Genomic DNA, 57062 nt, shown 5'->3' on the forward strand with positions numbered 1-57062 from the left:
ACCAAACGGGGCCAGCAACGGTGGGCGGTGACCCGACGGCCCAGATGCCACCCAGCCCTGACGGGCCGGGCAACAACAAGGGTCCACCAATGAGCAGCGATTCGCACCACCCACCCCGCTACGACATCTGCTTCTGACTTCGGCTCCAGACTTTCTCTGAAGTCGGCCCGGCTGTGAATACGGCGAAGCGCCGGACCAAATGGTCCGGCGCTTCGGGTGATTCCAGCGATCCGACGATCGCGTCGCGTCAGCGGTGGACGCGACGACGGCCGCCGTAACCGGCCACCAGGGCCACACCGATCGCAGCGAGCACGACCTGGAACAGGAGCTCGATCCAGTCGAAGCCCTTGGTGTCGGCGACACCGGTCGCCCGGGCCAGCACCGTGCCCAGAAGCGCGGCAACGACACCGATGACCAGGGTCAGCCAGATCGGGATGTTCTGCTTGCCGGGTACGACCAGGCGGCCCAAAGCGCCGATGATGAGACCGACGATGAGGGCGGTGATGATGCCGGTGACAGTCATTGGGGTTTTCCTCTCGGGGGTCAAGCTGTTGTTGCGTCCGTCGAGCCCCAGAGTTCCCGACTGGTCGAAAACCCAAACCGACTTATTTTTTGTTTGCTCCCTTGGAGTCTGAGCCGTCAGATGTCGACAGGGCGGCGATGAAGGCTTCCTGCGGCACTTCGACGCGGCCGACCATCTTCATCCGCTTCTTGCCCTCCTTCTGCTTCTCGAGCAGCTTGCGCTTACGGCTGATGTCACCGCCGTAGCACTTGGCGAGCACGTCCTTGCGGATGGCGCGAATGGTCTCGCGCGCGATGATGCGGCTGCCGATGGCGGCCTGGATCGGCACCTCGAACTGCTGCCTGGGGATGAGTTTCTGCAGCTTCGAGGCGATGTTGACCCCGTACGCGTACGCCTTGTCCTTGTGCACGATCGCGCTGAACGCGTCGACCGGCTCCCCGTGCAGCAGGATGTCGACCTTGACGAGGTCGGCCACCTGTTCGCCGGAGGGCTCGTAGTCGAGCGAGGCGTAGCCCTTCGTCTTGCTCTTCAGCTGGTCGAAGAAGTCGAAGATGATCTCGGCGAGGGGCAGCGTGTAGCGCAGTTCGACCCGCTCGGCCGAGAGGTATTCCATGCCGAGCAGGCTGCCGCGACGGCTCTGGCACAGCTCCATGACCGCGCCGACGTACTCGTTGGGCACCAGCACCGTGGCCCGCACGACCGGCTCGTGGATCTCGGAGATCTTGCCGTCGGGAAACTCGCTCGGGTTGGTGACGACCCGCTCCTCGGCGTCCTCGGTGTAGACGCGGTAGACCACGTTGGGCGCCGTCGAGATGAGGTCGAGGTTGAACTCGCGTTCCAGCCGCTCACCGATGATCTCGAGGTGGAGCAGGCCGAGATAACCGACGCGGAAGCCGAAGCCGAGGGCCGCCGACGTCTCGGGCTCGTAGGTGAGCGCGGCGTCGTTGAGTTTCAGCTTGTCGAGCGCGTCCCGCAGGGCCGGGTAGTCGGAGCCGTCGATCGGGTAGAGACCCGAGTAGACCATCGGCTTGGGGTCCTTGTAGCCGCCCAGGGCCTCCTTGGCCGGGCGGTTGTTCCCGGTCACGGTGTCGCCGACCCGGGACTGCCGGACGTCCTTCACGCCGGTGATCAGATAGCCGACCTCGCCCACGCCGAGCGCGCCGGCCTTTTCCATCTCGGGCGAGACGACGCCGATCTCGAGCAGCTCGTGCACGGCGCCGGTCGACATCATCTTGATCCGGTCGCGCGCCTCGATGCGGCCGTCGATGACCCGGACGTACGTGACGACGCCGCGGTAGACGTCGTACACCGAGTCGAAGATCATCGCGCGGGCCGGGGCGTCCGCGGCGCCGACCGGCGGCTGGAACTGGCGGACGATCTCGTCGAGCAGGTGTTCGACGCCGATGCCGGTCTTGCCGGAGACCCGCAGCACGTCGGTGGGTTCGACGCCGATCAGCTTGGCCAGCTCTTCGGCGTACTTCTCGGGCTGCGCGGCCGGCAGGTCGATCTTGTTGAGCACCGGGATGATGTGCAGGTCGTTCTCCATCGCCAGGTACAGGTTGGCGAGGGTCTGCGCCTCGATGCCCTGCGCGGCGTCGACCAGCAGGACGGCGCCTTCACAGGCGGCGAGGGATCGGGAGACCTCGTACGTGAAGTCGACGTGGCCCGGGGTGTCGATCATGTTGAGGACCGCGGTGTCGCCCTGCTGTCCCCCCGCCCGCACGGTCCACGGCATGCGGACGGCCTGCGACTTGATAGTGATGCCGCGTTCCCGCTCGATGTCCATGCGGTCGAGATATTGCGCACGCATCTGACGCGGGTCGACCACCCCGGTGATCTGCAGCATGCGGTCGGCCAGCGTCGACTTGCCGTGGTCGATGTGGGCGATGATGCAGAAGTTGCGGATGCGACCGGGGTTGGTGGCACCGATCACGTTCACGCCGGGGTCGAGCGGTCCAGGCACGGTCTTCCGTTCTTGTCAGGATCGTCGCTTGTCAGGATCGTCGGACGCCGGCAATCTCACCGGCGTCATCTATCGTCCCACGCCCGCGGCAAAGCCCGTTTGACACCCGCACGAGCGGGCCACACACCGGCCCGCCCCGATGCCGGTCGCCACCGGCCGGACGGCAGCGGCACCGCGCCGTTGGCCACCCGCCGGGCCGCGTCGCGCGGCCGGTGCCGCAGCACTTGCTCAAACCCGGTCGAGAGGCGCGTGCGGCAGCGGCGGCCTCTCGACCGTGATCGGGTCACCCGGCCGCACCGGGCCACCTCGCAGGACAACCGTCATGATGCCACCCTTGCGAACCGGATTGCCGCGCTCGTCCCGGTCGACCAGCTCCTTCAGAAGCCCCGGCCGAAGCTTGTTGATTTGCGCACACGGGTTCCGAAGCCCGGCCACGACCAACGCCGGCCGCGGATCCGCCTCGCGCGCTTCCCCGGCTCGCGCCTCACGCGCCACCGCCTCCCGAACCGCCGAGGCCGCCCGGGCAGTCGCCTCATCCAGCGTCGCCGCCCCAGCCGCCGCAAGCACTTCGTCCAGAGCCCCACCGTCCCCGCCGCCACGCGGGCCGTCCCCGCCGCCACGCGGGCCGTCCCCGCCGCCACGGAAGCCGTCCCCGCCACCGCCCGGGCCATCCGCGCCCTCGCGGGAGCCGTCACTGCCGCCGCGCGAGCTGTCCCCGCCGCCGGCCGCGCCGTTCGCGGCACCGCCGGTTGGCGGCGGCGGCCCGAAGCGCAGGATCGTGCCCACCGGCAGCCCGAGCAGGTCGATTCCCCGGGTCGTCACGTTCTCGCCCAGGTTGCCCGGCTCGACCTCGTACCCCTTGGCTGCGACCTCGGCGAACAACTCCTCGTGGATCAGGTGCACCTGGCGCAAGTTTGGCTGCGTCGGGTCGGCCCGCACCCGGCTCCGGTGCCGCACATGCACCCCAGCGTGCGAATCGCCCTGCACACCCAGCCCCGCCACCAGCACGATCTCCTCGTGCACGGGCTTGGTGAACGAGTAGACCTCGTTCCGGCTGACCGACGTCACCGATCCCTCAGAGTTCTCCATGCCCCGAAGTCTCGCGAACCCCCTCCCGTCGGATCGACCCCTTTTCCCGCTGAGCCGGCCAGCTCACTCGGGCGGAGCCAGGAAGAGAGCCGACAACTTGGGCAGCCGGCGCTGCATCTCCTCCTCGTCGTCGAAATCCCACAAGTCGGCCGCCTCGGGCCGGGTCACCGGGCGATCCCCGGCCGGCAGTGGCGACCCGGTGGCCTGGGCGTAGGCGTCGGCCGCGATCGACAGCACCTCCTCGGCCTCGAACACGGCGCCGGTGTCGGCCGCGGCCTGCACGACGGCCACGTCGGCCAGCGAATCGGGCGACTTCACCGATCGGGCCACCGCGTCCCGCCCGTGCGCGATCAGCCACCCGCGGAAGCTGTCGAAGCCCTCCTCACCGCAGCCGCCGTTGATCAGATAGGCCGCCGCCCACAGATCCTGCGTGCCCGAGGCGACCATGACCTTGTCGAGATGCCGCCCCCAGGCCACGATCTCTTCGGGATCGCGGGTGGCCAGATCAGCCGCGGCGCGTTTCGCCACGTCGGCGGGCGAGGCAGGCCGATCGGCGGTCGCGCGGCTGATGACCGCCCAGAAGTCCTCGGTTCTCATGGCGAGGATCCTGCCAGTGGGGTACGACAAAACTTGGGAAGGCAGGATGGGACGGTGCGGTCGATTTCACTTCCTGACGTGCCCTATGACGCCACCGCCGTACGCCCGGGCTGGTCCGATCTGCCGGAAAGCCTTCGCCGGGCCGTTTCGTCACGTCTGGGCGCGCCGGTCGTGGACGCCCGCAGCGCCGGCGGCGGCTTCACCAAGGCCTTCGCGGCCGTCCTCACGACGTCCTCGGGCTTGACCGGTTTCGTCAAGGCCGCGCCACTGAGCGATCCCGTCTCCGACTGGTACGTCCGTGAGGCGTACATCACGTCCCACCTGCCCACCGAGGTGGCCGCTCCCCGGCCGCTCTGGACCATGGTCGAGTCGGACTACTTCGTCCTCTGCCTCGAGCCCGTCAACGGCCACGTCCCCGCGCTGCCGTGGTCGCCACCGGAGCTGGAGGCGGCCCTGTCCGCCTGGTCGGAAGCGGCGGCGGCCCTGGCCACCCCGAGCCGCGAACTGCTCGAGGCCGGCGTGCCCCCGCTGCCCGACATCCTGCGCCGCGAATACTCCTGGTGGACCGAGATCGCCGAGGGCCGTGAGGCGATGCCGCGCACGGCCCACAACACGGTCGCGCCGACCCGGCTGGCCCATCTCGTACGCCTCGAGCAGGAGCTGCCCGACCTGGTCGCCGGGGACGCGCTGATGCACGGTGACCTGCGGGTGGACAACGTTCTGATCGACAAGTCCGGTCGCGCCCGCATCTGCGACTGGACCTGGCCGACCCGGGGCGCCGCCTGGTTCGATACGGTCACGCTGCTGGTCACGGCGTTTGCGAGCGGGCTGGACGCCGACGCTTACCTCGCGGACTGGAACGCCCCGGCCGAGGGAGTGGACGGGGCGCTGGCCGCGCTGGCCGGGTATTGGCTGGTGCGGGCGGACGGCGGCCCGAGCAGCGCGTCCCCGCACAGCCGGCAGCATCAGCGGTTCAGCGGGACGCAGGCGCTGGCCTGGCTGGCCGAGCGCCGAGGATGGTGACGCGGGCTCGTTTTGGCGGCTCGCAGGGCTGCTGGTAGTCTGGCTCATCGCGTGTGGTGAGGAGTCCGTTGGTGCAAGCCGACGAGGTGACCATCCTCGCTGAGACCATTTCCGAACACCTAGTCAGGACAAGGCTGTCGCGTGGCGAACATCAAGTCCCAGATCAAGCGCAACCGGCAGAACGAGAAGGCCCGGCTGCGCAACAAGTCGGTCAAGTCGTCGCTGAAGACCGTGATCCGCAAGCTTCACGAGGCCACCGAGGCCGGCGACACGCAGACCGCGACGACGCTGCTGCGTGACGCCTCTCGTCAGCTGGACAAGGCCGCGAGCAAGGGCGTCATCCACAAGAACCAGGCGGCGAACCGCAAGTCGGCCATCGCCAAGCGGATCTCCGCGCTGTCTGCCTGATCGTTCCGCACTCACATCCCGGGCATCGCCGGGCCCTTCGGGGTCCGCTGCGGTGCCCGGTGCTGTTTGCCTGAGGCGTGAGCCGGGCCTCAGCTCGCGGGATGCACGGCATTCCCCGGCGAGTCCGTTGCACGACATGGGAGCCGCGCCTGCAGGCATGGCAGGTCGTCCGGAGTCAAGGCAGCGGCCGGAAGCCGCCGGAGGGCATCACCCTGCGCACCTCCCACGGCAAGACGCCGTTCAAGCCGGAGACTCGGCCGCGAGCGGTCAGCTCAGGGACATCTGCAGGGCCGCAGCCATAGCCCAGGGCGATCTCCGAAATCGTGGCCGCACAGTAGCTCAGAGATCGGCCACCGCGACGCCCAGCCGGCGGGAGCGGCGGCCCTTCGAGGGCGTCACCGCGTACGACGCCGGTCTGCCCTGCCGAAATTCACCCGGCCGCAGCCAGCGCGAATCGGCCGTTCCGCCGTCGCCGCGGGGAGGCCCCAGGACGACGTGGAGCCCTATTCGTAGCGCCGAGTCGCCGACTGCCGCAGCCACTGCTGCTGGGCCTCGGCCTTTTCCACCCACGGCCGCTTGATCGGGGCGCCCCGCTCGCGACTGATCATGCCGGGCAGCCGGGTGGTGGCCTCGTCGGACGGGCGGGGGCGCCGCTCCTCCCGAGGCATCGACACGTGCTCCACCAGCGGGCGCATCCCCGCCGGGGCCGGCACCGGGGTGACCGCACCGGCGATCAGATCGTTGAGCTTCACCATCACCGCGACGGTGAACGGCAGAACGATCACGCCCCACCAGCTCACCAGCTCGGCCAGGGCCAGCAGGATGCCGAGCGCCACCGCGCCCTCGAGGAACACGAAGCAGAGGAACCCGTTGGGCGTGAGGAACCTCAGGCGCAGCATGCGGGCATACAACGGCCGGTGCGCCATGGGCGGCTCGGGTCGGCGGGCCGGGCTCATCGCGCCCCGCCCGAGTGACGCGCGGCCGCCACCGCGAAGACGGCCTGCTCGAGCGCATAGCCACGGTCTTCGGCCCCGCCCTTGACCGCGGCGTTGCAGACGGCCGCGGCGCGCATGGCGTCGACCAGCCCCTCGGGCGTCCAGCCGCGGCTGCGCTCCTGGGCCCGCTGGATCTTCCACGCGGGCATGCCGAGCGAGCTGGCCATCTGATACGGGTTTCCGCGTCCGGCCGAGGCGACCCGGGCCACCGTACGCACCCCGTCCGCGATCGCGTCGGCGATCGGCACCGGGTCGACGCCGACGTGCAGCGCCCACCGCAGTGCCTCGAGCGCTCCCGGCACGTCGCCGATCATGGCCGCGTCGGCCACCGTGAACCCGCTCACCTCGGCCCGGCCCTTGTAGTAGCGCGCGACGACGGCCTCGGTGATCTTGCCGTCGGTGTCGGCCAGCAGCTGCGAACAGGCGGCGGCGATCTCGCGCAGGTCGTTGCCCACCGAGGCGAGCAGCGCGGCCGCGGTCGCCTCGTCACATCGGCCGCCGTTGCGGCGGAACTCGTCGCGCACGAACGCGATGCGCTCGCGGTCGCCCTTGAGCTTCGCGGCGGGCACGACGGTGGCGCCGGCCGAGCGCAGCCCGTCGGCCAGCGCCTTGCCCTTGGCGCCGCCCGGGTGGGTGACGATCAGCGAGACGTCCGGATCGGGGTTTTTGGCGTAGGCCACCAGCGCCGTGGTGAGGTCTTTCTTCGCATCCTGTCCATTGCGGAGCACCAGAACGCGCCGCCCGCCGAAAAGTGACGGGCTCAGCATCTCGGCGATTTCACCTGGCAGCAGCGTGCCCGCTTCGTACTCCCGGACGTCGGCGCCCGGCTCCGCGGCCCGGGCATCGTCGACCGCGGCCGTGACCGCGCGCGCGACGAGCAGCTCCTCATCGCCTTGGACGAGCATCAACGGGACGGGAGGCGCGGTGTTCACGCCCAACATCGTTGCACGAAGGGCTGACGTTTCCGCGAGCCTCACTCCTTAGCGCCGACTCGTGGATCAGGTAATGCGAAAGCCGACATATCGTCGCACGGCCATGCCGCCCACCTGTCGATCATGGCTCGGTCAGGGTGAATGTCTTATCGGCCGAACATCTCCGACCGATCGGCCATCGACTGCCGCCTTTCGCCACAAGTGCCGCCTGAACGGGCTAACCCGGGCGTGTCGGCCACTCCGACGGGAGCGTCGACCCGACCCACACGTCGACCCGGACGCCCCGATGAACCAGCCGTTGCCGCAGGATCGCCTCGTATCGGAACCCGGCCTTCTCGGCGACCCTCCGTGACGCGTGGTTGCCGACCTCGGCCCGCCATTCGATCAGCCCGAGCCCGAGCGCCGCGAAGCCCCACCCGCACAACGCCCGGACCGCCGCCGTGGCCACGCCCCGCCCGCGCGCCGCCGGGTCCATCCAGTAGCCGATCTGCGCCCCGCCCGACCCGTCGAGCCCGAACCCGACCCGGCCGAGCCGCACATCGCCGTCGACCACCACGAACTCCGCCCGCGTCCCCGCGTCCCACCCCGCGACCGCCATCTCCCGTACGAAGAATTCGGCGTCGGACCGGTGATAAGGCACCGGGATCTGCAGGTACTTCTGCACGAGCGGGTCCAGTGAGACCTCGTACACCCAAGGAATGTCGGTCTCCTCGAACGGCCGCAGCCGGAGATCACCGGCGGTGATCGTCTCGCGTCTCATCCCGGCATTGTCCGTCAGGGCGCCGGCGGGTCACCGCGCGCGACGACGGCCAGCCCCCGACCGGTGGCCACGGCGGCCAGATCACCCATTTGGTCCGTACGCAGAACTCGCGCCCCACCCCGGGCCAGGCGCGCGAGCAGCGGCTCGTTCGGATGCCCGTAGTCGTTGCCCGCGCCGACCGACACCAGCGCCACCGACGGCTGGATCTCGTCGAGAAACCCCGGCGACTGATAACTGCTCCCGTGGTGAGCGACCTTGAGCACGTCCGCGCGCACGGCCTCGGCGCCCAGGTGAGCGAGCATGTCCTCCTGCTCCTCGGTCTCGGCGTCCCCGGGCAGGAGCACCGTCCGGCCGTCCACTTCGGCCCGCAGCACCAGCGAGTTGTTGTTGGGGTCCGAGTTCGTGCCGCGCATCGGGTCCACGGGTCCGAGAACCTTCAGACGAACCTTCCCCACCTCGTACGCCCACCCGGGCCCCACCCCGTGCACGGCGACCCGTCCGGCGGCGGCGCGTACGGCCGCGCGGCCCGCGGGCGGGTCCGGCCAGTCGGGCCCGATCACCCCGCGTACGTCCCGGCCCCGGAAGACGCCGGTGACGCCGCCGATGTGGTCGACGTGGAAGTGGCTGACCACGAACAGGACCACCTGACGAATCCCGAGCCGCCGCAGGCAGTGATCGACGGCGTTCGGCTCGGGCCCGGCGTCGACGACAACCGCGCGACCGGCCCCCGCGGGCAGGACGATCGCGTCGCCCTGACCCACGGCGCACGCGACGACCAGCCAGCCCGGCGGAGGCCATCCCGAGGCGAGAAGCCGTACGGGCAAAGCACCCAGCACACCCCCGAGCGCCACCACCGTGACCAGCTTGCGGATGAGCGGCCGGCGGGTGGCCACCAGCAGACCCCCGGTGATCACAGCCAGCAGCAGGGCGCCGGTCACCCCGCCCGGCCACGGCAGCGCCCCCGCGGGCACCCGGGCGCCGTAGGTCGCGACCAGCACCAGCCACTGCGCCGGCCAGTGCCCGAGCCACGCCGCGAACTCCGCCCCCGCCGGCCACACCGGCGAGATCACCGCCGCCGTGACCCCGCACAGGGTCGCCGGCGCGATCGCGGGCACGGCCAGCAAGTTCGCCGGAACGGCGACGATGCTGATCGCCCCCGACAGCCCGGCCACGACCGGCCCGCACACCACCTGCGCCGCCGCCGGAACCGCGAGCGCCTCCGCGGCGCCCGGCGGCCACCCGCGGGCCCGCAGCCCGTCCCGCCACACCGGGGCGAGCAGCAGCAGACCGGAGGTGGCCAGCACCGACAGCGCGAAGCCCACGTCCGAGGCCAGCTCCGGGTCGTACAGGATCAGCCCGGCCACGCCCGCCGCCAGCGCCGGCAGCGCCGCCCGGCGACGTCCCGACGCCAGCCCCATCAGCCCGATCGCCCCCATGGCCGCGGCCCGCACCACGCTGGGCGAGGGCCGGGCCAGCACGACGAACCCCGCCAGCGCCACCGCACACACCAGCGCCGTGATCACCGGCCCGGCCCGGGTCAGCCGCACGGCGAACAGCACGACCCCCAGCACGATCGCCACGTTCGCGCCGGAAACCGCGTTCAAATGCGTCATGCCGGTCGCCCGGAAGTCCTCCTCCAGCGCCGGATCGAGCCGGCTCGTATCGCCCACGATCAGCCCCGGAAGCAACCCGCCCGGCCGATCGGGCAGCGGCTCGCAGGCACGCTGAAGCCCCGCCCGCAACACTCCCGCCGCCCGCTGCGCCCACGACGGCCGCCCCACCACCTCGGGCGCCTTCCGCACCGACGCCACCACCGCGCGCAGATCCCCGCCCCGGGGCGGCATCAACTTGCCCTCGGCCCTGACCCGCTGCCCCGGCAGCAACCCCCGCCACGCCGGATCGCTCCCCAGCACCAGGGCCCGCGCCGACAACCGCAACGTCGCCGCGTCCTTCCCCCGCACCGCCCGAAGTTCGACATCCACGATGTACGTGGGTGGCATCACCCCGGACTTCTTCAACGCACGCGGGTCATCCCTGACCACAAGCTCCATCCACACCGGATCACCCGTCCGTACGAGCTCGACCAGCGGCCCCGCCTCCCGCACACTCACCCGGGCCCCGGTCGCCAACGCCCCACAGGCCACCCCGAGCAGCACAGCCAGCCCCAGCCACCGCCCCGCCCCCAGCCACCCGGCTCCAGCCCCGGCCTGCGCCACTCGCGCGGACACGTCGGCGTCCGGCCGCGTGCGAGTCGTGCTCGGCCCGCCCGGCTTCTTGCCGCCGCCGGGCCCGGCACGCCAGTTCAGCCCGGCCAGCGAACCGGCCAGAACGGCGGCTGCCGCCCCGAGCAGGATGCCCAGACGGGCGGAGAGGTAGAGCGAAGCCAGCGCCGACATCCACACCGCGAGGGCGAACCCGGCCAGCCGGAGATCGGGAACGCTCCGACCGGCCCGTGAGCGCCCCGCCGATCGGTCCGCGGCCGGCCCGGCGCGGCCGGATGCCCGGCGGTTCGCGCCCGGAGCCGTGCGGCCGGTGCTCATACCGTGACCAGGTCTTTCAGCTGCTCGTAACGAGCGTCGCCGATCCCGTCGACCTTGCGCAGGTCGGTGACCGCCTTGAAGCCGCCCTGCGCCTCCCGGGCGTCGAGGATGCGCTGGGCCAGCACCGGGCCCACGCCCGGCAGCCCGTCGAGGTCGGCGAGGGTGGCGATGTTGAGGTTGACCAGACTGCCGGCGCCCGGGGCTCCGCCGACCGGACCGGTCGGCAGCGTGATGCCCGGAGGCGGGGTCACGCCGACCATGATGAGTTCGCCGTCCACGACCTTGCGGGCGAGGTTGAGGACGGCGACGTCCACCCCCGGTTCGGCGCCGCCGGCCGCGGTCAGCGCGTCGGCCACACGGGCACCGGCCGCGAGGCGGACCAGCCCGGGCTTGCGAACCTTGCCACCCACCGCGACCACCACCTCGGCGGCCGCCGAGCCCTTGGCGGACACCGGCAAGTCGCCGCCGGCCTCCGACTCGGCCACGTTGACCGGAGGCGGCGCGACCGGATCGACCTGGGGCCGCGCCCGCCAGGCCAGCACGGCCGCGATCACCACCACCACGGCGGCGACCACGGCCAGCACCCGAACCCCCCGCCGTCCCGGGTCGAACGCCCCCAGCCCGAACCGTCGCCCACCCTCACCCGTGCCGCCGCCGAAGGCCCCGGCCGCGCTCAGCCCGTGCTGCTCCTCGGCTTCCGGCAGGCTCGACGACGTGAACGCGAAACGATCCCGGTCCGGGTCGAACACGTAGTTCTCCGAAGGCGGCTCATCAGACTGCTCGAACGGACGCTCGCCGCCGTCCTCGTGCAGCACCCACGCGGGCGGCGGCAGAGGACGTCCCCGTACGCCGGGGTCCGCCGCGATGTACGGCTCAGCCCCCGGCACCACATCGGCCAGATGGGAAGCCCGGAGATCCCCGTCCCCCACCACCCGGTAGGCCCCGGTCCCGCCCCGCAGGGCCACAACCACCGGCGGCGGCGATACCACCACCTCGGGCCGGTCGGCACTGTTCGTCGCTCGCGGTTCAGAAAGCGGCGCGGCCAGGGGCCGACCACCCGCCGATTGACGCAGGGACCCGCCCACCACCGAGGCGGCCGGACCAGGCGGGTTGACCGGCACAGCCGAGGCGCCGGGCCCAGCCGAAACGGACGGTGCGGCCGCAGCCAAGGCCGACACTGCCGCCACCGGGGTGGACGCCGCCGTCATTTCCGCCTCGGGGCTCGCGGCTGATGCAGCGCGCGCAGGCGGCGGCGTGGACCACGGAGTGCCTGCCCGGTAGCTGTTCGGCTGCGCCGGAACAGACGGCTGACTGCCCGGCTCAGTCGCGATCGGCCCGGGTGGGTGAAATACGGCGCTGGGCGCCGCCTCCAGGTCCACATCGTCGGGCCACGCCGGGATGATGTCGGACCACTCGAGCGGGTCGCCGACCTCGGCCAGCTCGGCCAGTCCCCCGGCATAGGAGGAGGACGCCTGTGCAGCCCCGGGAGGCTCATGGCCCAGCCCTGCTACCCGGCCGTTGTGCAGTCGACCGGGGAAGGCCCCGGCCGGGTGGGTGGGGGAGGAAGCGTCCGGCTGGGTGGGGAAGGATGGGCCGGGGCGTCGTGGAAGGGCGGGGGCTGGTGAGGTGGCTGCCGAAGCCGGCAGCACTGACCGCAGCCTCTGCGCTGTGGCTTCGTCTGTGGGGGTCCGCTCTCGCACGTTCAGGAAGCTAGGAGAAACCCAGCGATCTTGCCCCGGAGCCTGTGGACAGAGGTGCATTGTGGATAACTCGGCGATCATGGCCACGCGTGATATGGCTGATCGGCTCCGGGCGGCCGGGTGCGTGTTCGCCGAGGAGGAAGCGGCGATCATCGCGGGGGCCGGTGGCGACCCTGTGACCAGGGCGGCCATGGTCGAGCGCCGCGTGCGGGGGGAGCCGCTCGAGCAGGTGGTCGGCTATGCGGACTTCGCCGGCATCCGCGTACGGCTGCGGCCTGGTGTCTTCGTCCCCCGGATCCGCAGCGAGCTTCTCGTCCGGCTCGCCGCCCAGGAAAGCAGGCCCGGCACCCGTACGCCCCGGATCGTCGTGGATCTCTGCTGTGGCTCCGGCGCCCTGGGCCGGGCCGTCCACCGGCTCAACCCCGGCATCGAGCTGCACGCGGCCGACCTCGACCCGAACGCCGTCCTCTGCGCCCGCGACAACGGCATCAGGAACGTCCACGAGGGTGACCTCTTCGACGCTCTCCCCCACACCCTGCGGGGCCGCATCGACGTGCTCATCGCCAACGTTCCCTATGTCGCCACCGGCCACCTTCCGCTTCTGCCGGCCGAGGCCCGCGACCACGAGCCCGCGATGGCCCTCGATGGCGGCGACGACGGCCTTGATATCTTTCGCCGAGTAACCGGGAGCGCTCCCATATGGCTCGCGCCGAACGGTGTTCTGCTCTCGGAAATCACGGAAGCGCAGCAGAAGGCGGCGATGGAGGCTATCCGGCAGTCGGGTCTGGACGGCGACGCCATCTACGACGAAGATCTCGAAGCGCGAGTGGTCCGGGCCAGGAAGAACTGAGCCCGGGGAGCCGAGGAAAGAGGCACCGGAGTGGGAAGGTACGCCCGAGCCAGGCTGGCCTCCCAGGTCATCCGGCGACTGCGCCGCGCCGGCTTCACGGCCGTCCGCTATGACGCCCGCGCGTTCCAGGTCCGCTATACGGCAAATGTCCAAAGCGAACCGGCCATCCTCGACCTCCAGCCCCTCCTGAATCCCAGGAAAGGCCGAAAAAAGCGGATTCAGGCGTACGTCTCCGGCCTGAGCCCCGATCCCATCCCGACCGACTGGCCGACGGCCCGGCCCCTGCTGCGCCCGGTCCTCCGAGGCGCGACCCCGGGGAGCCCCATCAGCCGGCCGGCCCTCCCCTATCTGTCGGAGTACGTGGTCATCGATCATCCCGAGGCGATGACCTACGTGACCGAGAACCAGCTCGAGACCTGGCACGTACGCCCGCACGAGGTCTTCAAGGCCGCCCGCGCCAACCTGGAAGCGGCCACCCTTCAGGGCGCGCCCACCGAGCTGGTCCGCTTCGTCGACGACGGCGACGCGTACTGGACCTCGCATCTTCTGCTCGAACACTGGCTGCAACGCCTGGAACCCCAGGTCGGCGGCCCTCCGGTGGCGTTCGCCCCCGAGCGCGGCACCCTTCTGATCACCGCGGCCGGAAACCCGCACCTGCGGGCGGTGTTCGCCCAGGTCGAGGAGGTCTACGCCCGGTCGGCCAGACCGATCACCCCGATGGCGTACGTCAGTGACCCCCAGGGCTGCACTGTCCCCTACACCGTGGACGAGGATCACCCGCTGCACCACACGGTCCAACGGGCCGAACGCATCCTGGCCGTTCAGGAATACACCCGTCAGGCCACCCATTTGAGCGACCCCGCGGCCGAGCTGACCCTGGTCGGCGACGACGGCGCCGGCTGGCGCACCCGGGCCGTCTGGGACGAGAAATCGCTGCTTCCCACGGCGGACGAGGTGCAGATCGGCGACCGTACGATCCCGTGGCCCGACCTCGACCTCACGCCCGTCCCGGGCCTGGACCCGATCCGGTGGCGCAAGACTGCCTAAGACCGCCGGTGCACCACGATGCCGGCCACGCCCGGGCCCACGTGCGCCGCGACCACCGCGCCGATCTCGGTGATGTAGCAGTCCCGCAGCCGGTCCCCCAGCCGCATCACCACCTGGTCGGCCAGCGCGGCCGCCCGATCGGGTGACTGCAGATGGTGTACGGCGATGTCGACCGCCCCGTCCCCCGAGGCGTCCACCGCCAGGTCCACCAGCTTGGCCAGCGCCCGTCCGGCCGTACGCACCCGGTCCTTGACGACGATCGCACCGTCGGACACGTGCAGGATCGGCTTGACCGACAAGGCCGTGCCGACCAGGGCCGAGGCCGCGTTGATGCGTCCGCCCCGCCGCAGGAACTCGAGCGTGTCGACGTAGAACAGCGTGCTCACCCGTCCGGCGTGCTCGACGGCCTCCCGGCGTACGGCGGCAAGCTCTTGACCTTGACGGGCGACGGTGGCCGCGGCCAGGGCGGCGAACCCGAGCCCCATCCCGGTCGTGCCGCTGTCGACCACCTCGACACGGGACCCGAACTCGCCCGCGGCCAGCACGGCGGCCTCGTAGGTGCCGGACAGCCGGGCCGACAGGTGGATCGAGACGATGCCGTCGGCGCCGGCGTCCAGCAGCTGGCGGTAGGCCGTCACGAACTGGGCGGGGGCGGGCCGGGACGTGCTCACCGAGGCCCGCCGCTCGCCCAGGGCCCGCGCGACCTCGGCCGGCTGGATCTCGATGCCCTCGAGCCCGTCGGTGCCGTTGATGACGACCGTGAGGGGCACGACGGTCAGCTCATACGAGCCGCCCAGTTCGACCGGCAGGTACGCGGTGGAGTCGGTGACGACCGCGACGGGCATGCGGGCACGGTAGCCGATCGAAACATGCCCAGGTGAGCGCGGGGGTCACCCCTTCTCGACCGACGTCACGACGAACGGCACGCCCTGCTGGCAGGTCGACATCATGCCGGGCTCGGAACGACCGGAAACCTTGACCTTGCTGCCCACGGCGGCGTCGGTGCGCATCGCCGGGTCGTCGAAGATCAACAGATGCGAGCCGCCGCTGTCGTTGAGGAGCAGGCAGTTCGGCTCGACCCCGGCGGTCACCGTGCCGGTGATGGTCTGCGCGCCGGCGTTGGGACGGCCGGACGGCTCACCGGCGGGACCGCTGGTCTTGGCGGTGGGGACGGGCAGGTCGACCACGTCCGACGCCGAGGGAGAGGGCGCCGGGGCGGCGGCGCCGGTCTCGCTCGCGTTGTTGGCGCAGCCGGCCGTCACGAGCAGGGCCAGCAGAACGGCGGGAACGGTACGAGTCACCATGATGCTTGGACGCTACCGGATCATCGGCGGTTCCCCCGGCGGGAGGATTCAGACGGGCGGCGGCACCGGCCGGTCGCTGAACGGGCCCACGTTGTATGCCGCGAGCTGCCAGCCGCGCTTGCTGTCGAGGGTGAGCTCGACCCAGTGGCAGTTCTGCAGGGCGCGCAGGGTGCGCAGCTGCTCGGTCGGCCAGCCGAGCAGGTGCCCGACGCCTTGACGGGCGGCGGCGCCGTGCGTCGCGACCACGACCGTGCTCCCGGCGGGCGCCTGGGTGACCGCGTCCCGAAGCGCGTCGGCGACCCGCCGGCCCAGCTCCTCGAGGGTCTCGACGTCGCCTCCGACCTCTTGACCGGCCGTCCAGCGGGCGTGCTGCTCGGGGTGCGCCTCGGCCACCTCGGGCATGGTGAGGCCCTGCCAGGCGCCGAAGTAGCGCTCGCGGAGGCGTTTGTCGTAGCCGATCGAGAGCCCGGTGAGCGCGCCGAGCGCCGCGGCGGTGTCGGAGGCCCGCTTGAGGTCGCTGGAGACCAGCGCGCCGGGTTTCAGCTTGACCAGGATCTCGGCCGCGTCAACGGCCTGCTGGCGGCCGAGCGCGTTGAGCGCCACGTCGGTCTGCCCCTGGACGCGGTTGGACGCGTTCCAGTCGGTGTTCCCGTGACGCCAGACGATCAGGCGGGTCATGTCATCGCCCCGCATGGCTCACCGGGGCCCGACCCGGAACGCTGAGCTCGCCGGCGCCGCTCACGACGCGTCGGCCTCGACCATGTCGCGGTCGACGAACGGGATCATCGGGCAGTCCTTCCACAGCTTGTCGAGCGCGTAGAACTCGCGCTCCTCGACATGCTGGATGTGGACGACGATGTCGACGTAGTCGAGAAGCACCCACCGCCCCTGGCGTTCGCCCTCACGGCGGACGGGCTTGGCCTTCTCCTCGAGGTTGAGCAGGGCTTCCTCGATGGCGTCGACAATCGCGACGACCTGGCGCTCGTTGGACGCCGACGCGATCACGAAGGCATCGGTGATGTAGAGCTGGTCTCCGACATCGATCACGACGATGTCCTGCGCCTTCTTGTCGGCGGCGGCCTGGGCGGCCGTCATCGCCAGTTCAAGAGCGCGTTCACTGACGGGCAAGAGTGTCCCCTCGGTCGGCTTTCTGGTCCTTCAAGCCTCTCACACCGGTGTGACATTTCCCGAGCCCCGATAGAGGCCCCGCTTGTTGATGTATTGCACGACACCGTCGGGCACCAGATACCACACCGGCTCGCCCGCAGCCACGCGGTCGCGGCAGGCGGTCGACGAGATGGCCATGGCCGGCACCTCGACCAGCGTGACGCTGTCCTCCGGCAGGTGATCGTCGGTCAGCTCGAAACCGGGCCGGGTCACGCCCACGAAGTGCGCGGCGGCGAACATCTCGAGCGCGTCCTTCCAGCTCAGGATGCGATTGAGCGCGTCCGCGCCGGTAATGAAGAAGAGCGACGCCTCGGCGCCGTAGATCGCCCGCATGTCGCGCAGGGTGTCGATGGTGTAGGTGGGGCCGTCACGGTCGATGTCGGCCCGGCTGACGTGGAAACGCGGGTTCGACGCGGTGGCGATGACCGTCATCAGGTAGCGGTCCTCGGCCGGCGAGACCCGGCCCTTCTCGTACGGCTGACCGGTGGGCACGAAGACGACCTCGTCCAGATCGAAGCGCGCCTGCACCTCGCTCGCGGCGACCAGGTGACCGTGGTGGATGGGATCGAACGTCCCGCCCATGATCCCTATCCGCCGCCTGGACATTGAAAAAGCATAGATCTTGTTCCGGTCAGGGGTGGTGGGCGGGGCGGAGGACGTAGATCAACCGTCGAGGCGCCTGCGGACGGCTGTGAGCAGGTCGTCCGCGGTGAACGGCTTCTCCAGCAGCGCCACCCCCGGCTCCAGGGTGCCCTCGGAATGCAGGACAGGCTGGGCGTAACCGGACATGTAGAGCACCCGCGTGTCGGGCCGGGCGATCACCAGCCGCTCGGCCAGATCTTTGCCCAGCATCCCGGGCATGACCACGTCGCTGAGCAGCAGATCGATCGCGCCCTCGTGCCGGGCGGCCAGGGCCAGCGCCTGCGGGCCGCCCTCGGCCGCGATCACGCGATAGCCGGCCCCGGAGAGAATGCGCCCGGCCACGTCGCGCAGCCCGGCCTCGTCATCCACGACCAGCAGGGTCTCCCCGTGCCCGTCGGTGCCGACCGGGCCGGCCGGGACAGTCACGAAATCGGCGTCGGCCGGCGGCAGCAGCACGGTGACCGTGGTGCCCAGCCCGGGCTCGGACGAGATGCTCACCTCGCCCCCGGCCTGGGTGACGATGCCGTAGACCATGGCCAGGCCGAGACCGGTGCCCTCGCCGTCGGGCTTGGTGGTGAAGAACGGCTCGAAGGCCCGGTCGGCGACCTCGGTGGTCATCCCCCGGCCGGAGTCGCTGACGCGCAGCCGCACCCAGTCGTCCTGGCCGCCGGTGTCGATCACCACGTTGCCGCCCGAGGGCATCGCGTCCCGGGCGTTGCGAACCAGGCTGACCAGCAACTGCTCGATCCGGGCGGGATCGCAGTGGACCGGCGGCAGGCCCGCGCCGGGCCGGACGATCAGGGCGGCGCGCTCCCCGATCGCGCGGCGCAGCGTGTCCTCGAGACCGGCGACGAACCCGTTGAGGTCGAACACCTCGGGGCGGACGACCTCACGACGGGCGAAGGCCAGCAGCTGGTGCGTGAGGTGGGTGGCGCGTTCCCCGGCCCGGATCACCTGCCGGGCGTCGGCGGCGATCATCTGCACGTCGGGCTGCTCGGACTCCGCCTCCTCGACGACGAAGCCCGCGTAGTTGACGATCACACCGAGGATGTTGTTGAAGTCGTGGGCGACCCCGCCGGCCAGCTGGCCCAGGCTCTCCAGCCGCTGGTTGCGTACATCCTCGGACCACTCCACGCCGCACCCCCGTAGAGGGAGAGTAACGGGGGAAACTCGGTCAAAAGGTCAGAAGCGCGCAGCCAGGGCCCTCCGCAGGTCGTCGTCGGCGTCGAGCACCACGCGCCGCAGGATCGGGTCGAGGTCGTCGGCCGTGAGCAGCCGGGCCGCCAGTTCCCGGGTCTCCGGCTCGACCACCACGCTCGGATAGGCCGCCGTGGCCGTCCGTTCCGCGCTCATGCCGTTGCGGATCCGCATCATCTCCGGCATCTCGGCGAAGTAGCGGGACACGTACGGGCGGACCAGGTCGATCTGCTCGGCCTGCCAGAACCCGGAGGCGGTCATCTCGACGAGCCGGTTCGACAGCTTGGCGTCGGAGATGATCGCGGCCCACGCGGCCGCCTTGGCCTCGGCGTCGGGGCGGGCGGCCCGGCAGCGGGCGGCCCACTGCTCGCCGGTCGAGCTGCGGTCCCGTTCGAACTCGGCGTCGATCGCGCCGGGGCCGGCCGCGCCCAGCACGGCCAGGCGATAGACGATCAGCCAGCGCAGGTCGGCGTCGACGGCCAGGCCCTCGGGCACGTTCGCGTCGTCCAGCCAGGCCTGCAGGCGTGCGGTGTCGACGGTGGCGCCGATCAGGCCGCGGACGGCGGCGAGCTGACGTGATCCGCCCGGCTCGGAGGCGGCGAGTAGCCGGTCGGCGGCCTGCGCGAGGAGTTCGAGGGCGGCCGGACGGGTCTCCGGGGTGGAGTAGCGGTCGACCAGGCCGCGGGTGGCCCGCAGCACGTCCTCGACGATCATGACCTCGGACTCGACCGGCAGCGCGGCCAGCACCAGGGTGACCAGCTCGGCCACCGGGCGCTCGCCGTCGACGACCGCGTCCAGCGTGGCCGCCCAGAGCACGGCCCGGGCCAGCGAGTCGCCGAGCAGCGGCAGCATCACCGGCACGGCTGCGGTCGACTCCTCGTCGAGCCGGACCTTCGCGTACGTCAGGTCGCCGTCGTTGAGCAGCAGCAGGTCGGCCACGGGCTCGCCGGCCAGCTCGGGCACCTCCGTACGGGCGCTGGCGTCGATCTCGGCCTCGACCAGCTTGCGGCGCTTGACCGTGCCGTCGGCCTGCTTGTCCCACAGGCCGATCCCCAGCCGGTGCGGCCGCAGGGTCGGGAACGCCTCGGGGGCGCTCTGCTCGACGGCCACCGACTCGTAGGTCGAACCGTCGTGCCGCACCGACGTCCGCAACGTGTTGGCCTGGGCCCGGCGCAGCCACACGTCGGCCCATCCGGTCAGGTCGCGCCCGCTCGACTTGGACAGCGCGCCGAGCAGGTCGGCCAGCGTCGCGTTGCCGTACGCGTGCGTTGCGAAGTGCGCGTTCACCCCGGCCCGGAACGCCTCGTCGCCCACCCAGGCGACCAGCTGCTTGAGCACGGCCGCGCCCTTGGCGTACGAGATGCCGTCGAAGTTGAGCAGCGCCTGGTCGGTGTCGGCGACCTCGGCCGGCGCCACCGGGTGGGTGGAGGGGCGCTGATCGGCCCGTACGCCCCACGCCTTGCGCTGCATGGCGAAGGTCGTCCACGCGCCCGGGAAGCGGGTGGCCTCGGACGTGATGCGGGTGCCCATGTATTCGGCGAACGACTCGTTCAGCCACAGGTCGTCCCACCAGGCCATGGTCACCAGGTCGCCGAACCACATGTGGGCCATCTCGTGGGCGATCACGTTGGCCCGGTGCTCGCGCTCGCTCTCGGTGACCGCCGAGCGATAGATGAACTCGTCGCGGAACACCACCAGCCCGGGGTACTCCATCGCGCCGAAGTTGAACTCGGGGGCGAACGCCTGCTGGTAGTGGCCGAACGGGTACCGGATCTCGAAGATCTCGTGATACCGGTCGAGGCACTGCTTGGTGATCTGGAAGATCTCGGCCGCGTCGGCCTCGAGCGCGCCGGCCAGCGCGGCCCGGGCGTACAGGGCCAGCGGGATGCCGTCGTGCGAGTCGGTCACCTCGTGATAGGGCCCGGCAATCAGCGAGCACAGATACGTCGAGATCGGCTTGGTCGCCTCGAACTCCCAGCGCCCGTCCCGGCCCGACCGCAGCGGCCCGTTCGCCGCCACCCGCCAGCCCGCCGGCGCGGTGACGCTGATCCGGAACGACGCCTTGAGGTCGGGCTGGTCGAAGGCGGGCAGGATCCGGCCCGCGTTGTTGATGAACATGTGCTGGTAGAGGTAGACCGAGCCGTCGGCCGGATCGACGTACTTGTGCAGGCCCTCACCGGTGTTCGAGTAGCGCATGACGGCCTCGACGGCGAGCTCGTTGGCCTCGGCCAGGCCGGTCAGCTCGATCCGCCCCTCGGTGAGCGCCGACTCGGGCAGCGGCGAGCCGTTCAGCGTCATCTTGGCCACCGAGACGGGCTCGAACTCCAGGAACGTCGAGGAACCGGCCCGGGCGGCGAAGCGCACCACCGTTCGCGAACCGAAGGTGTCCCCCTCGCCGGTCAGGTCGAGATCGACCTCGTACTCGTGGACATCGACGGTGGCGGCCCGGGCGGTAGCCTCGGCGCGGGTCAGGCTCGGCATGCGACCATCATCCGATATGCGTCACATCGCTGCTATCGTGGGTTCCATGCGCATGGCGAATCTGGCTTGGTGGCTGCCCTGACGGGCGGCTCCCCCACACGCGCATCCATCGCGGCCGCCCCTTCCGGGCGGCCGTTGTCATGTCCCGGGAGAAGGCGGTCCTGAACCCCGGAGGACAGCACCATGACTCGTCGGCTCACCGGCTTCCAGCCCACCGGCCACCTGCACCTGGGCAACCTGATCGGCGCCATGCGGCCCCTGGTGGCCGCGCAGGACAGACCCTCGATCGCGATGATCGCCGATCTGCACGCGCTCACGATGGAACATGATCCCGCGCAACTCCGCGCGAACACCCTGACCGTGGCCACCGTGCTGCTCGCCGCGGGCGTCGATCCGCAGCGCACCGCGATCATCGCCAACTCCCAGGTCCCCGAGCACACCGAGCTGCATTACCTGCTCGAATGCGTGACCGGCTACGGCGAGGCCGCCCGCATGATCCAGTTCAAGGAGAAATCGGCCGCGGGTGGCGTCCGGCTGAGCCTGCTCACCTATCCCGTGCTCATGGCGGCCGACATTCTCCTGCACGACATCGACCAGGTGCCGGTGGGCGAGGACCAGAATCAACATCTCGAGCTGGCCCGTACGATCGCCACCCGGTTCAACGCACGCTACGGCGCGACCTTCGTCGTGCCCGAGGGCATCCGCCCGGAGTCGGCTTCGCGGATCATGGATCTGGCCGACCCGGCGCGCAAGATGAGCAAGAGCTCGCCCTCGGCGGCCGGCCGCATCGGGCTGCTCGACCCGCCCGAGACGATCCGCAAGGTCATCGCGAGGGCGGTCACCGACACGGCCGGCGTCGTGCGCCACGACCGTGAGGGCCAGCCCGGCGTCACCAACCTGCTGGAGATCCTGCGGGCCTGCTCGGATCGGGAGCCGGGCGAGTTCACGTCCTACGGCGCGCTCAAGCGGGAGGTCACCGACGCGGTCGAGGCGGTGCTCGCCCCGATCCGGGCGCGTTACGCCGAGCTGTCGGAAGACCCTTCCCACGTACGCAAGATCCTGGCCGAGGGCCGGGCGTGGGTGCGGCCGAGGGCGGCCGAGACCGTACGCCGGACCCGCGCGGCCATCGGCCTACTGGACTAACGCCGCCAGGCGCTTCTCGAACACGCCGGCCCCCGGGACGCGGTGATATCCGGACGACTGGAACAGGGCGATCGCCGCGGGCGAGAGGCCGGCCGTCAGACGCATGACGGGCCGGCCGGCGGCCAGCGCGTCCTCCTCGATCGTGACGATCATCTGGCGGGCCAGCCCGCGTCCCCGGAAGGACGGGCGCACGTAGAGGCGGTTGATCTCGGCGACGCCCGGTTCCGGTCGCGGCCACCAGGCCCCGCAGGCCACGGCCCGTCCGTCGACGACGCCCACGAAATAGGCGGCGCGCTCGTCGGGCCGGAACGCCGGGCCACCCTCGTGCTGCTGGGCCGCGACGAGGGAGGCCAGCTCGGGGTCCAGGGCGGGCCTGGCTTCGATCAACACGCCCGTGACCCTAGGCAACCTCCCTTTCCGGAGGGTTGCGCGAAGCTGGCCTACGCCCTATTCGTCGGTGTCGTCCTCATCGGGGACCAGAATCGGACGCTGCGCGTTCGACACGGTCGTGACCGTGCCGTCGGGCGCCATGTGCAGCAGCTCGTCGTCCGAGCGGACCCGCCGGGCCTTGCGGGCGGCGAGACGCTGGGCGGCGGAGGCGCGGTGGTTCTCCTCCTCGAGCCGGATGTCGGTGCCGCGCGGGCCCGTCACGTACTCGCCGGCGTTGGGCTGCCAGTCGAACTCGCGATCGCCGATGCGCACCGGATCGCCGGCCTGGGCGCCCTTCTTGCCCAGCGCCTCCTCGACGCCGAGCCGGTCGAGCCGGTCGGCCAGGAAGCCCACGGCCTCGTCGTTGTCGAAGTTGGTCTGCCGGACCCAGCGCTCGACCTTGCCGCCCCGCACGACGAAGACCCCGTCCTCGTCCTGCTCGATGGTGAAGCCCGACTCGTCGACCGCCCGGGGCCGCACGATGACCCGGCTGGGCTCGGGCGCGGGCTGGTCCAGGCGGTGCTGGGCGACCGTCTCGGCCAGTGCGAAGACCAGCTCCTTGAGGCCCTCGCGGGTGACCGCGCTGACCTCGAAGACACGGTAGCCCCGGGCCTCGAGGTCGGGCTTGACCATGTCGGCCAGGTCGCGGCCGTCCGGAATGTCGATCTTGTTGAGCACCACGAGCCGGGGGCGGTCCTCCAGGCCCCCGTACGCCGACAGCTCCGCCTCGATCGCATCAAGGTCGGCCAGCGGGTCGCGCTCGATCTCGGGCGCCGCCGCGTCGAGCACGTGCAGCAGCACCGAGGTGCGCTCGATGTGCCGCAGGAACTGCATGCCCAGGCCCTTGCCGGTGGCCGCGCCCGGGATCAGGCCCGGGACGTCGGCGACGGTGAAGGTCTGGTCGCCCGCCTGCACCACGCCCAGGTTGGGCACCAGCGTCGTGAACGGGTAGTCGGCGATCTTGGGCTTGGCCGCGGAGATGACCGAGATCAGCGACGACTTGCCGGCCGACGGGAAGCCGACCAGGCCGACGTCGGCCACGCTCTTGAGCTCGAGCACGACGTCGAGGCTGTCGCCCGGCTCACCCAGCTCGGCGAAGCCCGGCACCTTGCGGCGGGTGTTGGCCAGCGAGGCGTTGCCCCGCCCGCCGCGGCCGCCCCGGGCCACCTCGAAGGTGGTGCCGACGCCGATCAGGTCGGCCAGCACCTCGCCGTCGGCGGTCTGCACGACCGTGCCGTCCGGCACCTTGAGCACCAGGTCCTTGCCGTTGGCGCCGTCGCGGTTGGCTCCCGCGCCACCTACGCCGTTGGACGCCTTGACGTGCGGGTGGAAGTGGAAGTCCAGCAGCGTGTGCTGCTGCGGGTCGACCACGAGGGTGATGCCACCGCCGTGCCCGCCGTTGCCGCCGTCGGGCCCGCCGAGCGGCTTGAACTTCTCGCGGCGCACCGAGACGCAGCCATGCCCGCCGTCACCGGCCTGCAGGTGCAGCACGACGCGATCGACGAACGTGGCCACTACTCAACTCCTCAGAAAGAAAAAACAAAGCGGGCCGCGGACCCGGAGGTCCGCGGCCCGCTCAGAGCAAACTTACTCCGCAGCCGGAACGATGCTGACGGTCTTGCGACCGCGCTTCGTGCCGAACAGTACGTTGCCGGTCGCAAGCGCGAACAGCGTGTCGTCGCCGCCCCGGCCGACCAGGTCGCCCGGGTGGAACTTCGTGCCGCGCTGGCGGATCAGGATCTCGCCGGCGCTGACCAGCTGGCCGCCGAACCGCTTGACACCGAGCCGCTGAGCGGCGGAGTCACGGCCGTTGCGCGAGCTGGATGCACCCTTTTTGTGAGCCATGAGTGATCCGCCCCTTACTTCCCGCTCTTGATGCCGGTGACCTTGATCTTGGTCAGCGGCTGACGGTGCCCCTGACGCTTGTGGTAACCGGTCTTGTTCTTGAACTTGTGGATCCGGATCTTCGGACCCTTGGTGTGCTCGGCGATCTCGCCGGACACCGTCACCTTGGCAAGCTTGGCCGCGTCGGTCACCAGGTTGTCACCGTCGACGAGGAGGACTGCGGCGAGCGTCAGCGAGTCGCCGGGCACACCCGCGAGCTTCTCGACCTCGATCACGTCGCCCTCGGCAACCTTGTACTGCTTGCCGCCGGTCTTGACGATCGCGTACATCGGACGCGGACTCCCTGAGACTTACGCAGCAGATCGCTGCTTGGCGGATGGAGCTAAAAATCTCGGCCCTGGCCAGGATCTTGCATGGCTGGCACGAGAACATGGCGCCTAGAAAAGCGCCGTCAGAAAGCGTACTTCATGTGCAGGCCCGATCCCAAACCGGGGGCCACGCCGCAGCAGCTCAGCCCTTGCCGCAGGCCTTGTCCAGCTTAGCGGTCAGCTTGGCCATCCTGTCATGGTTGATCTTGGAGACGTCGCCCTTCAACGCCTTGACCTGCGAACTCATGTCGGTGAGTGCCGCCTTGAGCTTCGTATCGGTGGTGATGGCGGCCATGTTCGTGAGCGCGAAAGAGTAGTTCTCCACGTCACGGGCGATCTTTTCGGCGGCCTGCTGCTTGGCCACCGCGCCCTTGCTCGCCGCCTCGATCTTGAGCTTGTGGTCGGCGACGAACAGCTCGCCGAAGCTGGTGCTCGTGCGGCCGGCCTGGGCGCAGATCTGCTTGGTGTCGCCGGTGAGCGCGGCGTCGGCCGCCGCCGCAGCCGACGGGTCGGCCGGGGCCGGCGCGACCGGCGGGGTGTCACCGGCCGCCGGGGCGGCGCCGCCGGTCGGAGCGGCGTCGCCGGAGCAGGCGGCCGTGAAGGTCAGCGCGCCCAGGGCGACGCACACGGCGAGGCCCTGACGCGGGGAGATGCGGTGCATGGGGCTGGGTCTCCTCGGGGGGAAGGGGGAAGAGATCCCGCGAGGGTAACCGACATCACGACGGAAGCGGCCCGGTCAGTTAACTTTCTTTACCGAACCGCTCCCGGTCGATCAGTTTTCGCTCAGGGACGCGTACGCCGCCGGGCGCCACCCCGCCGCGAGCGGCGTCGCCCACCGGCGCCCGCGCCCACGGGCTCGTCGTCGTCCTCGTCATCCTCGTCGTCGTCGGCCGCGTCCGGGTCGTCCGTGCCGGCCAGCCGCAGCGGCTCGGGCTCGGCCGCCGGCGGGGCCGCCGACTCGTAACGGGACAGGTCGTAGCCGCTGATGTCGTATTCGTCGGCCGAGTCGTCCTTGGTCAGCGACGGGCGTCCGGCCGTGACGATGCCCGAACCGGCCACCGGGGGCAGCCCCGCGGTCTCGGCCGCCGGGTCGTCACCCTCGTGGCGCGCGGGCTCGGCCACGACCTCCACCGGCGCCTCGACGACCGGCGCCGTCTCCTCGACGACCTCGGCCACCTCGACGACCGGGGTCTCGCTGCCGCCACCGCCACGCCGCCGCCGGGACTTGCCCGCGGCCGGCTGCTGCTGCTGTGGCGGCGCCGGGGGCTGTTCCGTCCGGGCCGCCGCGGCGACCGCCTTGACCTGGTTCGCCGCGCCGCCGTTGGTCCGCTTCTCGGGCACCGGCTCGGTGTGGATCAGTACACCCCGGCCCTTGCAGTGGTCGCAGGTCTCGCTGAACGCCTCGAGCAGCCCCGAACCGATCCGCTTGCGGGTCATCTGCACCAGGCCGAGCGAGGTGATCTCGGTGACCTGGTGCTTGGTCCGGTCGCGGCCCAGGCACTCGGTCAGCCGCCGCAGCACCAGCTCGCGGTTGCTCTCCAGCACCATGTCGATGAAGTCGATGACCACGATGCCGCCGAGGTCGCGCAGCCGCAGCTGCCGGACAATCTCCTCCGCCGCCTCGAGGTTGTTGCGGGTCACCGTCTCCTCGAGGTTGCCGCCCGCGCCGGTGTACTTACCGGTGTTGACGTCGACCACGGTCATCGCCTCGGTGCGGTCGAAGACCAGGTGGCCGCCCGAGGGCAGGAACACCTTGCGGTCCAGGCCCTTGAGGATCTGCTCGTCGATGCGCTGGTCGGCGAAGACGTCCCCGCCACCGACGTAGCGGTGCATGCGCTCCAGCAGGTCGGGCGAGACCGAGTTGAGGTAGTTCTCCAACTCGCCGTACGCCTGCTCGCCCTGCACGATCAGCTCGCGGAAGTCCTCGTTGAAGAGGTCCCGCACGACCCGGATGACCAGGTCGGGCTCCTCGGAGAGGGCGACCGGGGCGTGACCCTCGGCCGACTTGCGCTGGATGTCCTCCCACTGCGCCTGCAGCCGCTTGACGTCGCGCGCCAGGTCGTCCTCGCTGGCGCCCTCGGCCGCGGTCCGCACGATCACGCCGGCGCCGTCGGGCACGAGCTTCTTGAGCACGTCCCGCAGGCGCTTGCGCTCGGTGTCGGGCAGCTTGCGGCTGATCCCGGACGCGTTGCCGTTGGGCACGTAGACCAGGTGCCGGCCGGAGAGCGCGATGTGGCTGCTCAGCCGGGCGCCCTTGTGCCCGATCGGGTCCTTGGTCACCTGCACCAGCACCGAGTCGCCGGAGCGCAGCGCCTGCTCGATCGAGCGGGCCCGCCCCTCGAGCCCGGTGGCGTCCCAGTTGACCTCGCCCGCGTAGAGCACGGCGTTCCGGCCCCGGCCGATGTCGACGAACGCCGCCTCCATGCTGGGCAGCACGTTCTGCACCTTGCCGAGGTAGACGTTGCCGACCATGGTGCCGGAGGTGGTGCGCGACACGTAGTGCTCGACCAGGACGCCGTCCTCGAGCACGGCGATCTGGGTGCGGTCCGGCTTCTGCCGCACGACCATCACCCGGTCGACCGCCTCGCGGCGGGCCAGGAACTCCGACTCGCTCAGGATCGGCGGGCGGGTCCGGCGCTGCTCACGGCCGTCGCGGCGGCGCTGGCGCTTGGCCTCGAGCCGGGTCGAGCCCGAGACACCCTGCACCTCGTCCGTACGCCGGGGCTCGCGCACCCGCACGACGGTGTGCACGCCGTCCTCGATGCCCCCGGTCTCGCCGTCCCCGGTCGAGCCCTTACGGCGGCGGCGACGCCGGCGGCGGGTCACGCCCTCGCCGTCGTCGGACTCCTCGTCGTCCTCGGACTCCTCGTCCGCGGAGGCTTCGGCGCCCTCGTCGGTCTCGTCGGTCTCGCCGTCCTCGGCGGGACCCTTGCCCCGGCCGCGGCCACGGCGGCCACGGCGGCGGCGACGACGACCCGCGGCGCTGTCGTCGTCATCGTCGTTCTCGTCCTCGACGCCGTCCTCGACGTCGTCGGCGCTCTCGTCGGTCTCGTCGACCGGCTCCTCGACGGGCGGCGCGATCACCTCGGCCACCTCGGCCTCGGGGGGCTCGTCGGCCGCGCCCCGGCGGCGACGCCGGCTGCGGCGGGGCGCCTCGGCCGGCTCCTCGGTCACCACGACCGGGATCTCGGCCACCTCGGCCTCGGCCTCGGAGACCTCGGGGATGAGCGGGGTCTCGACGACCGCGGGCGGCTGGGTGGCGCCACGGCGGGAACGCCGGGCCGGAGCCGGAGCGGTCTCGGTGGCCTCGGGCGGCATGAACAGCACGGCGGGCGGAAGGGCGGCGGCGCGCCGGCCACGGCGCGGCGCGGGCTTCTCCTCGACGAAGTCGGCGTCCAGCGGGATGACCCCGATGATCGGCGTGCCCTCGGCCGCCGGCTCGGTCTCGTCCGGCTCGGCCTCGGCGACCGGCTCCTCGCCCTGGACGAGGGCTTCGACGGGCACCGGCTCGGCGGGGGTCTCGACTGCGGGCGGCGCCTCGACCGGGGCGACCGGCTCCTCCGCCACGGCGGGGGCGGCGGCCTTCTTGCGGCGGGCCCGGGTGGCCTTCACCGGCGGCACGGGCTCGGCTGCGGCCTCCTCCTCCGGCGGCGCGGCCGGGGCGGCCGCGGGGGCAGCGGCCTTCTTACGGCTGCGGGTGGCCTTCTTCACCGGTGCGGGCGGCGCCTCTTCGGCCGCGGGCGCGGGAAGATCCGAGGCGGCCGGGGCCTCGTGGACGTTCGCCACCGGGTCGGACGGGCTCGCGGCCGCGTCCTGGGCGCTCGCGGCCTCGATGGCCGCACCCGGCTCGGCAGCCGGCGCCTCCGCAGAAGCGGCGGGGGCCGCCGCTTTGCGACGCGGCGCACGCGTCCGGCGCGCGGGGGTGGTGGTGGCGGCGGTCTCGGGCGGATTGGCTCCGGCCCCTTCACCGCCCTGCTCTCCCAAGTTGTCTTGGGGCTCGTTATCGAGCATGGGGCGCTCTCCAGTTCTGGCGGCCCCGGGCGCGTTTGAGCGCTGCCACGCAGGGTCGCCGCAAGTGTTTCGGTCCCGCCGGGTGAGCGGAGGGCTGCCGAAGTCTGTCAACGGACGCCGGCTGCAACCAGCGCCCGGCCGATGGAGCGTTCCTTACCCCGGAAGGGCCGGTTCGCGATCCGCGTCCAACGGATCGACGATCTCCCCCTGTGCGGTGAGCGTGCCCTGGGCCAGCCGGGTCACCCGTGGGGGCACCGGCGGCTCCAGGCCCGCCGCTACGCGCAGGCCGGAAAGGACGTCATCGGGTCGTACGGCGGGCGTCACCTGTCGTACGACAAGGTCGATTATCGCACACGGCGCGCCGTCCGCCTCGGAAGGTCCGCCGGACTGCTCCGTCACAGCGATGTGCGTCACTGCCTCGCGGGCGTCGAACGAGCGCCGGCCCTGCTTGGTCATGCGCTCGACCAGCACTTCGTCGAGATCGGCGAACGCCTTGACCGCCGCCGCGGCGACCGCCGGGTCGACCGACGGAAGCTCCAGGAGCCACCGCGAGGCGTCGATCCGGTCGGCCAGGCTGCCGGACCCGGCCACCACCGCGTCGAGGATGTCGAGCCCCGGCGAGAGCGCCGCGTCGAGGGCCAGGCGCAGCTGCTCGGGGTCGACCTCGCGCTGCAGCCCGATCTCGAGGTATTCGGCCTCGCTGCCGACGCCGGTGGGCGCCGCGCTCGCGTACGAGATCTTGGGGTGGGGGGTGAAGCCCTGCGAGAAGGCGATGGGCACGGCGGCCCGCCGCAACGCCCGCTCGAACGCGCGGGCGAAGTCGCGGTGCGAGGTGAAGCGCAGCGGGCCGCGCTTGGCGTAGCGGAGGCGGATCCGCTGGACGATCGGGGCCTGCCCGCCGACGGGCTGATTCTTGGCCATGTCAGACCGGCTGACGCAGCGGGTTGACCGGCGTCAGAGGCAGCAGCTTCTTGCCGGTGGGGCCGATCTGGATCTCGGTGTCCATCGACGGGCAGACGCCGCAGTCGAAGCACGGGGTCCACCGGCAGTCGTCCTGCTCGAACTCCGACATCGAGTCCTGCCAGTCCTGCCAGAGCCAGTCCTTGTCGAGGCCCGAGTCGAGGTGGTCCCAGGGCAGCACCTCGGAGTGCTGACGCTCGCGGGTGGTGTACCAGTCGAGGTCGACGCCGAAGCCGGGCAGCACCTCGGCGCAGGCCTCGACCCACCGGGAGTACGAGAAGTGCTCGCTCCAGCCGTCGAAACGGCCGCCCTTCTCCCAGACCCGGCGGATGACCGCGCCCACCCGGCGGTCGCCCCGCGAGAGCAGGCCCTCGATCAGCGACGGCTCACCGTCGTGATAGCGGTAGCCGATCGCACGGCCCAGCGAACGGTCGGAGTTGATCTCCTGCTTGAGCATGCGGAGCCGGGCGTCGATCACCTCGGGACGCACCATCGGCGCCCACTGGAACGGGGTGTGCGGCTTGGGCACGAACCCGCCGATCGACACCGTGCAGCGGATGTCCTTGGTGCCCGCGGCGACCCGACCGGCCTTGATCACCTCGTGCGCCATGCGGCCGATCTGCAGCACGTCGTCGTCGGTCTCGGTGGGCAGGCCACACATGAAGTAGAGCTTGACCTGACGCCAGCCGTTCGAATACGCGGTGACGACCGTGCGGATCAGGTCTTCCTCGGTCACCATCTTGTTGATGACCTTGCGGATGCGCTCGGAGCCGCCCTCGGGCGCGAAGGTCAGGCCCGTACGGCGGCCGTTCTTCGACAGCTCCTGGGCCAGGTCGATGTTGAAGGCGTCGACCCGGGTGGACGGCAGCGACAGCGAGACGTTGGTGCCCTCGTACTGCTCGGCCAGCCCGGAGCACATGTCGCCGATCTCGGAGTGGTCGGCGCTCGAGAGCGAGAGCAGACCGACCTCGTTGAAGCCGGAGAACTCGAGGCCCTCCTTGACCATCTGGCCGACCGTGGTGATCGAGCGCTCCCGCACCGGGCGGGTGATCATGCCGGCCTGGCAGAACCGGCAGCCACGCGTGCAGCCGCGGAAGATCTCCACCGCATAGCGCTCGTGGACCGTCTCGGCCAGCGGGACCAGCGGTTTCTTGGGGTAGGGCCAGGCGTCGAGATCCATGGTCGTGCGCTTGGCGACACGGAACGGCACGTCGGGGCGGTTGGGCACCACACGCTGGATGCGGCCGTCGGCGAGGTAGTCGACGTCGTAGAAGCGGGGGACGTAGATGCTCTCGGTGCGGGCGAGACGCAGCAGCAGCTCGTCGCGGCCACCCGGGCGGCCCTCGGCCTTCCACTCCCGGATGATGCCGGTGATCTCGAGGACGGCTTCCTCGCCGTCGCCGAGCACGGCGGCGTCGATGAAGTCGGCGATCGGCTCCGGGTTGAAGCTGGCGTGGCCGCCGGCGAGGACGATCGGGTCGTCGTCGCCGCGGTCGGCGCTGTTCAGCGGGATGCCGGCGAGGTCGAGGGCGGAAAGCATGTTGGTGTAGCCCAGCTCGGTCGCGAACGACAGACCCAGCACGTCGAACGCCTTGACCGGGCGGTGCGCGTCGACGGTGAACTGCGGGACGCCGTGCTCCTTCATCAGAGCCTCGAGGTCGGGCCACACCGCGTAGGTGCGCTCGGCCAGCACGTCGTCCTGCTCGTTGAGCACCTCGTAGAGGATCTGAACGCCCTGGTTGGGCAGACCCACCTCGTACGCGTCGGGATACATCAGCGCCCACCGGACCGAGGTGGCGTCCCAGTCCTTGACGACGGCGCCGAGCTCGCCGCCCACGTACTGGATCGGCTTGCTGACCCGGGGCAGCAGCTGCTCGAGCTGCGGGAAGACGGAACGTACGCTCATGGGCCTCTAGGGTACGCGGGCTAACCAGTAAGATCCGCCGCGGCCCTGTCGAGGTTGGTGGCCAGCAGGTCCTCCCGGAAGGCGCACAGCTGGAGAGTCATCCGGGCCGCGCCGGTCTCGCCCACCACGAGCCGGGCCGGTATGGCGTGCTCGTCGAGATCACCGAGCAGGGCGTCGAGCAGTCGGACCCCGGCGCTGTCGAGGAACGAGACGGTGGTGAGGTCGATCAGCACCTTCCCGGCCTTCTCGATCCGCTCGACGATCGCCTTGCCGATCTCCGGCGCGTTGGACAGGTCGATCTCTCCGGTCAGCGACACCAGCTCGGCGTCGCCCAGCGTCGAGAACGTGACCCAGCGCTCCAGCTGGCCGACCGGCACCGGACGCCCACCCCGTGTGAATTCCATTACGACGCCTCCCGGCGGCCCCGGCGCATGGTGACCGTGGTGCCGTCGCCGCGGTCGAACAGCACCTGATCCATCGACTCCCGGATCAGCTGCAGGCCGCGGCCGCGGGACACGTCGGTGACCGGGCCACGCCAGGTGCCCCGATCGGTGACCCGGACCTCGACCGCGTCGTCCGTCACCGTCGCCACGACATCGATCATCCCGAACGGGTCGTCACGATAGCCGTGCTCGATCGCGTTGGCCACCGCCTCGGAACAGGCCAGCAGAACGGCGTCGCGGCACTCCGGTTCGACCCCGTGGGCCACCAGCCAGGCCCGCAGGTCGGCGCGGAGCAGGGCGATCTGCATGCGGTCGGCGCCGATGGTGCGCTCGATGCGTTCCTCGGTGCCCAGCGTCAGGCAGAGCATGCAGACGTCGTCGGTGTGATCTCGGCCGACCAGGGTGTCGGCCAGCCCGGCGGCCAGGCCCTGCAGCGGCGCGTCGCGGCGTCTCGCGTACTCCCGGGCGAGCAGCTCGAAGCCCTTCTCGATGGACCGGCTGCGGCGCTCGATCAGACCGTCGGTGTAGAGCAGCAGGCGACTGCCGGCGGGCAGCCGGCGGCGGTGCTCGGTGCGCGTGCGGTTGCCGGCCCGCGAGCCGAGCGCGGCCGAGCGGGCCTGCAGCAGGTATTCCGGCGATCCGGCCGGCTCCTGCAGCAGCGGGGGCAGATGACCGGCGCACGAGTACGCCATCTCACCGGCGGCCAGGTCGACCTCGACGTACGCCACGGTGGCCATGCGGGCCGACTCGACCCGCTCGACGAACCGGTCCAGACCTTCGATCAGCCGGGCCGGACCGGCCTCGTTCGAGGCCAGCGCGCGTACGGCGCTGCGCAGCTGGCCCATCGTGGTGGCCGCCTCGATGCCCCGCCCGACCACGTCGCCGACCACGACGGCCAGCTTGTCCTTGGTGATCTGGAAGGCGTCGAACCAGTCGCCGCCGACCTCCAGGTCTTGAGCGGCGGCCTGATAGTGAGTCTCGACGGCGAACCGGGTGTCGCCGCCGGGCAGGTCACCGGCGAGCAGACTGCGCTGCAGGGTGCGGGCGATCTGCCGCTCCTGCTCGTAGAGCCGGGCGTTCTCGAGCGCGAGCCCGGCCCGGTCGGCCAGCTCGACCAGGAACGCCCGCTCGGCCGCGGCGCCACGCCGGTCGGGCGCCATCCGCAGGGCCAGCGTGCCCAGCACGAGCCCGCGCGCGGTCAGCGGCAGCACCGAGCAGTCCAGCTGGTCGCCGTCGGCCGGGAACCTCGGCTCGCCGCCGGCCGCCACCTTGCCCAGGCGCTGGCTGAGCAGTTCCTCGTCGGGGCGCGGGCCGCCGGCCGTCTCGACGACCGGGGTCGCGCCCACGTGCAGCCGCACCTCGGCCCAGTCGGCGATCTCGGGCACCACCCGGTCGACCAGGCGCCGGGTGCGCGGCAGCAGCCGGTGCAGCTCGTCGAGCGAGCGGGTGGTCGCGGCCAGGAAGATCGAGCGTTCCTCGCGGCGGCGGACGTCGTCGTAGAGCCGCGCCCGGTCGAGCGCCTGGCCCGCCTGCTGGCCCAGGAGGCGGACGACCCGCAGCTCACCGTCGGTCAGGGTGCGCTCGCCCTTGAAGCTGAAGGCCAGCACGCCCAGCGTCTCGGACCCGGTGCTGTCGTCGGCCGTTCCGGTGGTCAGGGGCAGCAGGACCACGGTGTTGCGGCCCGAGCGGCGCATGCTGTCGACCAGGTCGGGGAAGTGCTCGCGGGCCTCGGTGAGCGAGCCGACCACGTGCAGGTCGCCGCGGTCGGCCACCCGCGCCACGGCGCGCGGGGACGAACGGGCCATGTCGTCCCAGTTGCCGGTGGTGGGGTCGGTCGAGGCGACCGCGTAGATCGTGTCGCGCTCGGGGTCGACCAGGTAGATGCTGCTGCTGGCCGCGCCGAAGGCGGCCTCGGGCGCCCGCACCACCGCCTCGGCCACCTCGGCCTCGGTCGGCGCGGCGGCCAGGTCGGCCACGATCTGCTGCAGCACCCGGACCCGCCGCTCGGAGGCCTCGGCGATCTGCCGGGCCAGGAGCAGCTCTTTTTCGTACTGGCGGCGCTCGGTCGCGTTGAAGACCGTCGTGCGGATCGCCTTGGGCTGCCCCGCCTCGTCGCGGCCCAGCATCGAGTTGACCAGGGTGGGCAGCCGGCGGCCGTCCGAGCAGACCACGTCGAACGCCAGCTCGTGCACCTCGTCCTGCATGCGCAGCAACGGGGCGTAATGGGTCTCGTGATAGATCTGCCCGCCCGAGGTGAGCAGGTCACGGAAGCGCCGGTGGCCGACCAGCTCGCCTCGGGTGTAGCCCGTCCAGCTCAGGAACGTCTGGTTGACCCGGACGATCGTGCCGTCGGGGAGCGTGGTCAGATACCCGCACGGCGCGTGCTCGTACAGGTCATCGGGGTCTTCGTCCCAGGGCGCGCGCAACTCCTGCGTCACGTCTGGCCCACCAGAGTCACTCACGGTCCGCCGCTTCTAAAGCCAAGCCTTCATGGCGTTGATCGTCTCTTCCGGCGCGCTCAGGTTGGGACAGTGTCCCGTGGCGTTCAACTGCACGAACGTGCTCCCGGCGGTGTGCTTGTAAACGTAGTCGCCGACGAAGGTGGGCGCGATGACGTCGTCGGCGCACTGCAGGATCAGCGTCGGCGTACGCAGTTTGAGCAGGTCGTCGCGGTTGTCGGAGAGGAACGTGACCCGGGCGAACTTCTTCGCGATCTCGGGGTCCGTCCGGCAGAAGCTGTTGGTCAGCTCCTGGCCGAGCTCGGGCCGGTCGGGGTTGCCCATGATGACCGGCGCCATCGTGCTCGACCAGCCGAGGTAGTTGCTGTCGAGCGAGTCGAGCAGCGAGTCGATGTCGGCCCGGTCGAAGCCGCCCACGTAGTCCTCGGCGGGCTCGTTGATGTAGCGGGGCGACGGGCCGACCAGCACCAGGCGGGCGAACCGCTCGGGTTCCTTGATCGCGGCCAGGACGCCGATCATGGCGCTCACCGAGTGCCCGACGAAGACGACGTCCCACAGATCGTGCTCGTGCAGGATCTCGAGGATGTCGTCGGCGTAACCGTCGAGCGAGGAGTAGCGGTCGTCGTCGTAGGCCGACAAGTCGGACTTGCCGCTGCCGACGTGGTCGAAGAGGACGAGCCGATGCGAGTCCGCGAAGGCCGGAGCGACGAGTCGCCACATGTTCTGGTCGCAGCCGTACCCGTGAGCGAACACCATCGGCTGACCGGCGGCATTTCCGGTCAAAGTGATGGCGTTTCTCTGTGTCGTTCTCATGTCCCGGTAACCATACGGCTCCAAAGCGTCTTGCACATCGCCCCGGTTGTCCGGCATTTGTATCGCGGATCCGGCCCCCGAGTCGAGGCCCCGGGTGGCACACCGCCTCTAACCTGGGACTCGACCGCCTCGCCGGGATCTTGCCCGGCAGTGAAGGAGATCGACGGATGGCCGACCCGCAGCCGGAGGAAACCAGGCCGGCGGACGGAGTGCCCGACCCGACCCGGGTCGACACTGGTTCGGAACCCTCCACGGTGGACGCGCCGGTTCGCTGGAGCGGCTCGGCGGCCGTGACCGCGCCGGCGCCCAAGCGACCGTGGTGGCGCCGCGACCAGCCGCCGCAGCCGGTCGAGCAGCACGAGCACTGGGCCACCACCCCGGCCGTCGACCCCTGGGCCGACCAGGACACGCCGTGGGACTCGTTCGCGCTGGAGTTCGAGGGCACCGAGGCCGAGGCGGCCACCCCGAAGCCGGCCCCGCCACTGCCGCCGACCCGGATCGAGGCGCCGCCCCCCACCCGCGTCGAGCCGCCCGCGCCCGCTCCGGCCGCGCCCGCGCCGCCTCCGCCTCCGCCTCCGGTGAGCGAGCAGATCAAGCAGCCACCGGCCCGGGCGCCCAAACCGTCGAGGAAGGAGAGGAAGGAACGGAAGCGGCTCAAGAACACCCCGCCGCCCGCGGTCAACCGCCTGCCGATCCAGACCCGGCCGCCGGGCCCGCCGTCCGGCCCCATCGTGCACGGCCGCCCGCTGCCGGCCCCGCCGCCGTGGGCCCCGCGCCCGGCCGCCCGTCCGATGCCGCCGCCGCGCCGCAAGCGCCGCTGGGGCCGCCGCCTCGTGTTGCTCAGCCTGATCGGCGTGGTCTGCTGCTGCGGCCTCCCGTTCGCCTGGACGCAGTCGCCGGCCGCCGAGCAGTACCCGGTGTCCGCCGCGCTGCCGGACTCGTTCGCCGACCTGCGGCTGCGCGACACCGAGGAGACCGGCCCGAGCGGGTTCGCCGGTGTCTATCGCGACGGCCGCGGCAAGCGGGTCACGGTGTTCGGCGAGACCGGCTTCCGGCTCACCCCGGGCTCCGACGTGCAGGCGCGCATCGACCAGGCCGTCGCCGACTACGGCCTGACCGGCGTGCAGTCGTTCGACCTGGGCGAGTTCGGCGCGCACGAACGCTGCGGCACCGGCCGCGAGAAGGGCACGCCGGTGGTCGTCTGCGCCTGGGCCGACCACGGCAGCCTGGCCACCGTGCTGCTGACCCGGCGCTCGGTCAGCGACAGCGCCGACCTGGTCGCCCGCCTGCGCGACGAGGTGCTGATCCCCGGCTGACCCGCGCCCGTCGCCCGCCCGCGCGAAGATCTCCGGACGGCCCGGTTGACCGGCCGGGGCGCGGGCACGATGACGGGATGACCCCACGCTGGCTGTTCGCCGACCAGCTCGGCCCGCACTTCCTCGACTCGCCGCGGCAGGAGGCCCTGCTCGTGGAGTCCAAGGCGGTGTTCCGGCGGCGGGCCTTCCATCGGCAGAAGGCCCACCTGATCCTGTCCGCGCTGCGGCACCGGGCCCGCGACGACGGCGTACGGCTGATCCGGGCCGAGACGTACGCCGAGGCGATCACCGAAAAGGTGACCGTCTGCCATCCCACCTCGCGCGCCGCCCGCGGCCTGGTGCACCGGCTGCCCCAGGTCGCCGAGGTGCTGCCGCCACGGGGTTTCGTCACCGCGCCCGCCGACTTCACGGCCTGGGCTCACGGCCGCCACCACCTGCGCCTGGAGGACTTCTATCGGGACGCCCGGCAGCGGCACGGCATCCTGATGGACGGCGACGAGCCGGCCGGGGGCAAGTGGAACTTCGACGCCGACAACCGCGAGCCGCCGCCGCGTGGCGCCCGGACCCTGGACGTCCCGGCCCCGCCCGCGATCACCGAGGACGAGATCGACCAGGAGGTCCGGGCCGATCTCGACCGGTGGCAGCGCGACGACGGCATCGAGTTCGTCGGTCGCGACGGCCCGCGCCTGTTCCCGGCGACCCGGCGTGAGGCGCTGGCCCGGCTCCGGCATTTCGTCACCCACCGGCTGCCGCACTTCGGCCCGTACGAGGACGCGATGCTCGCCGGTGACCCGTGGATGAGCCACAGCCTGCTCAGCTCGTCGATGAACCTGGGCCTGCTGGACCCGCTGGAGGTGGTGGAGCGGGCCGAACAGGCGTACCGGGAAGGTGCTGTTCCGCCGGCCGGCGCCGAGGGGTTCATCCGGCAGATCATCGGCTGGCGCGACTTCATCTGGCACCTGTACTGGTATTTCGAGCCGGACTACCGCGCCTCGAACGAGCTGGGCGCCCGGCGGGAGCTGCCGCGCTGGTTCGCCGGCCTGGACGCCGACGCGGTCGAGGCGCGCTGCCTGTCCGACGTGCTGGCCGGGGTCCGCGACCGCGGCTGGGTGCATCACATCCCGCGGCTGATGGTGCTCGGCAACTACGCCATGCAGCGCGGCTGGCGGCCCGGCGCGATGGCCGACTGGTTCCACCGCAGCTTCGTCGACGGCTACGAGTGGGTGATGACGGCCAACGTGATCGGCATGAGCCAGTTCGCCGACGCCGGGCGGATGAGCACCAAGCCGTACGCGAGCGGAGGCGCCTACATCAACCGCATGAGCGATTACTGCGGCGGCTGCCGCTACGACCCCCGGGTCCGGGTGGGCGACGACGCCTGCCCGTACACCGCCGGTTACTGGGCCTTTCTGGCACGCAACGAGAAGGCCCTCACCGGCAACCACCGCATGCGGCAGCCGCTGAACGGCCTGCGCCGGCTGGCCGACGTCGAGGCGCTCGTCGAGCAGGAGCAGGCCCGCGGCTCCCGAGCTCCCTAGCCCTGGTCCTTGGGCTGCTTGGCCGGGGCGTAGCGCGGGACGTATTCCTGGCCGGTCAGCTTCTGGATCTCGGCCATGATCTCGTCGGTGAGCTCGCGCAGCGACGTGCGGTCGTCGGCCCGGCCCTCGGGGTCGATCGGCTTGCCGAACTTGACCGTGACGACGCCGCGGGCCGGCTTGGGCAGGAGCTGGCCGATGGGCTGCACCTTCTCGGTGCCGATCATGCCGACCGGGATGATCGGCACGTGGGCGGCCACGGCGAGGCGGGCGGCGCCGGTGCGGCCGCGGTAGAGCCGGCCGTCGGGCGACCGCGTGCCCTCGGGATAGATGGCGACCGCGTCACCGGCCTTGAGCACCGGGATCGCCCCGTCGAAAGCGGTCAGCGCGGCCCGGCCGCCACCGCGCTCGACCCGGATCGCGCCGAGCCCGTGCATCAGATTGCGGTTGAACCAGCCCTTGACGCCGCTGCCGTCGAAGTAGTCCGACTTCGCCCAGAAGGCGAGGTGACGGGGCTGCGCCGAACCGAGGAACAGTTCGTCGGCGACGGACAGGTGATTGCCGGCGAAGATCACACCGCCGGTCCTGGGGATGTACTCGAGGCCCTCGACGCGCGGGCGCCATCCGAGCATCATCGCGTTGCCGACGGTGAGCTTGCCGATCGAGTAGAGCAGCGGCAACTGAGGTTCCTCCGGGGACAAAGGACGTGCGCAGACGTGGGGGGAGCGCGGTCAGGTTACCGGAGGGAAACCCGGAAGTCCCTGCCGCTCCGGCCGACCGGCCCGGACATTCACCGCAGAGACGGCAAATGCCCGGGCCGAGTAGCTTGATTCACACGGCCTTCGCGACCCGGACGGTCACCTGATCTGCCTCGCCGACCTCGCCGGCGAAGCCGCTCTCCCCAGCTTCCGCCGTCGTGAGCAAGGTCGCCAGGGTTTCCCCGGCCACGAAGTCGCGATGCGTCTCGACGGCCGCCCGGACGGGCCCGGCGGCCGAGACGACCAGCGAGATCCGGTCCGACACGTCCAGGCCGGCGTCCCGCCGGGCCTGCTGCACGACGCGGATGACGTCGCGGGCCAGACCCTCGGCCGCCAGCTCGGGAGTGACCGCCGTGTCGAGCACCACGACGCCCGCCCCGCCGGGCAGCGGGGCCGAGTTCTCGGCGTCCGCGGCGACCAGCTTCAGCTCGTACTCACCCTCGGCCAGGGTGACCCCGGCCGCGACCGGAGCACCGTCGACGAGCTGCCAGTCGCCCGCCTTGACCGCCTTGATGACCTGCTGCACCTGCTTGCCGACGCGCGGGCCGAGCGCCCGGGGCACGACGGTCAGAACCTGCTCGCAGTACGCCGCCACGTCGTCGGTGAACACCACGTCCTTGACGTTGACCTCGTCGGCCACCAGGTCACCCAGCGAGGCCAGGGCGGCCGCGTCGGGCGTGGCCACGGTCAGCCGGGCCAGCGGCAGCCGGACGCGCAGGGCCCGCGCCTTGCGCAGCGAGAGCGCGGCCGAGGCCACGTCCCGGATGGCGTCCATCGAGGCCACCAGCTGGTGGTCGGCCGGGAAATCGGCGGCCGAGGGCCAGTCGGTCAGGTGCACCGAGCGGCCGCCGGTCAGACCGCGCCAGATCTCCTCGGCGGTCAGCGGGGCAAGCGGGGCCACCACCCGGCACACGGTCTCGAGCACCGTGGCCAGGGTGTCGAACGCGTCCCGGTCGCCCGCCCAGAAACGGTCCCGCGAACGCCGTACGTACCAGTTGGTCAGCGCGTCGAGATATGACCGGACCGAGGCGGCCGCACCCGAGATGTCGTACTCGTCCATCTGGCGCTGGACGTCGGTGACGAGCTCGTTGGTCTTGGCCAGCACGTACCGGTCCAGCAGGTGCGGCGAGTCCGCCCGGAAGGTCGCGGCATGGGACGACGCGTTGGCGTAGAGCGAGAAGAAGTACCAGACGTTCCACAGCGGCAACAGCACCTGGCGCACCGAGTCGCGGATGGCCACCTCGGTGACCGGCATGTCCCCGCCCCGCAGCACCGGCGACGACATGAGCATCCAGCGCATCGCGTCCGACCCGTACGAGTCGAAGATCTTGTAGACGTCCGGGTAGTTGCGCAGCGACTTGGACATCTTGCGCCCGTCCTCGCCGAGCAGGATGCCGTGGCTGAGGCAGTTGCGGAACGCCGGACGGTCGAACAGCGCGGTGGCCAGCACGTGCATGGTGTAGAACCAGCCGCGGGTCTGGCCGATGTATTCGACGATGAAGTCGCCCGGGTAGTGGTGCTCGAACCAGTCCTTGTTCTCGAACGGATAGTGCACCTGGGCGAACGGCATCGACCCGGACTCGAACCAGCAGTCCAGCACCTCGGGCACGCGGCGCATGGTGGACCGGCCGGTCGGGTCGTCCGGGTTGGGGCGGGTCAGCTCGTCCACGTACGGGCGATGAAGGTCTTCGATCTTGACGCCGAAGTCGCGTTCCATCTCCTCGAACGAGCCGTAGACGTCCACCCGGGGATAGGTGGGGTCGTCCGACTTCCACACCGGGATGGGCGAGCCCCAGAACCGGTTACGCGAGATCGACCAGTCGCGCGCGTTGGCCAGCCACTTGCCGAACGAGCCGTCCTTGATGTGCGCCGGCGTCCAGGTGATCTCCTGGTTGAGCTCGACCATCCGGTCACGGAACTTGGTGACGGCCACGAACCACGAGGACACCGCCTTGTAGACCAGCGGGGTGTCGCAGCGCCAGCAGTGCGGGTACGAGTGCGTGTAGCCCTCGTGCCGCAGCACCCGGCCCTGCTCCTTGAGCAGCGCGATGATCGGCTTGTTGGCCTCGAACACCTGCACGCCCTGCCAGTCGGGCACGAGCGCGGTGAAGCGGGTGTGGTCGTCCACGGTCACGACGGTCGGGATGCCGGCCGCGTTGCAGACGTTCTGGTCGTCCTCACCGAATGCGGGCGCCTGGTGGACGACGCCGGTGCCGTCCTCGTCGCTCACGTAGTCGGCCGCCAGCACCTGGAACGCGTTCGGCCCGCCCGCCTCGACCAGGAAGTCGAAGAGCGGGGTGTACCGGCGGCCGGCCAGGTCACGACCCTTGACCGCGCCGACCTTCTCGAAGCCTTCCAGTTCCTTCCCGTACGCGGCCACCCGCCCCGCGCCCAGGATGACCTTGCGGCCGTCCTTCTCCATCACCGCATACTCGATGTCCGGTCCGACGGCCAGGGCGAGGTTGGACGGCAGGGTCCACGGCGTCGTGGTCCACACCGCGATGTCCTCGCCTGTCTCCAACCGGAACGTCACCGTCAGCGCCGGATCAGTGCGGTCCCGATAGACGTCGTCCATGCGCGTCTCGGTGTTCGACAGCGGGGTCTCGCACCGGAAGCAGTAGGCCAGAACCCGGAAGCCCTCGTAGACCAGGCCCTTGTCGTGCAGCGTCTTGAAGGCCCACATGACCGACTCCATGTAACTGGGGTCGAGGGTCTTGTAGTCGTTGCCGAAGTCGACCCACCGGGCCTGGCGGGTGACGTAGCGCTCCCAGTCCTTGGTGTAGGCGAGCACGGAGTTGCGGCAGGCGTCGTTGAACTTGTCGATGCCGAGCTCGACGATCTGCGCCTTGGTCGTGATGCCGAGCTGCTTCTCGGCCTCGACCTCGGCGGGCAGGCCGTGGGTGTCCCAGCCGAACCGGCGCTCCACGTGCTTGCCGCGCATCGCCTGATAGCGCGGCACCAGGTCCTTCACGTAGCCGGTGAACAGGTGCCCGTAGTGCGGCAGCCCGTTGGCGAACGGCGGGCCGTCGTAGAAGACGTACTCGTTGCTGCCGTCCGCCCCGGCCGGCCGCTGCTCGACGGACGCCTCGAACGTCTTGTCGGCCGCCCAGTGCTCGAGGACCGCGCGCTCGACGGCGGGCAGGTCGGGGCTGGCCGGCACGCCCGTGGCGTCGGTGTGCTTGGGATAGGCCATGATCGGTGGGTCTCCTCGTGGCAGTCGTCGTCAGACTGCGAGGACGAGCCGTCGGGCCCGCGGTACCACCTCGCTTGACGGATCTCTCCGCCCGCTCATTCTCTGCGGCCGCCGCCACCCGGTTTTACTGAGACCCGCGGGTCCGTTCTTCCGGAAGCTCCCCGGTGATGGCCGGATCGTCGCCTGCGCACAGACAACGATACCGGCCGTCGCCGTATTTCAGCGCCGCGGGGCGGGCAGGGTCGTGCTCCAGAGGGACACACCCTCCCGGTCCCGCAGGTTCACCGTGAACGCCCTGGTCTCGGCATCGATCTCGACCTCGCCGAAGTGCTGGAAGCCGTCGGCCGGGGAGGTGTTGGCCGCAGGCGGGGCGTTCACGAACGCGGTCCGCGGGCCGAACGTGCCGTCGAGCGCGTTCGGGCCGAACGCGCCGGCGTGGGCCGGGCCGCTCACGAACTCCCAGAACGGCGTGAAGTCCTGGACCGCCGCGCGGGCCGGGTCGTAGTGGACCGCCTGGGTGTAGTGCACGTCGGCGGTGAGCAGCACGATGCCCGAGACGCCGTGCCGGTGCGCCGACTGCAGCACCCGGGCGAACTCCAGCTCACGGCCCTGGGGCGCACCCGGATCGCCCTGGGCCACGCCCTCCTGAGCGGCCGCGCCGTCCGGCACGACCAGGCCCAGCGGCAGGTCGTTGGCGATCACCTTCCAGGTCGCGCGGGACTCGCGCAGACCCCGGATCAGCCACTCCCGCTGTTCGCGCCCGAGCAGGCCGCGGTCCGGGTCGGCGTACGTGTTGCCGTCGTTGACGTCCTTGAAGGTGCGCATGTCGAGCACGAAGATGTCGAGCAGCGGCCCGTACGAGATCTTGCGGTGGACCGGGCCGGACCGCATCGGCGTCGGCACCCACTCGTGGTAGGCCTGCCGCGCCCGCCCGGCCAGCACGTCCACCCGCTTCTCGGTGTAGCGGGCGTCGTCCAGGATCTCGCCCGGGTACCAGTTGTTGGTCACCTCGTGGTCGTCCCACTGGTTGATCTGCGGCACCTCGGCCGCGAACGCGCGGTAGGCCGGGTCGAGCAGGTTGTACGCGTACTGGCCGCGGTATTCCTTGAGGGTCTCGGCGACCTTGAGCTTCTCCTCGGTGAGCACGTTGCGCCAGATCCGGCCGTCGGGCAGCGTGACCGTCTCGGCGAGCGGCCCGTCGGCGTACACGGTGTCCCCGCTGTGCAGCAGGAAGTCCGGCCGGCGCCGCCGCATCGACTCGAAGAGCTTCATTCCCCCGTACGCCGGGTCGATGCCCCACCCCTGCCCGGCCACATCGCCGGTCCACACGAAGCGGATGTCCTCGCGCCGCGTGGGCGCCGTGCGCAGCGACCCGCCGACCGGCGCGCCGAACAGCCCCGGCCGTTCCAGGCTCTCGGCCCGCACCCGATAGTGCAGCCGCTCCCCCGAGGGCAGGCCGCGCAGCGTCAGCTTGCCGGTGAAGTCGGTCTCCGGGGTGACCACCGGCCCCCGCAGCACCCGCGCGCCCCGGAAGTCGGGCCGCCGGCTGACCTGCACCCACAGCCGGCCGGGCCGATCCGCGCGGCTCCACACCACGGCCGAGCCGGCCACGGCGTCACCACTCTGAACACCATGCGTGAGAACGGGCCGGGACCCGGCCGAGGAGAAGGCCGGCGCCCCGCCGGCCAGGCCGGCCACGCCGCCGGCCACCCCGGCGCGCAGCAGATTCCGTCGTGAGATCGAGGTCATGACTGATGCCTATCGATCCCGCATGTCCGCCGGGTGGCCATCCCCTGAACTCCACCCGGTCATCTGCGAAGCCTCCGGACTTAGGATGCCGGTGTGATCCGGATCGAGATCGATGAGCCGACGCTGTCGCGTACCCGGATCGCCATCAGCCCGCTGGCCGAGGTCTTCTGCAGTCTCAGCCTGCTGCAACGCCACCCCGGGGCGGTGCCGTGGCCGTACGAGGGATGGGCCCGGCGGGCGCGCGCGATGACCGAGCCGGTCTCGCTCTATCTGACGCTGCCGTCGGTCACGCCCGACTTCCTATGCCCTCCGCCCGTGACGCCGATGCCGACGATCGCCGAGCAGCTCGACCAGCTGCGGGCCACGCCGGCCGAGGTGATCGAGGCCGAACTGGCCAAGCACTATCCGGACGGGAACGTGCTGCCGGCGCTGCGGCCGTTCCGCGACGACCGGGAAGCCGCCCTCGACCGGCTGGCCCGCGGGATACGGGCGTACTGGGACGCCGCGATCGCGCCCTACTGGCCGGCCATGCGGGCCGCGCTGGACGAGGAAGTGCTGTTGCGGGCGCGCGCTCTGGCCGCCGACGGGCCCGACGCGCTGCTCTCCCGGCTGCACGACCGCATCCGCTGGGAACGGCCCGTGCTCACCCTGATCAAACCGCTCGAGCAGTCGTTCGAGGCGGTCAACCAGCGGCTGCTGCTGGTGCCGCTGATCTTCTCGCGGGGCGCGCTGATGTGCTCCGGCGACCAGCCCGACCTGATCATGGTCACCTATCAGTCGCGCGGGGCGGCGGTGCTGGCCGAGACCCCGGCGCTCCCGCCCGACGACGACCGGCTGGCCATCCTGGTCGGACGGGGCCGGGCCGCCGTGCTGCGCGCGCTCGTCGTGCCGGCCACCACCACCGCGCTGGCCCCCACGCTCGGCCTGGCCCCGAGCACCATCTCGGAACACCTGGGCGGCCTGCTTGCGGCCGGGGTCGTGCACCGCCGCCGGGCCGGGCGCCGCGTGCTCTACGGCCTGGAGCCCGCCGGCGTCGCCCTCGTGCGGCTGCTCGGTGAGGATTCGGCCCGCGCCGAATTCGTTTCCTAGACCGGGGTCGATCTCCTAGCGTTCCGCGCATGGGGAGCAACAGTGCCGATCACGGCTATGCCATCGAGGCCGAGAACTTACGCCGGACCTACCGGGCGCGGACGGGCTGGCTCAAGCCCAAGCGCACCGAGGTCGAGGCGGTCCGCGGGGTGACCTTCACGGTCGGCCGCGGCGAGCTGTTCGGCCTGCTCGGACCGAACGGCGCCGGCAAGACGACCACCATCAAACTGCTCAACACCCTGCTCATCCCCACCTCGGGGACGGCCCGGATCTGCGGCCACGACGTCGAGAAGGAGACCCGGGAGGTACGCCGGCGGATCGGTTACGTCTTCGGCGGCGACCGCGGCCTCTACGACCGGCTGTCCGGGCTGGACAACCTGCGCTACTTCGCCGAGCTGTACGGGGTGGCGCCGCGCGAGCAGAAGCGGCGCATCGGCGATCTGCTCGAGCTGGTCGGTCTGACCGGGCGCGAACGGGAACGGGTCGAGGGTTATTCGCGCGGCATGCGGCAGCGCCTGCACATCGCCCGCGGGCTGCTGCACTCACCCGACGTGCTCTTCCTCGACGAGCCGTCGATCGGGGTCGACCCGGTGGCCGCGCGCGAGCTGCGGCGCACGGTGGCCGACCTGGCCGCGACGGGCACGACCGTGCTGCTCACCACCCACTACATGGCCGAGGCCGACGAACTGTGCGACCGGATCGCGGTGATCGCCGACGGGCAGATCCAGGCCATGGGCACGCCCGCCGAGCTGCGCCACCGCGCGGACGGGCGCCGGGTCGTCGAGGTCGAGGCGTATGGGGTTCCGGAGAGCGCGGTCGAATCGTTGCGCGGGCTTCCCGGCGTACGGGAAACGGCGGTTGAGGCTCGTGGCGCCCTGCAGCTGCTGACCGTCCACTCCGACGCGCACGTGGACGTTCAGAGTGACGTGCTGCGGGAGCTGGCCGGGATCCGGCTCGGCCGCGTGAACAGCCGCGAACCGACCCTCGAGGACGCGTACGTCGCGATCGTGAGCGCCGCATGAGCGTCCTCCGCTTGCTCACGGTCGGCACGCTGCTGCACGCCAAGCAGATCAGCCGCTCCCCCTTCGAGGTGGCGATCGCCCTGGTCGTGCCGGTCGTGCAGGCCACCCTGGCCGTCTATCTGTTCCGCGCCGGCGGCGAACAGCACCGTCTGCTCGAAGCGGCGGTGGGCGCCGGCGTGATGGGCGTCTGGTCCTCCGTGCTGTTCGGTTCGGGCGGCGCGATCCAGAGCCAGCGCTGGCTGGGCACCCTCGAAATGATCATGCTGGCGCCGCGGCGACCCGTGCTGGTGATCCTGCCCATCACGATCGCCACCGGCCTGACCGGCATCTACGCGTTGCTCGCCACGCTGATCTGGGGCCGGCTCCTGTACGGGATCAGGCTCGACTTCGCCCACCCGGTGGCGTTCGTCGTCGCCGCCGTCGTCTGCGTCGTCGCGCTCGGCATGTTCGGTCTGCTGCTGGCGGCCACGTTCGTGCTCATGCGCAACGCGAACGCGCTGGCCAACACCCTCGAGTATCCGGTCTGGCTGGTCTCCGGGATGCTCGTGCCGATCACCGTGCTGCCGTCGTGGACCGGACCGATCGCCGCCGTCCTGCCCACCACCTGGGGCGCGCGGGCGCTGCGCGAGGCGACCAGCGGCGGCCCGGTCTGGCCGTCGGTCGGGATCTGCCTCGGCATCAGCCTGCTCTGCCTGGTCGTCGGCGGACTGGCCCTCACCCGGGTCGAACGCCGCGCCCGCGCCGCCGCCACCCTGGCCCTCGCATGATCGCCCGCCCGCAGATGAGGGCCTGCCCAGGAGGCACATCGTGAAGACACTTCGGTTGATGACCGTCGGCGGCGTGATCGCCTATCGGGCGCTGTTCAACTGGACGACGCCGGGCATGTTCGTCGGCACCCTGCTGGTCGGGCCGCTCTTCCAGCTGCTCTTCTTCGCCTACCTCGGCCGCCAGCTCCAGGTGGCCGACGACCGGTTCTACATTGTCGGCAACGCCGTGCTCACGGCCTCGCTGGCCTGCGTGTTCGGCGGCACGATGGCGGTCGCCAACGAGCGCCGCTACGGCACGCTCGGGCACGTGCTGCTCTCCCCACGCAGCCGCACCGCGATCTTCTGGGGACGCGTTCTCCCATACGCGGGAAACGGTCTTCTGATCGCCGTGGTGACGCTGAGCGTGGGCGCGCTGCTGCTCGGGCTGAGGATTCCCCTCAGTGCCCTGCCGGGGCTGTTCCTGGTCATGGCCGCGGGCTCGCTGGCCTGCGGATTCTTCGGCCTCACCCTGGGCGCGCTCGGGCTGCGGTTCCGCGACGTGTGGGTGATCTCGAACGTCTCGGTCGCACTGTTGCTGCTGCTGACGGGCGTGAACGTGCCCGCGGCGAACCTGCCCGGCTGGATGGTCACGGTCGGTCATTTCCTGCCGATCACGCACGCGGCCGAGGCGGCCCGGCGGCTCGCGGCCGGAGACGGAATGGCCGCGGCCGCGCCCGCACTCGGCCAGGAACTGCTGGTCGGGGCGGGCTATGCGGTCGCGGCCGTCATCCTGCTCAAGGTCTTCGAGGTCGAGTCGCGCCGGCGGGCGTCGCTCGACGCCCTCTAGAGCGCCAGGTTGGGGAACCAGAGGGCGAGCTCGCGCTTCGCGCTCTCCGGCGAGTCGGAGGCGTGCACCAGGTTTTCCCGGTTCGACAGCGCGAAGTCGCCCCGGATCGTGCCGGCGGCCGCCTTGCGGCCGTCGGTCGAACCGATCATCGCGCGCACCACCTCGATCACCTCGTCGCCCGCGAGCACCAGGGCGAGCAGCGGGCCCGAGGTCATGAACTCCTTGAGCGGCGGGTAGAACGGCTTTTCCACGTGGTCGGCGTAGTGCTGATCGGCCAGAGCCGCATCCATCGTGCGCAGCTCCAGCGCCTCGATCACCAGCCCCTTGCGCTCGAACCGGGCCAGAATCTCGCCGAGCAGTCCGCGACGAACCGCGTCAGGCTTGAGGAGCACGAGCGAACGCTCGGTGGGGCTGGACAACGAGTCCTCCATGGGTGCTAAGGGGCTACGTTCAGCCTATCGGTACCGCGAATGCGGCGAGCGCCAACGCCGGTACTACCGCACTTTCGCTCACACTGAGCCGGGCAATAACCTGACGGGGACGAGCGGGAGGTCCACATTGGCAAACCAGACCGGACGTCCGATCGCGCCGGCACGGAAGCTGGTCGCGGCGGTCGCGGGCACGATCGCGGTCTTCGTGGTCGCGCTGGGTTTCGGCATGTCCAGCCTGGGGGTGGTCATCTTCGGGGTCGCCCTGCTGGGTCTGGCGGTCGCGCTCGGCGTGGTCAATGTGGTGCGCCGGGGCGCCCGGGCCTGGGTCGCGGGCACCGCCGAGGTCCGGTCGATCTCGCCACCACCGGCGACGACGTCCGTCTACGGCCGCGCCCGCATCCAGGCGGTGATCGTCGCCCCCGGCCTGCCGACGAGCGAGGTCGAGATCAACGAGTCCCGCATCCCCGTCGTGAAGTGGCCCGAGCCCGGCGACACCCTGCCCATCACGGTCGACGTCGACGACATGCGCCGGGTCCGCATCAACTGGGACGAGGCCCCGCCGCGGGAACGTGGTGAGGATCCGCCGCCCCCGCCCACCGACTTCGACGACGAGCCCGACGCCGACCTGGACGCCGACCTGCTGGGCGACCTCGAGCCGCCCCCGTGGACGGCCCGGGACCGGTCCTGGTCGCGCGACGACGGCGACCCGCCGCCCCCGCCGCCCGGCAGCTCCCCACCGCCGCCCGGACCCCCACCGGCGCCCGCCCGTCCGGATTCCAGCCTGGATTCCGAGGAGTATTCGGAAAGCCCCGTCGTGGTCCGGGACACTCCGGCCGGCCCGATCGTCGAGGGCGAGTTCTTCAACCACGACGACAAGCCGTCACCGCTTCCCCGCCGGGCCGCCGCTTCCGGGCCGGATTCCTTCGCGCCCGACGCACATGACAGTCCCGACTATTCAACCGTGGGCGCCGCCGCGGCCGGGGCCGGCGCTGCCGCTTCCCGCCCCGCCGGCGCGCGGCCCAGCCCGCGTCCCCGGGGCGGCGGCACCGCCACGGCCGAGCACCACTCCGCTTCCACCCCGCCGTCACCGCGCGAGCCGCACCCCGACGACGCCCTGGCCGACCTCCCCCTCGACGAGCCGCCGGCTGCCCCGTCCCGACCGGCGCCCTACCAGCGCCCCGAGCCCACCGCGACCTCGTCCCCGCCCAGCCCGTCACCGGTCGGCTCGTTCCCGACTGCCCCGCCGCCGACCACCTCACCACCGACCGCGCCGCCCCCGTCCTCCGCACCCCCGGCGGCCCCCGCCCCGGTCCCGGACGACGAGATCGACCTCCCGCTGGACGGCGACCCGGACCCGGCCCCGGAATCCACGCCCCGAGCGGCCCAGGCCGTGGCCGACGACCTGATCGCCCCACCCGTCGACGACACGGCCCACATCCACCCTTCCACCCGTTTCATCACGAACGCGGCCCACGACGCCACCACCCCGCCACCCGACCGCCCCGCGCCCCGCCCGCGCCCCCACGCCGAGCCGGCCCCCACGGAGTACGGCGCCCGCTCCGCGCCGTTCGAGCCGTCCGACCGCGACCCCGGTTTCGAACCCGAACCCGACCTTGCCGAAGCTCACGACCAGCCCGAAACCGGTCCGGCCATGACTCCGCCCGCATTCCAGCGCGAACCGAACCCGGCCGACGACGCGCCCCTCACGTTCCAGCCCGAAACCGGACCGGCCGCCGGCACTCCGCTTCCACGCCAGCCGGAAAACCGACCGGTCGGCAGCACTCCGCCCGCGTTCCAGCCCGAAACCGGACCGGCTGATGGCACTCAGCCTCCGCGCCCGCATGAAACCCGACCGGACGCGGGCACTCAGCCCACGTTCGCGCCCGGAACCGGATCCGCCGGGACTGCCGCACCTGCGGTTCAGCCAGACACAGAACCGGCCACAGCGGAACCCCCTCAGTTCCGGCCCGAACCAAAACCGGGCGCAGTCGGAGTGACCGACTCCGGCCAGTCCGAAAAGCACACCGGCCTTTTCGCCACCGCGGTCGGAGCGGTTGCCGCCGCCGCGGCCGCCGCCGTCCGCAAGGTCAGTAAGCCCGACCACGACGACACCCCGGCCGAACAGCGGCGACCGGCGGCTCACCAGAGCCCGGCCGACGAGGAAGAGGCCGGCCCCGGCATCTCCCCGACCGCAAGCGGGCCGCCCTCCTCCACCGAGAGCGCGCCGGCGACACCTGCCACGTCCGACGTTGCGCCGCCAACCGCAAGCGCCGCAGGCTCACCGGCATCCACGCCACCTGACACAAGGTCCGAAGAGGTAGATGACGTAGACGCTCGCCTGCCTCACGGCGTGGGACCGACCGCCACCACCGCTTCTGCGCCGCCGGTCGCAAGCGCCGGAGCCGCGAGCGTCCCAGCCTCACCCACCGCCGAGGCGAGCGACGTCGAAGCTCCCCTGCCTCACGGCTCGGCACCGACCGCCGAGGCGAGCGATGTGGAAGCTCCCCTGCCTTACGGTTCGGCACCGACCGCCGAGGCGGCGCCGTTCTTCGAGTCCTCCCTGCTCGACGAGGAAGACTCCACACGCCTGCCCACCGCGAGCTCGGCGCCGTCGAGCACCGAGGCAGCCTCCGCGGCCGGGGCCGCAGCCAGCGCCGCAGCGGGGGCGGGCTTCGCCGCCGGGGCAGGACAGGCCGGATCGGAACAAGCCACAACCGCCCACACCCAAGACACCCCGCCCGAGGCCACTCAAACAGGGCCCGCCCCGACCGCACACGCTCAGACGGCACCCGGCCAAACTGGAGCCGCCCAAACTGGAGCCGGTCAGACCGGAGCCGCCCAGACCGGAGCCGCCCAGACCGGAGCCGCTGGCTGGGGCGGAGCTGGACAACCCGTCGCGGGGCACGCTCCGGGCGTCAGCCACCCGAAGCCGTCGCCCGCTGCGGCCGCCCTCGCGGCAGCGGCAGCCGCCGCGGCGGCGCAGGACCAGAACAGGGACCGCGGGCCGTGGGCCGACCTGGCCGGCACCCCCGAGCCGGACGAAGGCGCCGCCGAGGTGATCACCGCGTATCCGAGCGCCCGGCCCGGCCCGGCGGGCGCCATCTACGGCGTCGGCATCACCGTGCTCGTCACCGATCTTGCCCGGTCGATCGCGTTCTACCGCGACATCCTGGGCTTCTTCGAGATCGACGGCGGCGACGGCAGCGCCGTGCTGGCCTCCGGGGACACCCGGCTGGTGCTGCGTACGGTGCATGACCTGGCCACTGAGGCGGGTCGCCTGATCTATCTGAATCTCGAGGTCGGCGACGTCGAGGCCGTCTATCAGGAGCTGGTCGGCAAGGGCGTCGAGTTCGTCCACCCGCCGCAGCCGGTCAACCGCGGCGAACGCCTCGAACTCTGGTCGGCCTCGTTCCCCGACCCCGACGGCCACAACATCGCCATCACCCAGTGGCGGGCCATCCACTGACCCGCACCCGGCGGCCGGCCCGAACCCGGGCCGGCCTAGCCGAGGATCGTCCTCCGGACGTACAGGGCATAGACCCAGGCCGCGCCGAAGATCAGGCCCAGGGCGGTCAGCGACCAGTGGAAGAAACCGCCGGCCAGCAGCAGCACCTGCAAAACGGTGCCCGCGTGCCAGGCCCATGGGCGGCGCATCATGCCCGCCAGCAGGGCCGCCAGCACGGCCAGGGCGATCACCCACCCGATGCCCCAGCCGTTCAGGTCGCCGCCCATGATCCGGATCGGCTGGATGCCGAGCAGCAGAACGATGGCCTCCAGCACGAGCGTTCCCGCGCCCAACCCGCGTACGGCGGCCTGGGGGTTGCGAAGCCCTGATCGTGGAGTTTGACCGGATTCGGGAGGCGGCGAGGTCATCGCTTCAGCAGTTTCCGGGCGTCGGCCACCGTGACCACCGAACCCGTGATGATCACTCCGACGCCGCTGAGCTCGCCCGACGTGTCCTCCTCGGCGATCACCACGGCCTCTTCGATGGCGTCCGGCATGTTCTGCGCGACCGTCACCCGGTCCTCGCCGAAGATGTCGGTGGCCAGCTGGGCCAGCTCGTCGACCGGCATCGACCGCGGCGAGCTGTTCTGCGTCACCACGATCCGCGCGGCCACCGGCTCGAGCAGGTCGAGCAGCCCGGAGACGTCCTTGTCGCTCAGCACGGCCACGACCGCGACCAGGTGCCGGAACGAGAACTCGTCCTCGAGCGCGCTGACCGTCGCCGCCATGCCGTGCGGGTTGTGTGCGCCGTCGAGCAGAATCGTCGGCGCGCTACGCACCCTTTCCAGCCGCCCCGGCGAGTCGACCTGCGCAAACCCTTCCCGTACGAGCTCCGGCTCCAACTGCTTGGCCGGCCCGGCACCGAGGAAGGCCTCCACGGCCGCGAGCGCGAGTGCCGCATTTTGCGCCTGGTGCGCCCCGAAGAGCGGCAGGAAGATCTCGTCGTACACGCCGCCGAGCCCCTGCAGCGTGAGCACCTGCCCGCCCACGGCCTGGTTCCGTTCGATCACGCCGAACTCGCTGCCCTCGCGGGCCACGGTCGCGCCCATCTCGGCGCTGCGTTCGAGGATGGGCCGCATGGCCTCCTCGGTCTGCAGCGCCGTGATCACGGTGGCGCCCTTGTGGATGATGCCGGCCTTGGCCCAGGCGATGTCCTCGATCGTGTCGCCCAGCCACTCGGTGTGGTCGAGCCCGATCGGGGTCATCACGCACACCCCGGCGTCGATGACGTTCGTCGCGTCCTCCTCGCCGCCCAGACCGACCTCGACGACGGCGATGTCCACGGGGGCGTCGGCGAAGGCCGCGTACGCCAGCGCGGTTGTCATGTCGAAGTAGGTCAGCGACTCGGTGTTGCGCGCGTCGATCAGCTCGGCCAGCGGCCCGACCTCGTCGTAGATGGCCGCCAGCCGCTCCTCGGTGACCGGCTCGCCGTCGAGGCTGATGCGCTCGCGGACCGTCTCGAGGTGCGGGCTGGTGTACCGGCCGGTGTGCAGGCCGTGCGCCCGCAGCACCGCGTCGATCATCCGGGCCGTGCTGGTCTTGCCGTTCGTGCCGGTCAGATGGATCGCCGGGTAGGCCCGCTGCGGGCTGCCGAGCACGTCCATCAGGTCGCGGATCTTCTGCATGTCGAAAGCCATGCGGGTGAAGCCGCGCCCGTTGAGCGCGGCCTCCACCTCTGCGTACGTGCTCATGCTGAGCCTCCCTGGGCATGCCCTCGTGGCCCTGCGACCGCTTCGCTCACTCCGGTGCAGTCATTCATACCGAAGGCAACGCTTCCAGGGCCGCGGCAATTCGCGTGAGATCGGCCTCGGCCGTGGTCAGCCGGTCCTTGATCTTGGCAACCACCTGTTCGGGCGCCTTATCGACGAACGACTCGTTGCCGAGCTTGGCCCGGCACTGGGCCGCTTCCTTCTCGGCGGCGGCACGGTCCTTTTCGAGGCGGGCGCGTTCGGCCGCCACGTCGATCGTGCCGCGGGTGTCGAGGTCGACCGTGATCGCCCCGGACACCGCGAGCGTCGCCGTGGCCGTGAAGCCGGCCGCCGGCGGGTCGAGCCGGGCCAGCGAGCGGATCAGCGGCTCGTGCGTGTCGATGCCGACGTTGCCCAGGCCGGTGAGCGCGGCCGAAACCCGCTGGCTCGGCTTGAGCCCCTGGTCGGAACGGAACCGCCGGACCTCGGTCACCACCTTTTGCAGGGCGGCCAGCTCCTCCTCGGCGGCGTCGTCGATCAGCTCCTTCTCGGCCGCCGGCCACTGCGCCTTCACGATCGTCTCGCCGCCGGTGAGCGCGATCCACAGCTCCTCGGTGACGAACGGGATGACCGGGTGCAGCAGGCGCAGCAGCTGGTCGAGCACGTGCCCGAGCACCCGCTTGGAGGCGTCGCTGCCGTCCGAGGCCAGAACCGGCTTGCTGAGCTCGAGATACCAGTCGCAGACGTCGTCCCACGCAAAGTGATAGAGCGTGTCGCAGACCTTCGCATACTCGTACGCCTTGAACTGCTCGTCGACCTCGCCGATCACGTGCTGCAGGCGCGAGAGGATCCACTTGTCGATCGACGACAGGTCTTCCGGCGCCGGCAGCGGCCCCTCGACCGTCGCGCCGTTCATCAGCGCGAAGCGGGTCGCGTTCCACAGCTTGTTGCAGAAGTTGCGCGAGCCCTGGCACCACTCCTCGCTGATCGGCACGTCGGAGCCGGGGTTGGCCCCGCGGGCCAGCGTGAAGCGGGTGGCGTCGGCGCCGTAGCGCTCGATCCAGTCGAGCGGGTCGACGACGTTGCCGAACGACTTCGACATCTTCTTGCCGTGCCCGTCGCGGACCATGCCGTGCAGGTTGACCACGTTGAACGGCTGAACGTCGTCCATCGCGTACAGCCCGAACATCATCATCCGGGCGACCCAGAAGAAGAGGATGTCGTAGCCGGTGACGAGCACGCTGGTCGGATAGAACTTGGCCAGCTCGGCGGTCTGCTCGGGCCAGCCCATGGTCGAGAACGGCCACAGCGCCGACGAGAACCACGTGTCGAGCACGTCCTCGTCCTGGGTGTAGCCGGCGGGCGGTTCGTCGTCGGGACCGACGCAGACGACCTCGCCGTCGGGGCCGTACCACACCGGAATGCGGTGACCCCACCACAGCTGACGCGAGATGCACCAGTCATGCATGTTGTCGACCCAGGCGAAGTACCGCTTGGACAGCTCGGCCGGCTCGATCGTGACGCGACCGTCCCGTACGGCGTCTCCGGCCTTTTTCGCCAGAGGCCCGGTGTTGACGAACCACTGCAGCGAGAGCCGGGGCTCGACGGTGGTCTTGCAGCGCGAGCAGTGCCCCACCGAGTGCACGTACGGCCGCTTTTCGGCGACGATCCGGCCCTCTTCGCGCAGCGCGGCGACGATCGCGGGCCGCGCCTCGTAACGGTCGAGGCCCTCGAACGGACCGTGCACGGTGACGACCGCGCGCTCGTCCATCATGGTGATGCTGGGCAGGTCGTGCCGCTGCCCGATCTCGAAGTCGTTCGGGTCGTGGGCCGGGGTCACCTTGACCGCGCCGGTGCCGAACGCCGGGTCGACGTGCTCGTCGGCGACGATCGGGATGCGCCGGCCGGTCAGCGGCAGCTCGATCTCGGTGCCGATCAGGTGCTGGTAGCGCTCGTCGTCGGGGTGGACGGCCACGGCGGTGTCACCGAGCATCGTCTCGGCGCGGGTGGTCGCCACGACGATCGAGTTGTCCCCGTCGCCGTAGCGGATCGAGACCAGCTCGCCCTCGTCGTCGGTGTGCTCGACCTCGATGTCGCTGAGCGCGGTGAGACAGCGCGGGCACCAGTTGATGATCCGGTTGGCGCGGTAGATCAGCTCATCGTCGTACAACCGCTTGAAGATCGTCTGGACGGCCCGGGACAGGCCCTCGTCCATCGTGAACCGCTCACGCGACCAGTCCACGGAGTCACCGAGCCGGCGCATCTGCCCGAGAATGGCGCCACCGGACTCGGCCTTCCACTCCCAGACCTTCGCGACGAAGTCCTCACGGCCCAGGTCGTGCCGGGACAGCTGCTGCGCGGCGAGCTGACGCTCCACCACGTTCTGCGTCGCGATGCCTGCGTGGTCCATGCCCGGCAGCCACAGCACCTCGTAACCCTGCATCCGCTTGAGACGCGACAGGGTGTCCTGGATGGTGTGGTCGAGCGCGTGCCCGACGTGCAGCGAGCCGGTCACGTTGGGCGGCGGAATGACGATCGAGAACGCGGGCTTGTCGCTCGCCGGATCGGCGGTGAAGTAACCCTCGGTTACCCACGTCTCGTACCGCCGCTGCTCTACCTCGCCCGGCTGGTACTGGGCGGAGAGGCCGCCGGTGGGCCGGCTGTCGGGGGTGCGGTTCTGGGTCGTCTCGGTCACCCGACAAGTCTACGGATGCCGCGCCGGAACCCCGAATTCGCATCGCCTCTGCTTGCTACGCTCCTGCAATGCCCGAGCCCGGCCCCAAACAGATCGATATCGGCACTCCGCCGCCCCCCGATGACCCCTCATTCGACGACGTCGCCGACGGCCAGGCAAAGACCAAGAGCCGTTTCCCCGTACGCCGTGTGCTGATCGCCGGCGTGCTGGCGATCGCGACGGCCGGCGCGGTCACGCTGGGCGTAACCAGTTGGCGCATCATCGCGCAAAAGGATGCGACGCTGACCGCCCCGCAGCAGATCGGCAATCTCCGCATCGACGGCTCGGAGAACGGCGTCAGCACGGCCGACTACTTGCAGACGGCCCTGGCCGCAGAGATCGAGCTCGACCACACCGTGGGCGCCGTCTATCAGGAGAGCGGCGAAAAGGACGTCCTGTTCCTGGGCGGCACCGGCCTGATCTGGACGCCGTCCCGCGATCTCGATTCCGCCATGTCCCTGATCTCCGACAAGGAGGGCTCGGTTACCAACCTCAGCGAGGTCGACCCCGGGCCGCTCGAGGGCATCATGAAATGCGGACTCACCAAGACTCCGGATGGCGACCTGACCGTGTGCGGATGGGCCGACCACGGAAGCCTGGCCCTGGCGATGTTCAACAACCGCACCGAGGCCGAAGCTGCTCCCCTGATGCGTCAGATCCGCGAGGCAACCGAGACCCGTTAGCAAATACAAAAAGGCCGCGCCCCATTGCGGGGACGCGGCCTTAGTTTTACCCGCAAACGACAGTAGGCCCACCCCGTTATGGGGTGGGCCTGCTGTTCACGTTGAGTCCGGCGGCGTCCTACTCTCCCACACCCTCCCGAGTGCAGTACCATCGGCGCTGGAGGGCTTAGCT

At 71.2% G+C, this 57062-nt stretch carries 47 protein-coding genes; 13 read left to right on the forward strand and 34 right to left on the reverse strand.

Going from position 1 to position 57062, the window contains the following annotated elements; translation table 11 throughout:
* Nucleotides 1-247: 247 nt before the first annotated feature.
* The 4 genes from ACZ3I4_RS46715 to ACZ3I4_RS46730 all read right to left on the reverse strand — a co-directional run bounded on the left by ACZ3I4_RS46715 (nucleotide 248) and on the right by ACZ3I4_RS46730 (nucleotide 4172).
* Nucleotides 248-523, reverse strand: a complete 276-nt coding sequence (locus ACZ3I4_RS46715; RefSeq protein WP_465388635.1) for a GlsB/YeaQ/YmgE family stress response membrane protein — start codon at nucleotides 521-523, stop codon at nucleotides 248-250.
* A gap of 82 nt (nucleotides 524-605) precedes the next feature.
* Entirely contained in the window at nucleotides 606-2486 is a 1881-nt protein-coding gene (lepA, locus tag ACZ3I4_RS46720; protein WP_465388636.1) for a translation elongation factor 4, read from the reverse strand.
* Between the two features lie 228 nt (nucleotides 2487-2714).
* Complete coding sequence (locus tag ACZ3I4_RS46725) at nucleotides 2715-3575, reverse strand: MOSC domain-containing protein (RefSeq protein WP_465388637.1); 861 nt, start codon at nucleotides 3573-3575, stop codon at nucleotides 2715-2717.
* A 63-nt stretch (nucleotides 3576-3638) separates the two neighbouring features.
* Nucleotides 3639-4172, reverse strand: coding sequence for a DUF4240 domain-containing protein (locus ACZ3I4_RS46730; RefSeq protein WP_465388638.1), 534 nt, complete (start codon nucleotides 4170-4172; stop codon nucleotides 3639-3641).
* Between the two features lie 78 nt (nucleotides 4173-4250).
* Between ACZ3I4_RS46730 and ACZ3I4_RS46735 the strand changes: the two genes are divergently transcribed.
* Nucleotides 4251-5195, forward strand: coding sequence for a phosphotransferase (locus ACZ3I4_RS46735; RefSeq protein WP_465388639.1), 945 nt, complete (start codon nucleotides 4251-4253; stop codon nucleotides 5193-5195).
* Between the two features lie 141 nt (nucleotides 5196-5336).
* Nucleotides 5337-5603: a 30S ribosomal protein S20 gene (gene rpsT / locus ACZ3I4_RS46740; RefSeq protein ID WP_465388640.1), complete on the forward strand. Its 267-nt coding sequence runs from the start codon at nucleotides 5337-5339 to the stop codon at nucleotides 5601-5603.
* Between the two features lie 503 nt (nucleotides 5604-6106).
* Here rpsT and ACZ3I4_RS46745 read toward each other — a convergent pair.
* The 5 genes from ACZ3I4_RS46745 to ACZ3I4_RS46765 all read right to left on the reverse strand — a co-directional run bounded on the left by ACZ3I4_RS46745 (nucleotide 6107) and on the right by ACZ3I4_RS46765 (nucleotide 11507).
* The gene (locus ACZ3I4_RS46745; protein WP_465388641.1) at nucleotides 6107-6502 is read right to left on the reverse strand and encodes a hypothetical protein; all 396 of its coding nucleotides are present in this window, start codon (nucleotides 6500-6502) and stop codon (nucleotides 6107-6109) included.
* Between the two features lie 53 nt (nucleotides 6503-6555).
* A complete protein-coding gene (gene holA, locus ACZ3I4_RS46750; protein WP_465388642.1) occupies nucleotides 6556-7539 on the reverse strand; it encodes a DNA polymerase III subunit delta in 984 nt (327 codons plus the stop codon).
* A gap of 208 nt (nucleotides 7540-7747) precedes the next feature.
* Nucleotides 7748-8290: a GNAT family N-acetyltransferase gene (locus ACZ3I4_RS46755; protein ID WP_465388643.1), complete on the reverse strand. Its 543-nt coding sequence runs from the start codon at nucleotides 8288-8290 to the stop codon at nucleotides 7748-7750.
* A gap of 14 nt (nucleotides 8291-8304) precedes the next feature.
* On the reverse strand, nucleotides 8305-10830 hold the full coding sequence (locus ACZ3I4_RS46760) for a ComEC/Rec2 family competence protein (RefSeq protein ID WP_465388644.1): 2526 nt from the start codon (nucleotides 10828-10830) through the stop codon (nucleotides 8305-8307).
* Nucleotides 10827-11507 (reverse strand): helix-hairpin-helix domain-containing protein, encoded by a 681-nt coding sequence (locus ACZ3I4_RS46765; RefSeq protein ID WP_465388679.1) that lies wholly within the window; start codon nucleotides 11505-11507, stop codon nucleotides 10827-10829. Before ACZ3I4_RS46765 ends, ACZ3I4_RS46760 begins: the two co-directional genes overlap by 4 nt.
* A 1102-nt stretch (nucleotides 11508-12609) precedes the next feature.
* Between ACZ3I4_RS46765 and ACZ3I4_RS46770 the strand changes: the two genes are divergently transcribed.
* The gene (locus ACZ3I4_RS46770) at nucleotides 12610-13380 is read left to right on the forward strand and encodes a putative protein N(5)-glutamine methyltransferase (protein WP_465388645.1); all 771 of its coding nucleotides are present in this window, start codon (nucleotides 12610-12612) and stop codon (nucleotides 13378-13380) included.
* A 30-nt stretch (nucleotides 13381-13410) separates the two neighbouring features.
* The gene (locus tag ACZ3I4_RS46775) at nucleotides 13411-14427 is read left to right on the forward strand and encodes a DUF1444 domain-containing protein (protein WP_465388646.1); all 1017 of its coding nucleotides are present in this window, start codon (nucleotides 13411-13413) and stop codon (nucleotides 14425-14427) included.
* Here the strand turns inward: ACZ3I4_RS46775 and ACZ3I4_RS46780 are convergent.
* The 7 genes from ACZ3I4_RS46780 to pepN are packed head-to-tail and all read right to left on the reverse strand — an operon-like array spanning nucleotide 14424 to nucleotide 21218.
* Complete coding sequence (locus ACZ3I4_RS46780; protein WP_465388647.1) at nucleotides 14424-15272, reverse strand: DegV family protein; 849 nt, start codon at nucleotides 15270-15272, stop codon at nucleotides 14424-14426. The two genes, ACZ3I4_RS46775 and ACZ3I4_RS46780, sit on opposite strands and share 4 nt — an antisense overlap.
* Before the next feature lie 45 nt (nucleotides 15273-15317).
* Complete coding sequence (locus ACZ3I4_RS46785; RefSeq protein ID WP_465388648.1) at nucleotides 15318-15731, reverse strand: hypothetical protein; 414 nt, start codon at nucleotides 15729-15731, stop codon at nucleotides 15318-15320.
* Between the two features lie 48 nt (nucleotides 15732-15779).
* A complete protein-coding gene (locus ACZ3I4_RS46790; RefSeq protein WP_465388649.1) occupies nucleotides 15780-16409 on the reverse strand; it encodes a histidine phosphatase family protein in 630 nt (209 codons plus the stop codon).
* 60 nt (nucleotides 16410-16469) lie between these two features.
* Nucleotides 16470-16859 carry a ribosome silencing factor gene (gene rsfS / locus ACZ3I4_RS46795; RefSeq protein ID WP_465388650.1) on the reverse strand — a complete coding sequence of 130 codons (390 nt, stop codon included), beginning with the start codon at nucleotides 16857-16859 and terminating at the stop codon, nucleotides 16470-16472.
* 39 nt (nucleotides 16860-16898) lie between these two features.
* Nucleotides 16899-17504 carry a nicotinate-nucleotide adenylyltransferase gene (gene nadD, locus ACZ3I4_RS46800; protein WP_465388651.1) on the reverse strand — a complete coding sequence of 202 codons (606 nt, stop codon included), beginning with the start codon at nucleotides 17502-17504 and terminating at the stop codon, nucleotides 16899-16901.
* A gap of 57 nt (nucleotides 17505-17561) precedes the next feature.
* A complete protein-coding gene (locus ACZ3I4_RS46805) occupies nucleotides 17562-18674 on the reverse strand; it encodes an ATP-binding protein (protein WP_465388652.1) in 1113 nt (370 codons plus the stop codon).
* 48 nt (nucleotides 18675-18722) lie between these two features.
* Nucleotides 18723-21218, reverse strand: coding sequence for an aminopeptidase N (pepN, locus tag ACZ3I4_RS46810; RefSeq protein WP_465388653.1), 2496 nt, complete (start codon nucleotides 21216-21218; stop codon nucleotides 18723-18725).
* 183 nt (nucleotides 21219-21401) lie between these two features.
* On the opposite strand from pepN, the gene trpS reads away from it, so the two are divergent.
* The gene (gene trpS, locus ACZ3I4_RS46815) at nucleotides 21402-22361 is read left to right on the forward strand and encodes a tryptophan--tRNA ligase (RefSeq protein WP_465388654.1); all 960 of its coding nucleotides are present in this window, start codon (nucleotides 21402-21404) and stop codon (nucleotides 22359-22361) included.
* On the opposite strand, the gene ACZ3I4_RS46820 is transcribed toward trpS, so the two are convergent.
* The 11 genes from ACZ3I4_RS46820 to ACZ3I4_RS46870 form a co-directional block, all read right to left on the reverse strand.
* A complete protein-coding gene (locus ACZ3I4_RS46820) occupies nucleotides 22350-22751 on the reverse strand; it encodes a GNAT family N-acetyltransferase (protein ID WP_465388655.1) in 402 nt (133 codons plus the stop codon). The genes trpS and ACZ3I4_RS46820 overlap by 12 nt on opposite strands.
* 57 nt (nucleotides 22752-22808) lie before the next feature.
* Nucleotides 22809-24305, reverse strand: coding sequence for a GTPase ObgE (gene obgE, locus ACZ3I4_RS46825; RefSeq protein WP_465388656.1), 1497 nt, complete (start codon nucleotides 24303-24305; stop codon nucleotides 22809-22811).
* A gap of 72 nt (nucleotides 24306-24377) precedes the next feature.
* On the reverse strand, nucleotides 24378-24635 hold the full coding sequence (rpmA, locus tag ACZ3I4_RS46830; RefSeq protein ID WP_184953201.1) for a 50S ribosomal protein L27: 258 nt from the start codon (nucleotides 24633-24635) through the stop codon (nucleotides 24378-24380).
* Nucleotides 24636-24649: 14 nt separating this feature from the next.
* Nucleotides 24650-24964, reverse strand: a complete 315-nt coding sequence (rplU, locus tag ACZ3I4_RS46835; protein ID WP_184953202.1) for a 50S ribosomal protein L21 — start codon at nucleotides 24962-24964, stop codon at nucleotides 24650-24652.
* Nucleotides 24965-25145: 181 nt separating this feature from the next.
* On the reverse strand, nucleotides 25146-25664 hold the full coding sequence (locus ACZ3I4_RS46840) for a hypothetical protein (protein ID WP_465388657.1): 519 nt from the start codon (nucleotides 25662-25664) through the stop codon (nucleotides 25146-25148).
* 122 nt (nucleotides 25665-25786) lie between these two features.
* Nucleotides 25787-29014, reverse strand: a complete 3228-nt coding sequence (locus ACZ3I4_RS46845) for an Rne/Rng family ribonuclease (protein WP_465388658.1) — start codon at nucleotides 29012-29014, stop codon at nucleotides 25787-25789.
* A gap of 153 nt (nucleotides 29015-29167) precedes the next feature.
* On the reverse strand, nucleotides 29168-29935 hold the full coding sequence (locus tag ACZ3I4_RS46850) for a TIGR03936 family radical SAM-associated protein (protein WP_465388659.1): 768 nt from the start codon (nucleotides 29933-29935) through the stop codon (nucleotides 29168-29170).
* Nucleotide 29936: 1 nt separating this feature from the next.
* The gene (locus ACZ3I4_RS46855) at nucleotides 29937-31880 is read right to left on the reverse strand and encodes a TIGR03960 family B12-binding radical SAM protein (protein ID WP_465388660.1); all 1944 of its coding nucleotides are present in this window, start codon (nucleotides 31878-31880) and stop codon (nucleotides 29937-29939) included.
* 20 nt (nucleotides 31881-31900) lie between these two features.
* Nucleotides 31901-32284 carry an STAS domain-containing protein gene (locus tag ACZ3I4_RS46860; protein WP_465388661.1) on the reverse strand — a complete coding sequence of 128 codons (384 nt, stop codon included), beginning with the start codon at nucleotides 32282-32284 and terminating at the stop codon, nucleotides 31901-31903.
* Nucleotides 32284-34761, reverse strand: coding sequence for a SpoIIE family protein phosphatase (locus tag ACZ3I4_RS46865; protein ID WP_465388662.1), 2478 nt, complete (start codon nucleotides 34759-34761; stop codon nucleotides 32284-32286). Before ACZ3I4_RS46865 ends, ACZ3I4_RS46860 begins: the two co-directional genes overlap by 1 nt.
* A gap of 36 nt (nucleotides 34762-34797) precedes the next feature.
* Nucleotides 34798-35595, reverse strand: a complete 798-nt coding sequence (locus ACZ3I4_RS46870; protein ID WP_465388663.1) for an alpha/beta fold hydrolase — start codon at nucleotides 35593-35595, stop codon at nucleotides 34798-34800.
* 167 nt (nucleotides 35596-35762) lie between these two features.
* Here ACZ3I4_RS46870 and ACZ3I4_RS46875 point away from each other — a divergent pair, with 167 nt between their 5' ends.
* Together ACZ3I4_RS46875 and ACZ3I4_RS46880 are read left to right on the forward strand one after the other, a co-directional pair.
* Nucleotides 35763-36911 carry a hypothetical protein gene (locus ACZ3I4_RS46875; protein WP_465388664.1) on the forward strand — a complete coding sequence of 383 codons (1149 nt, stop codon included), beginning with the start codon at nucleotides 35763-35765 and terminating at the stop codon, nucleotides 36909-36911.
* Between the two features lie 77 nt (nucleotides 36912-36988).
* Entirely contained in the window at nucleotides 36989-38449 is a 1461-nt protein-coding gene (locus ACZ3I4_RS46880; protein WP_465388665.1) for a cryptochrome/photolyase family protein, read from the forward strand.
* Here the strand turns inward: ACZ3I4_RS46880 and ACZ3I4_RS46885 are convergent.
* From ACZ3I4_RS46885 to ACZ3I4_RS46895, 3 genes are all read right to left on the reverse strand, one after another.
* Nucleotides 38446-39126: a lysophospholipid acyltransferase family protein gene (locus ACZ3I4_RS46885; RefSeq protein ID WP_465388666.1), complete on the reverse strand. Its 681-nt coding sequence runs from the start codon at nucleotides 39124-39126 to the stop codon at nucleotides 38446-38448. The genes ACZ3I4_RS46880 and ACZ3I4_RS46885 overlap by 4 nt on opposite strands.
* Nucleotides 39127-39277: 151 nt before the next feature.
* A complete protein-coding gene (gene ileS / locus ACZ3I4_RS46890; RefSeq protein WP_465388667.1) occupies nucleotides 39278-42397 on the reverse strand; it encodes an isoleucine--tRNA ligase in 3120 nt (1039 codons plus the stop codon).
* A gap of 219 nt (nucleotides 42398-42616) precedes the next feature.
* Nucleotides 42617-44146: an alkaline phosphatase D family protein gene (locus ACZ3I4_RS46895; protein ID WP_465388668.1), complete on the reverse strand. Its 1530-nt coding sequence runs from the start codon at nucleotides 44144-44146 to the stop codon at nucleotides 42617-42619.
* A gap of 93 nt (nucleotides 44147-44239) precedes the next feature.
* On the opposite strand from ACZ3I4_RS46895, the gene ACZ3I4_RS46900 reads away from it, so the two are divergent.
* The 4 genes from ACZ3I4_RS46900 to ACZ3I4_RS46915 are packed head-to-tail and all read left to right on the forward strand — an operon-like array spanning nucleotide 44240 to nucleotide 47850.
* On the forward strand, nucleotides 44240-45235 hold the full coding sequence (locus tag ACZ3I4_RS46900; protein WP_465388669.1) for an ArsR/SmtB family transcription factor: 996 nt from the start codon (nucleotides 44240-44242) through the stop codon (nucleotides 45233-45235).
* Between the two features lie 29 nt (nucleotides 45236-45264).
* Nucleotides 45265-46257: an ABC transporter ATP-binding protein gene (locus ACZ3I4_RS46905; RefSeq protein WP_465388670.1), complete on the forward strand. Its 993-nt coding sequence runs from the start codon at nucleotides 45265-45267 to the stop codon at nucleotides 46255-46257.
* A complete protein-coding gene (locus tag ACZ3I4_RS46910; RefSeq protein WP_465388671.1) occupies nucleotides 46254-47024 on the forward strand; it encodes an ABC transporter permease in 771 nt (256 codons plus the stop codon). The genes ACZ3I4_RS46905 and ACZ3I4_RS46910 overlap by 4 nt, the downstream gene beginning before the upstream one ends.
* Nucleotides 47025-47064: 40 nt before the next feature.
* Entirely contained in the window at nucleotides 47065-47850 is a 786-nt protein-coding gene (locus ACZ3I4_RS46915) for an ABC transporter permease (protein ID WP_465388672.1), read from the forward strand.
* Here ACZ3I4_RS46915 and ndk read toward each other — a convergent pair.
* A complete protein-coding gene (gene ndk, locus ACZ3I4_RS46920) occupies nucleotides 47847-48281 on the reverse strand; it encodes a nucleoside-diphosphate kinase (protein ID WP_465388673.1) in 435 nt (144 codons plus the stop codon). The genes ACZ3I4_RS46915 and ndk overlap by 4 nt on opposite strands.
* A 127-nt stretch (nucleotides 48282-48408) precedes the next feature.
* Here ndk and ACZ3I4_RS46925 point away from each other — a divergent pair, with 127 nt between their 5' ends.
* Nucleotides 48409-51747 carry a VOC family protein gene (locus ACZ3I4_RS46925; RefSeq protein ID WP_465388674.1) on the forward strand — a complete coding sequence of 1113 codons (3339 nt, stop codon included), beginning with the start codon at nucleotides 48409-48411 and terminating at the stop codon, nucleotides 51745-51747.
* Between the two features lie 35 nt (nucleotides 51748-51782).
* Here ACZ3I4_RS46925 and ACZ3I4_RS46930 read toward each other — a convergent pair whose 3' ends face one another.
* The 3 genes from ACZ3I4_RS46930 to ACZ3I4_RS46940 form a co-directional block, all read right to left on the reverse strand.
* The gene (locus ACZ3I4_RS46930) at nucleotides 51783-52154 is read right to left on the reverse strand and encodes a DUF4233 domain-containing protein (RefSeq protein WP_465388675.1); all 372 of its coding nucleotides are present in this window, start codon (nucleotides 52152-52154) and stop codon (nucleotides 51783-51785) included.
* A complete protein-coding gene (locus ACZ3I4_RS46935; protein ID WP_465388676.1) occupies nucleotides 52151-53476 on the reverse strand; it encodes a bifunctional folylpolyglutamate synthase/dihydrofolate synthase in 1326 nt (441 codons plus the stop codon). Before ACZ3I4_RS46935 ends, ACZ3I4_RS46930 begins: the two co-directional genes overlap by 4 nt.
* A 64-nt stretch (nucleotides 53477-53540) precedes the next feature.
* Nucleotides 53541-56168 (reverse strand): valine--tRNA ligase, encoded by a 2628-nt coding sequence (locus ACZ3I4_RS46940; RefSeq protein ID WP_465388677.1) that lies wholly within the window; start codon nucleotides 56166-56168, stop codon nucleotides 53541-53543.
* A gap of 68 nt (nucleotides 56169-56236) precedes the next feature.
* Between ACZ3I4_RS46940 and ACZ3I4_RS46945 the strand changes: the two genes are divergently transcribed.
* Nucleotides 56237-56890: a hypothetical protein gene (locus tag ACZ3I4_RS46945; protein WP_465388678.1), complete on the forward strand. Its 654-nt coding sequence runs from the start codon at nucleotides 56237-56239 to the stop codon at nucleotides 56888-56890.
* Nucleotides 56891-57062: the final 172 nt, after the last annotated feature.

It is taken from the genome of Actinoplanes sp. NPDC021490 (assembly GCF_055562135.1).

Coding starts and splice junctions, on each gene's coding strand:
- rplU (WP_184953202.1), bottom strand. CDS start 24,964: ATGTACGCGATCGTCAAGACCGGCGGCAAGCAGTACAAGGTTGCCGAG.
- ACZ3I4_RS46880 (WP_465388665.1), top strand. CDS start 36,989: ATGACCCCACGCTGGCTGTTCGCCGACCAGCTCGGCCCGCACTTCCTC.
- ACZ3I4_RS46930 (WP_465388675.1), bottom strand. CDS start 52,154: ATGACCTCGCCGCCTCCCGAATCCGGTCAAACTCCACGATCAGGGCTT.
- ACZ3I4_RS46875 (WP_465388664.1), top strand. CDS start 35,763: ATGGCCGACCCGCAGCCGGAGGAAACCAGGCCGGCGGACGGAGTGCCC.
- ACZ3I4_RS46785 (WP_465388648.1), bottom strand. CDS start 15,731: ATGGTGACTCGTACCGTTCCCGCCGTTCTGCTGGCCCTGCTCGTGACG.
- ACZ3I4_RS46895 (WP_465388668.1), bottom strand. CDS start 44,146: ATGACCTCGATCTCACGACGGAATCTGCTGCGCGCCGGGGTGGCCGGC.
- ACZ3I4_RS46855 (WP_465388660.1), bottom strand. CDS start 31,880: ATGAGCGTACGTTCCGTCTTCCCGCAGCTCGAGCAGCTGCTGCCCCGG.
- rpmA (WP_184953201.1), bottom strand. CDS start 24,635: ATGGCTCACAAAAAGGGTGCATCCAGCTCGCGCAACGGCCGTGACTCC.
- trpS (WP_465388654.1), top strand. CDS start 21,402: ATGACTCGTCGGCTCACCGGCTTCCAGCCCACCGGCCACCTGCACCTG.
- ACZ3I4_RS46755 (WP_465388643.1), bottom strand. CDS start 8,290: ATGAGACGCGAGACGATCACCGCCGGTGATCTCCGGCTGCGGCCGTTC.
- ACZ3I4_RS46935 (WP_465388676.1), bottom strand. CDS start 53,476: ATGAGCACGTACGCAGAGGTGGAGGCCGCGCTCAACGGGCGCGGCTTC.
- ACZ3I4_RS46845 (WP_465388658.1), bottom strand. CDS start 29,014: ATGCTCGATAACGAGCCCCAAGACAACTTGGGAGAGCAGGGCGGTGAA.
- ndk (WP_465388673.1), bottom strand. CDS start 48,281: ATGGAGGACTCGTTGTCCAGCCCCACCGAGCGTTCGCTCGTGCTCCTC.
- ACZ3I4_RS46870 (WP_465388663.1), bottom strand. CDS start 35,595: ATGAGAACGACACAGAGAAACGCCATCACTTTGACCGGAAATGCCGCC.
- ACZ3I4_RS46790 (WP_465388649.1), bottom strand. CDS start 16,409: ATGACCCGCCTGATCGTCTGGCGTCACGGGAACACCGACTGGAACGCG.
- pepN (WP_465388653.1), bottom strand. CDS start 21,218: ATGCCGAGCCTGACCCGCGCCGAGGCTACCGCCCGGGCCGCCACCGTC.
- ileS (WP_465388667.1), bottom strand. CDS start 42,397: ATGGCCTATCCCAAGCACACCGACGCCACGGGCGTGCCGGCCAGCCCC.
- nadD (WP_465388651.1), bottom strand. CDS start 17,504: ATGTCCAGGCGGCGGATAGGGATCATGGGCGGGACGTTCGATCCCATC.
- ACZ3I4_RS46780 (WP_465388647.1), bottom strand. CDS start 15,272: ATGCCCGTCGCGGTCGTCACCGACTCCACCGCGTACCTGCCGGTCGAA.
- ACZ3I4_RS46850 (WP_465388659.1), bottom strand. CDS start 29,935: ATGGCCAAGAATCAGCCCGTCGGCGGGCAGGCCCCGATCGTCCAGCGG.
- ACZ3I4_RS46760 (WP_465388644.1), bottom strand. CDS start 10,830: ATGAGCACCGGCCGCACGGCTCCGGGCGCGAACCGCCGGGCATCCGGC.
- ACZ3I4_RS46730 (WP_465388638.1), bottom strand. CDS start 4,172: ATGAGAACCGAGGACTTCTGGGCGGTCATCAGCCGCGCGACCGCCGAT.
- ACZ3I4_RS46905 (WP_465388670.1), top strand. CDS start 45,265: ATGGGGAGCAACAGTGCCGATCACGGCTATGCCATCGAGGCCGAGAAC.
- ACZ3I4_RS46745 (WP_465388641.1), bottom strand. CDS start 6,502: ATGCTGCGCCTGAGGTTCCTCACGCCCAACGGGTTCCTCTGCTTCGTG.
- ACZ3I4_RS46910 (WP_465388671.1), top strand. CDS start 46,254: ATGAGCGTCCTCCGCTTGCTCACGGTCGGCACGCTGCTGCACGCCAAG.
- ACZ3I4_RS46715 (WP_465388635.1), bottom strand. CDS start 523: ATGACTGTCACCGGCATCATCACCGCCCTCATCGTCGGTCTCATCATC.
- ACZ3I4_RS46945 (WP_465388678.1), top strand. CDS start 56,237: ATGCCCGAGCCCGGCCCCAAACAGATCGATATCGGCACTCCGCCGCCC.
- holA (WP_465388642.1), bottom strand. CDS start 7,539: ATGTTGGGCGTGAACACCGCGCCTCCCGTCCCGTTGATGCTCGTCCAA.
- ACZ3I4_RS46725 (WP_465388637.1), bottom strand. CDS start 3,575: ATGGAGAACTCTGAGGGATCGGTGACGTCGGTCAGCCGGAACGAGGTC.
- ACZ3I4_RS46860 (WP_465388661.1), bottom strand. CDS start 32,284: ATGGAATTCACACGGGGTGGGCGTCCGGTGCCGGTCGGCCAGCTGGAG.
- ACZ3I4_RS46840 (WP_465388657.1), bottom strand. CDS start 25,664: ATGCACCGCATCTCCCCGCGTCAGGGCCTCGCCGTGTGCGTCGCCCTG.
- ACZ3I4_RS46770 (WP_465388645.1), top strand. CDS start 12,610: ATGGCCACGCGTGATATGGCTGATCGGCTCCGGGCGGCCGGGTGCGTG.